General features: G+C 44.1%; 53 protein-coding genes. 51 read left to right on the top strand and 2 right to left on the bottom strand.

The annotated features are described in order from the left end of the window. Window positions 1-136: 136 nt before the first annotated feature. The 13 genes from flhA to ACN0TT_RS10340 are packed head-to-tail and all read left to right on the top strand — an operon-like array spanning window position 137 to window position 13,174. Window positions 137-2,236, top strand: coding sequence for a flagellar biosynthesis protein FlhA (gene flhA / locus ACN0TT_RS10280; RefSeq protein WP_417762056.1), 2,100 nt, complete (start codon window positions 137-139; stop codon window positions 2,234-2,236). Window positions 2,237-2,248: 12 nt separating this feature from the next. Next, window positions 2,249-3,649 carry a flagellar biosynthesis protein FlhF gene (gene flhF, locus ACN0TT_RS10285; RefSeq protein ID WP_417762057.1) on the top strand — a complete coding sequence of 467 codons (1,401 nt, stop codon included), beginning with the start codon at window positions 2,249-2,251 and terminating at the stop codon, window positions 3,647-3,649. A 4-nt stretch (window positions 3,650-3,653) separates the two neighbouring features. Beyond that, on the top strand, window positions 3,654-4,535 hold the full coding sequence (locus ACN0TT_RS10290; protein ID WP_417762058.1) for a MinD/ParA family protein: 882 nt from the start codon (window positions 3,654-3,656) through the stop codon (window positions 4,533-4,535). Then, entirely contained in the window at window positions 4,528-5,247 is a 720-nt protein-coding gene (locus ACN0TT_RS10295; RefSeq protein ID WP_417762059.1) for an RNA polymerase sigma factor FliA, read from the top strand. Before ACN0TT_RS10290 ends, ACN0TT_RS10295 begins: the two co-directional genes overlap by 8 nt. Window positions 5,248-5,293: 46 nt before the next feature. After that, window positions 5,294-5,677, top strand: a complete 384-nt coding sequence (cheY, locus tag ACN0TT_RS10300) for a chemotaxis response regulator CheY (RefSeq protein WP_238895881.1) — start codon at window positions 5,294-5,296, stop codon at window positions 5,675-5,677. 13 nt (window positions 5,678-5,690) lie between these two features. After that, a complete protein-coding gene (locus ACN0TT_RS10305; RefSeq protein WP_417762060.1) occupies window positions 5,691-6,431 on the top strand; it encodes a protein phosphatase CheZ in 741 nt (246 codons plus the stop codon). A 15-nt stretch (window positions 6,432-6,446) separates the two neighbouring features. Then, on the top strand, window positions 6,447-8,756 hold the full coding sequence (locus ACN0TT_RS10310; protein WP_417762061.1) for a chemotaxis protein CheA: 2,310 nt from the start codon (window positions 6,447-6,449) through the stop codon (window positions 8,754-8,756). A 20-nt stretch (window positions 8,757-8,776) separates the two neighbouring features. Next, the gene (locus tag ACN0TT_RS10315) at window positions 8,777-9,922 is read left to right on the top strand and encodes a protein-glutamate methylesterase/protein-glutamine glutaminase (RefSeq protein WP_417762062.1); all 1,146 of its coding nucleotides are present in this window, start codon (window positions 8,777-8,779) and stop codon (window positions 9,920-9,922) included. Continuing rightward, window positions 9,915-10,409 (top strand): hypothetical protein, encoded by a 495-nt coding sequence (locus tag ACN0TT_RS10320; RefSeq protein ID WP_417762063.1) that lies wholly within the window; start codon window positions 9,915-9,917, stop codon window positions 10,407-10,409. Before ACN0TT_RS10315 ends, ACN0TT_RS10320 begins: the two co-directional genes overlap by 8 nt. Window positions 10,410-10,453: 44 nt before the next feature. Further along, complete coding sequence (locus ACN0TT_RS10325) at window positions 10,454-11,245, top strand: ParA family protein (RefSeq protein WP_417762064.1); 792 nt, start codon at window positions 10,454-10,456, stop codon at window positions 11,243-11,245. Then, window positions 11,229-12,233, top strand: coding sequence for a chemotaxis protein CheW (locus ACN0TT_RS10330; protein WP_417762065.1), 1,005 nt, complete (start codon window positions 11,229-11,231; stop codon window positions 12,231-12,233). The genes ACN0TT_RS10325 and ACN0TT_RS10330 overlap by 17 nt, the downstream gene beginning before the upstream one ends. 7 nt (window positions 12,234-12,240) lie before the next feature. Beyond that, the gene (locus tag ACN0TT_RS10335) at window positions 12,241-12,732 is read left to right on the top strand and encodes a chemotaxis protein CheW (protein ID WP_417762066.1); all 492 of its coding nucleotides are present in this window, start codon (window positions 12,241-12,243) and stop codon (window positions 12,730-12,732) included. Window positions 12,733-12,769: 37 nt separating this feature from the next. After that, a complete protein-coding gene (locus ACN0TT_RS10340) occupies window positions 12,770-13,174 on the top strand; it encodes a DUF2802 domain-containing protein (protein ID WP_417762067.1) in 405 nt (134 codons plus the stop codon). Window positions 13,175-13,202: 28 nt separating this feature from the next. Here ACN0TT_RS10340 and ACN0TT_RS10345 read toward each other — a convergent pair whose 3' ends face one another. Then, entirely contained in the window at window positions 13,203-13,514 is a 312-nt protein-coding gene (locus ACN0TT_RS10345) for an EscU/YscU/HrcU family type III secretion system export apparatus switch protein (RefSeq protein ID WP_417762068.1), read from the bottom strand. A gap of 2 nt (window positions 13,515-13,516) precedes the next feature. After that, complete coding sequence (locus tag ACN0TT_RS10350; protein ID WP_417762069.1) at window positions 13,517-15,157, bottom strand: hypothetical protein; 1,641 nt, start codon at window positions 15,155-15,157, stop codon at window positions 13,517-13,519. 292 nt (window positions 15,158-15,449) lie between these two features. On the opposite strand from ACN0TT_RS10350, the gene ACN0TT_RS10355 reads away from it, so the two are divergent. The 38 genes from ACN0TT_RS10355 to ACN0TT_RS10540 all read left to right on the top strand — a co-directional run bounded on the left by ACN0TT_RS10355 (window position 15,450) and on the right by ACN0TT_RS10540 (window position 57,260). After that, window positions 15,450-16,232 carry a VacJ family lipoprotein gene (locus ACN0TT_RS10355; protein ID WP_417762070.1) on the top strand — a complete coding sequence of 261 codons (783 nt, stop codon included), beginning with the start codon at window positions 15,450-15,452 and terminating at the stop codon, window positions 16,230-16,232. Window positions 16,233-16,329: 97 nt separating this feature from the next. Further along, window positions 16,330-17,433 (top strand): response regulator, encoded by a 1,104-nt coding sequence (locus ACN0TT_RS10360; protein ID WP_417762071.1) that lies wholly within the window; start codon window positions 16,330-16,332, stop codon window positions 17,431-17,433. 338 nt (window positions 17,434-17,771) lie between these two features. Further along, entirely contained in the window at window positions 17,772-18,272 is a 501-nt protein-coding gene (gene rfaH, locus ACN0TT_RS10365; protein WP_417762072.1) for a transcription/translation regulatory transformer protein RfaH, read from the top strand. Between the two features lie 465 nt (window positions 18,273-18,737). Beyond that, entirely contained in the window at window positions 18,738-21,539 is a 2,802-nt protein-coding gene (locus ACN0TT_RS10370; protein ID WP_417762073.1) for an SLBB domain-containing protein, read from the top strand. A 96-nt stretch (window positions 21,540-21,635) separates the two neighbouring features. Continuing rightward, window positions 21,636-22,595, top strand: a complete 960-nt coding sequence (locus ACN0TT_RS10375) for a Wzz/FepE/Etk N-terminal domain-containing protein (RefSeq protein WP_417762074.1) — start codon at window positions 21,636-21,638, stop codon at window positions 22,593-22,595. A gap of 43 nt (window positions 22,596-22,638) precedes the next feature. Beyond that, complete coding sequence (gene wecA, locus ACN0TT_RS10380; protein ID WP_417762075.1) at window positions 22,639-23,679, top strand: UDP-N-acetylglucosamine--undecaprenyl-phosphate N-acetylglucosaminephosphotransferase; 1,041 nt, start codon at window positions 22,639-22,641, stop codon at window positions 23,677-23,679. A 149-nt stretch (window positions 23,680-23,828) separates the two neighbouring features. After that, on the top strand, window positions 23,829-24,794 hold the full coding sequence (locus ACN0TT_RS10385; protein WP_417762076.1) for an FAD-binding oxidoreductase: 966 nt from the start codon (window positions 23,829-23,831) through the stop codon (window positions 24,792-24,794). Between the two features lie 28 nt (window positions 24,795-24,822). Next, window positions 24,823-25,596 (top strand): glucose-1-phosphate cytidylyltransferase, encoded by a 774-nt coding sequence (rfbF, locus tag ACN0TT_RS10390; RefSeq protein WP_417762077.1) that lies wholly within the window; start codon window positions 24,823-24,825, stop codon window positions 25,594-25,596. Window positions 25,597-25,602: 6 nt separating this feature from the next. Then, a complete protein-coding gene (gene rfbG / locus ACN0TT_RS10395) occupies window positions 25,603-26,688 on the top strand; it encodes a CDP-glucose 4,6-dehydratase (RefSeq protein ID WP_417762078.1) in 1,086 nt (361 codons plus the stop codon). Window positions 26,689-26,766: 78 nt separating this feature from the next. Then, complete coding sequence (rfbH, locus tag ACN0TT_RS10400; RefSeq protein WP_417762079.1) at window positions 26,767-28,080, top strand: lipopolysaccharide biosynthesis protein RfbH; 1,314 nt, start codon at window positions 26,767-26,769, stop codon at window positions 28,078-28,080. Between the two features lie 51 nt (window positions 28,081-28,131). After that, window positions 28,132-29,838, top strand: a complete 1,707-nt coding sequence (locus tag ACN0TT_RS10405) for a thiamine pyrophosphate-binding protein (protein WP_417762080.1) — start codon at window positions 28,132-28,134, stop codon at window positions 29,836-29,838. A 2-nt stretch (window positions 29,839-29,840) separates the two neighbouring features. Next, entirely contained in the window at window positions 29,841-30,758 is a 918-nt protein-coding gene (locus tag ACN0TT_RS10410) for an NAD-dependent epimerase/dehydratase family protein (protein ID WP_417762081.1), read from the top strand. Window positions 30,759-30,774: 16 nt separating this feature from the next. Next, window positions 30,775-32,022, top strand: a complete 1,248-nt coding sequence (locus tag ACN0TT_RS10415) for a hypothetical protein (protein WP_417762082.1) — start codon at window positions 30,775-30,777, stop codon at window positions 32,020-32,022. A 22-nt stretch (window positions 32,023-32,044) separates the two neighbouring features. Next, window positions 32,045-32,902: a glycosyltransferase gene (locus ACN0TT_RS10420; RefSeq protein WP_417762083.1), complete on the top strand. Its 858-nt coding sequence runs from the start codon at window positions 32,045-32,047 to the stop codon at window positions 32,900-32,902. A 1-nt stretch (window position 32,903) separates the two neighbouring features. Next, window positions 32,904-33,530 (top strand): acyltransferase, encoded by a 627-nt coding sequence (locus ACN0TT_RS10425; RefSeq protein ID WP_417762084.1) that lies wholly within the window; start codon window positions 32,904-32,906, stop codon window positions 33,528-33,530. Further along, window positions 33,520-34,410: a glycosyltransferase family 2 protein gene (locus ACN0TT_RS10430; RefSeq protein WP_417762085.1), complete on the top strand. Its 891-nt coding sequence runs from the start codon at window positions 33,520-33,522 to the stop codon at window positions 34,408-34,410. Before ACN0TT_RS10425 ends, ACN0TT_RS10430 begins: the two co-directional genes overlap by 11 nt. Before the next feature lie 2 nt (window positions 34,411-34,412). Then, window positions 34,413-35,687, top strand: a complete 1,275-nt coding sequence (locus ACN0TT_RS10435; protein WP_417762086.1) for a hypothetical protein — start codon at window positions 34,413-34,415, stop codon at window positions 35,685-35,687. Next, complete coding sequence (rfbB, locus tag ACN0TT_RS10440; protein WP_417762087.1) at window positions 35,688-36,767, top strand: dTDP-glucose 4,6-dehydratase; 1,080 nt, start codon at window positions 35,688-35,690, stop codon at window positions 36,765-36,767. Further along, the gene (rfbA, locus tag ACN0TT_RS10445; protein ID WP_417762088.1) at window positions 36,764-37,627 is read left to right on the top strand and encodes a glucose-1-phosphate thymidylyltransferase RfbA; all 864 of its coding nucleotides are present in this window, start codon (window positions 36,764-36,766) and stop codon (window positions 37,625-37,627) included. The genes rfbB and rfbA overlap by 4 nt, the downstream gene beginning before the upstream one ends. Before the next feature lie 12 nt (window positions 37,628-37,639). Then, window positions 37,640-38,191: a dTDP-4-dehydrorhamnose 3,5-epimerase gene (rfbC, locus tag ACN0TT_RS10450; RefSeq protein WP_417762089.1), complete on the top strand. Its 552-nt coding sequence runs from the start codon at window positions 37,640-37,642 to the stop codon at window positions 38,189-38,191. Beyond that, entirely contained in the window at window positions 38,191-39,012 is an 822-nt protein-coding gene (locus ACN0TT_RS10455) for an NAD-dependent epimerase/dehydratase family protein (RefSeq protein WP_417762090.1), read from the top strand. The genes rfbC and ACN0TT_RS10455 overlap by 1 nt, the downstream gene beginning before the upstream one ends. 16 nt (window positions 39,013-39,028) lie before the next feature. Then, complete coding sequence (locus ACN0TT_RS10460; protein WP_417762091.1) at window positions 39,029-40,054, top strand: glycosyltransferase family 4 protein; 1,026 nt, start codon at window positions 39,029-39,031, stop codon at window positions 40,052-40,054. Window positions 40,055-40,070: 16 nt separating this feature from the next. Next, window positions 40,071-41,192 (top strand): GDP-mannose 4,6-dehydratase, encoded by a 1,122-nt coding sequence (gene gmd, locus ACN0TT_RS10465; protein WP_417762092.1) that lies wholly within the window; start codon window positions 40,071-40,073, stop codon window positions 41,190-41,192. Next, the gene (fcl, locus tag ACN0TT_RS10470) at window positions 41,193-42,155 is read left to right on the top strand and encodes a GDP-L-fucose synthase (protein ID WP_417762093.1); all 963 of its coding nucleotides are present in this window, start codon (window positions 41,193-41,195) and stop codon (window positions 42,153-42,155) included. Window positions 42,156-42,157: 2 nt separating this feature from the next. Further along, window positions 42,158-42,628: a GDP-mannose mannosyl hydrolase gene (locus ACN0TT_RS10475; RefSeq protein ID WP_417762094.1), complete on the top strand. Its 471-nt coding sequence runs from the start codon at window positions 42,158-42,160 to the stop codon at window positions 42,626-42,628. A 30-nt stretch (window positions 42,629-42,658) separates the two neighbouring features. Next, on the top strand, window positions 42,659-44,065 hold the full coding sequence (locus ACN0TT_RS10480; RefSeq protein WP_417762095.1) for a mannose-1-phosphate guanylyltransferase/mannose-6-phosphate isomerase: 1,407 nt from the start codon (window positions 42,659-42,661) through the stop codon (window positions 44,063-44,065). 4 nt (window positions 44,066-44,069) lie between these two features. Then, complete coding sequence (locus tag ACN0TT_RS10485; RefSeq protein WP_417762096.1) at window positions 44,070-44,816, top strand: glycosyltransferase family 2 protein; 747 nt, start codon at window positions 44,070-44,072, stop codon at window positions 44,814-44,816. Between the two features lie 3 nt (window positions 44,817-44,819). Then, entirely contained in the window at window positions 44,820-46,235 is a 1,416-nt protein-coding gene (locus ACN0TT_RS10490) for a phosphomannomutase (protein ID WP_417762097.1), read from the top strand. A gap of 362 nt (window positions 46,236-46,597) precedes the next feature. Beyond that, on the top strand, window positions 46,598-47,617 hold the full coding sequence (gene galE, locus ACN0TT_RS10495) for a UDP-glucose 4-epimerase GalE (protein WP_417762098.1): 1,020 nt from the start codon (window positions 46,598-46,600) through the stop codon (window positions 47,615-47,617). Between the two features lie 27 nt (window positions 47,618-47,644). After that, window positions 47,645-48,610 carry a dTDP-4-dehydrorhamnose reductase gene (rfbD, locus tag ACN0TT_RS10500; RefSeq protein ID WP_417762099.1) on the top strand — a complete coding sequence of 322 codons (966 nt, stop codon included), beginning with the start codon at window positions 47,645-47,647 and terminating at the stop codon, window positions 48,608-48,610. 156 nt (window positions 48,611-48,766) lie between these two features. Beyond that, window positions 48,767-49,681, top strand: coding sequence for a sulfate adenylyltransferase subunit CysD (gene cysD / locus ACN0TT_RS10505; protein ID WP_417762100.1), 915 nt, complete (start codon window positions 48,767-48,769; stop codon window positions 49,679-49,681). Between the two features lie 79 nt (window positions 49,682-49,760). After that, window positions 49,761-50,108, top strand: a complete 348-nt coding sequence (locus ACN0TT_RS10510) for a four helix bundle protein (protein WP_417762101.1) — start codon at window positions 49,761-49,763, stop codon at window positions 50,106-50,108. 64 nt (window positions 50,109-50,172) lie between these two features. After that, a complete protein-coding gene (cysN, locus tag ACN0TT_RS10515; protein ID WP_417762102.1) occupies window positions 50,173-51,582 on the top strand; it encodes a sulfate adenylyltransferase subunit CysN in 1,410 nt (469 codons plus the stop codon). Window positions 51,583-51,596: 14 nt separating this feature from the next. Continuing rightward, entirely contained in the window at window positions 51,597-53,324 is a 1,728-nt protein-coding gene (locus tag ACN0TT_RS10520) for an SLC13 family permease (protein WP_417762103.1), read from the top strand. Between the two features lie 20 nt (window positions 53,325-53,344). After that, window positions 53,345-53,953, top strand: a complete 609-nt coding sequence (gene cysC / locus ACN0TT_RS10525; protein ID WP_417762104.1) for an adenylyl-sulfate kinase — start codon at window positions 53,345-53,347, stop codon at window positions 53,951-53,953. 14 nt (window positions 53,954-53,967) lie between these two features. Further along, on the top strand, window positions 53,968-54,927 hold the full coding sequence (locus ACN0TT_RS10530) for a DHH family phosphoesterase (RefSeq protein ID WP_417762105.1): 960 nt from the start codon (window positions 53,968-53,970) through the stop codon (window positions 54,925-54,927). 61 nt (window positions 54,928-54,988) lie between these two features. Continuing rightward, complete coding sequence (locus tag ACN0TT_RS10535; RefSeq protein ID WP_417762106.1) at window positions 54,989-56,152, top strand: nucleotide sugar dehydrogenase; 1,164 nt, start codon at window positions 54,989-54,991, stop codon at window positions 56,150-56,152. 103 nt (window positions 56,153-56,255) lie between these two features. Further along, window positions 56,256-57,260, top strand: a complete 1,005-nt coding sequence (locus ACN0TT_RS10540) for an NAD-dependent epimerase (RefSeq protein ID WP_417762107.1) — start codon at window positions 56,256-56,258, stop codon at window positions 57,258-57,260. The last annotated feature ends 411 nt before the right edge of the window (window positions 57,261-57,671 follow it).

Below are 57,671 nucleotides of genomic sequence, written 5' to 3' on the forward strand. Positions count from 1 at the left end.
TATCGGCTTTGTCTGTATTGCTCGTAAGATGTGGATAGACTCACCGGCGGTTATTAGTTAGATAATTCGGTTGTTTCCACTATTGGCCTGAAGATTGCTTTAAGCCGTTAAAGTGTCAATTCTCAGGCTGACGTTAATGGATGTAAAAGCAACTCTCGGGCAGTGGCGCCAGTTCCGACCTACTAAAGTGAAAGGGATCGGTACGCCGTTATTAGTGCTAGCTACGCTGGCAATGATTGTGCTGCCTATGCCAGCTTTCCTGCTGGATATCCTGTTTTCATTCAATATCGCCTTAGCGTTAGTCGTGCTGCTAGTCGCGGTTTACACTAATCGTCCGCTGGATTTTGCCGCGTTCCCCACCGTGCTTTTGGTCGCCACCTTGTTACGTTTGGCGTTGAACGTCGCCTCTACCCGTGTCGTGTTGCTGGAAGGCCATAACGGTGCGGGCGCTGCTGGTAAGGTGATTGAAGCGTTTGGCTCGGTAGTGATTGGTGGTAATTATGCGGTTGGTCTAGTGGTGTTCATGATTTTGATCATCATTAACTTTGCCGTGGTAACCAAAGGTGCGGGCCGTATCTCTGAAGTTAGCGCCCGCTTTACCTTGGACGCGATGCCAGGCAAACAGATGGCAATTGATGCTGACCTGAACGCAGGCATTATTAACCAAGAGCAAGCACGGTTGCGCCGCCAAGAAGTGACCGCAGAAGCTGACTTTTACGGCTCAATGGACGGTGCGTCAAAATTTGTGAAAGGTGACGCCATTGCGGGGATCTTGATTTTGGTCATCAACATCCTCGGTGGCTTCATGATCGGTATGGTGCAGCATGGGTTAGATTTCTCTCAAGCAGTTGAAATCTACACACTACTGACTATCGGTGACGGTTTGGTGGCGCAAATCCCAGGTTTATTACTTTCTATCGCCGCGGCATTGATGGTGACACGTCAAAACGAAAGTGGTGACATGGGCGAGCAGGTTGTGCAACAGATGTTTGACAACCCGAAAGCACTGATGATTGCGGCAGCGGTATTATTCGTTATGGGCATCGTGCCCGGCATGCCACATCTTGTATTTTTAGGGTTTGCGCTAGCAGCAGCCGGCGTTGCCTACTATATCAACCGCCGTAACGAGCAGAACAAGACAACCGCACTAGAGCTGGCCAAGAATGGCCCAACTGAGAAAGCAAGTAATGAGCCTCGAGAGCTGAGCTGGGATGATGTGCGGCCGGTGGATACTGTTGGGCTTGAAGTGGGTTATCGCCTGATCCCCTTGGTTGACAAGGGGCAAGGTGGCGAGCTGCTGAGCCGTATCAAAGGTGTTCGTAAGAAATTATCGCAAGAATTGGGCTTTTTGGTGCCCGCCGTTCATATTCGCGACAACCTCGATCTGGCGCCATCGGCTTATCGCATCTCGTTGATGGGCGTATCCTCCGGTGAGGCTGAAATCCGTCATGATTGTGAGTTAGCGATTAACCCAGGACAGGTGTTTGGTAAGCTGGATGGGGTTGAAACTAAAGACCCCGCCTTTGGCCTAGATGCCGTATGGATCGCACCTGAGATGCGTGAACATGCACAAACGCTAGGTTATACCGTGGTTGATGCATCCACAGTGATTGCCACTCATTTAAGTCAACTGCTGACGAACAACGCAGCCAAGCTGCTAGGGTACGAAGAGGTGCAGCAGCTGCTGGATATGCTATCAAAACGTGCGCCTAAGTTGGTGGATGGATTTGTTCCTGATATCATGAGCTTAGCGACAGTTGTTAAAGTCATGCAGAACTTGCTTAACGAAGGCGTTTCTGTACGCGATTTACGCACCATTGTGCAAACTTTGCTGGAATATGGACCTAAGAGCACCGACCCAGAGGTGTTGACCGCCGCCGTGCGTATCGCCTTGAAGCGGATGATCGTACAAGAAATTGCCGGTCCAGAAGCTGAAGTGCCTGTCATAACTTTGGCGCCAGAGTTGGAACAGATGTTGCATCAGTCAATGCAAGCGACAGGGGGCGATGGACCAAACATCGAACCAGGGCTTGCAGAGCGGATGCAAAGATCACTCGTTGACGCAGCGCAAAAGCAAGAAATGGTAGGGCAGCCAGCAATTTTGCTCACCTCCGGTATGTTACGTGCCACCCTGTCTCGTTTTGTTAAACATACGATTCCAAATTTACGAGTGATTTCTTATCAGGAAGTCCCGGATGAGAAACAGATTCGAATTGTGGCGGCAGTTGGCCAGTAGGAGTAAGCAACAGTGAAAATTAAACGTTTTTTTGCCAAAGATATGCGTACTGCTCTGGCGCAAGTAAAAGACACTTTGGGGGCTGATGCGGTCATTATGTCGAACAAAAAAGTCACCGGTGGCATCGAGATTGTCGCTGCTGTCGACTATGACGAGCCGCAAGCTGCAGCAACTCCTGCGCCGCATAGCAGTGCTGTGTTTCCTGAACTCAGTGATGACAAAGTATCTATTGGTCATGTGAAGACGGAATCTCGCCCGGCTGCGGCCACCGCTCCAGCGCCCGATTCGCTGCAAGCGTTATTAGAGCGTCAACACGCCCGTTTACATAAGCAGATTAACGAACACAATAGCCAACAATCTGCGGCAGTTGATACGCCAGCTTGGGCAATGGGATTAGATAAGCCGCAACCTGCACCAGCGCGTGCACCACATGAACCGATTTCAGTTGGCGGAGGAGCCAACAAACAGCATAATGCTCGCCAGCAACAAGAATTAGAATCTATGCGCGAAGAGTTGGCGTCTATCCGCAATTTATTGACGCATCAAGTAAATGTGTTGATGAAAGATCAAAAAAATCGTGCCAATCCCGTCGGCGCGATGTTGGAACGCAAGTTATTGGAAGCTGAGTTTTCCCCTGAAGTTTCCAGCAAATTGGCTTCATTAAGTGAACACTACACACCTGCTGACTTGGTGAGAGCGTTACCGCAATCCTTAGCGAACTTGCTCGATAACAAGGGCGATGATGTGGTGCGTCAAGGGGGCATTGTTGCGTTAGTTGGGCCAACCGGTGTGGGGAAAACCACCACTTTGGCGAAAATTGCAGCACGATTTGTGGCGCATCACGGTCCAGACTCAGTTGTGTTAATTACCACCGACCATTATCGCATTGGAGCCTTTGAGCAATTAGCAACTTATGGCAAGATAATGGGGTGTCCAGTAAAACAAGCCAATGATCTTAAAGAGTTGGAGCAAATTGTCTATCAATACCGCAATCGTAAATTGGTACTGATCGATACCGCCGGAATGGGGCAACGAGATATGAGATTGTGCGAACAACTCGACAGTCTTACCGCCAACTCCCGTCTGCCGATTCGCAGTTATTTGGTGATGTCAGCCACTGGACAACGTCGAGTGTTGGAAGAAGCCGTCGCGCATTTTCAACGAATTCCGCTAGCCGGCGCAATTTTGACTAAACTCGATGAATCCGTTTCTTTAGGTGCAGCATTGAGTGTATTGATTCAAAGTGGGTTATCATTGAGTTATGTCACAGATGGACAACGCGTACCAGAAGACATGCAAGTTGCTGATACACTGTCACTGGCAAAACAAGCACTTGCCGTGTTAAATAAGCCAGCAACAGCAGAGTTCAACCCTAAAGCCAGGTCACCAGAAATGACCTACGCATTTGAGTAATGTTATGACCCGGGACCAAGCGAGCGGTTTACGAAAAATGAATCAGGAATATAACGACAAAGTTAAAGTAATAGCCGTTACTGGTGGCAAAGGTGGGGTTGGTAAAACAAGCGTCTCCATCAATACGGCCGTTGCATTGGCAGAAAAGGGCAAGCGCGTTATCGTGCTTGATGCTGACCTTGGACTGGCAAACGTGGATGTGATGTTGGGCCTTCGTGCCGAACGTAACTTATCTCATGTGTTGTCGGGCGAAGCTGAGTTAGACGACATCATTGTGCGTGGTCCTAAAGGCATTGGAATTATTCCTGCCACGTCGGGAACCCAATCTATGGTGGAACTCAGCCAAGCGCAGCATGCTGGACTCATCCGCGCCTTTAGCGAAATGAAAACCCAATTTGATGTGTTGATTGTCGACACCGCCGCCGGGATTTCCGACATGGTGTTGAGCTTCTCACGTGCCTCGCAAGACGTTTTGGTGGTAGTGTGCGATGAACCCACTTCAATTACCGACGCCTACGCGCTGATCAAAATCCTCAGCCGCGAACATGGCGTGTTCCGTTTTAAAATTGTGGCCAATATGGTGCGCAGTCTCCGTGAAGGTATGGAGCTGTTTGCCAAGCTAAGTAAAGTGACTGATCGCTTCTTAGATGTGGCATTAGAGCTCGTGGCAACAATTCCTTTCGATGAAAACTTGCGAAAATCAGTACGTAAGCAAAAATTGATTGTAGAGGCGTTTCCTAAATCGCCTGCCAGCATTGCTTATCATGGCTTAGCAAACAAAGTGATTAGCTGGCCAGTACCGCAGCAGCCCGGCGGACATCTCGAGTTCTTTGTCGAGCGCTTGGTGAAAAAACCAGACTATCAAGAGGAAGGTGCGAGTGAATAAAGTGGCTGCGTATGCTGGAGCAAATGATAAGACGCTTATCGTTGAGCAGTATGCGCCACTGGTTAAACGCATAGCACATCACATGCTAGCGAGATTACCTGCATCCGTGCAGTTAGATGACCTTATTCAGGCGGGGATGATCGGCTTGCTGGAAGCCGCGGCGAAATACGACGGTGGTAAAGGGGCAAAGTTTGAAACTTTTGCTGGTATCCGTATTCGCGGCTCGATGATTGACGAAATTCGTCGCGGTGATTGGGTACCGCGTTCGGTGCACCGCAATCAACGGATGATCTCTCAAGTCATTGATGAACTCGAACAGCAACTCGGACGCGATGCCCGCGATGCAGAAATTGCCGAGCGACTTAATATCTCGTTGGATGAATATCATCACATACTAACAGATGTATCTGCTGGTAAAATTATTGGAATTGAAGATCTTGGCGTATCTCCTGACGTTGTGATTTCAGAAGATATGACCGAAAATGATACCTATGAGAGTTTGGCCAATGGTCAGTTTCAAGTAGCGCTGACCGAAGCAATAAAACAAATACCCGAAAGAGAAGCGCTGGTGCTATCGCTCTACTATGATGAAGCTCTCAACTTAAAAGAAATCGGTGCGATTTTGGAAGTGAGTGAGTCTAGGGTGAGTCAGATCCATAGCCAAGCGATGCTTAGACTAAAAGCCAAGCTCAAACATTGGGCCCAGATATAAAATTAATTGTGAGCCATAGATAATTGCTAGCTCAGTGGAGGAAACCTTGGACAAGAATATGAAGATTCTTATTGTTGATGACTTTTCAACGATGAGACGCATCATCAAGAACTTGCTGCGAGATTTGGGGTTTAATAACACTCAAGAAGCAGATGATGGATCAACAGCATTGCCGATGTTGCAAAAAGGAGACTTTGATTTTGTCGTCACTGACTGGAACATGCCAGGTATGCAAGGTATTGACTTGCTGAAAGCTATTCGGGCCGATGAGCACCTCAAAAACATTCCTGTATTGATGGTGACAGCAGAAGCCAAACGTGAGCAGATTATCGCCGCAGCTCAAGCGGGCGTAAACGGCTATGTCGTTAAGCCTTTCACAGCAGCCACACTCAAAGAGAAGTTAGATAAGATCTTTGAACGTCTTGGTTGATTGGAGTGATGCTATGAAAGCAGAAACATCCAAGCTCATTACGCTTGAGCAAGCGCAACAATTGGTGGAACTATTACAGGCTGGTCAGCAAGAGCAAGCTGATGAAATGCTAAGAGAGTTAGCACAGCCCATTCAAAAAGAGCTTTTCGATGAAGTTGGCAAGTTAACTCGACAACTCCATAACGCCTTAGTTGATTTTCAGTTGGATAATCGACTGGTGGAACTGGCCAACACTGATATTCCTGACGCAAAAGAGCGCCTGACTTACGTTATTGATATGACGGAGCAGGCCGCGAATAAAACCATGGACGCGGTAGAGGAATGCTTACCCTTATCTGACGCGTTGAATAGCAATTTAGCTTCAGTTAAACCCACTTGGGACAAACTGATGCGACGCGACATTTCATTACAAGATTTTAAAGGGTTATGTCACGACGTACAGCATTTTATGGGGCAATGCGAAGCCGATTCTAATCGGTTACGTCAGTTGCTTAACGAGATCCTGATGGCGCAAGACTTCCAAGACCTTACCGGCCAAATGATTCGCCGAGTGATCGATTTAGTCAAAGAAGTTGAATTGAGCCTAGTTTCTATGCTGACCGTGTTTGGTGATCAGGCTGAAGATGTAATTGATACGCCTATCAGAATGGGCGGTATTGAGGCTGAAGGGCCTATTATTAATGCGGATACTCGTCAAGATGTTGTGACTGGACAAGACGAAGTTGATGATTTGTTATCCAGCTTGGGATTCTGATAAGGAGTCATTTTAATGGCCTTTGATGTTGATGAAGAGATTCTGCAGGACTTTTTGATAGAAGCCGGTGAAATTCTTGAATTGCTTCAGGAGCAACTGGTATCGCTGGAAAATAACCCTGAAGATACCGATTTACTCAATGCCATCTTTCGTGGCTTCCACACGGTAAAAGGTGGGGCTGGCTTTTTAGGGTTAGCGCCGATGGTGGACGTCTGTCATGAGGCAGAAAACACCTTCGATCTGCTACGTACCCGCAAACGGGTTGTCAGTGCTGAACTGATGGATATCATTCTGCAAGCGCTCGACGCCATCAATATGATGTTCTCACAAACTCAGTCTGGGCAAGAGCAAGAGTCTGCAGATGAAGAACTCCTCGCAAAGTTAAAACTGCTTAGTTCTGGCGCCCCGCTACCATCTGAAGTGGATGGCGGCGAAGAGATTGAAGAGACGATTGTTGAGCCCGAAGCGGAAGCCGAAGCCGAAGCCGATGATACTGACCAGCTGTTTGATGAGATGGTTGATAACGCCGCAGTAACTGAAGAGCCTGTTGCTGCAGAAGCGCCAGCCGCTGCCGGTAGTGACAGCATTGATGATATCGATGAGGCAGAATTTGAAGCTTTACTCGATGCGTTGCATGGTCAAGGTAAAGGTCCATCAATAGACGAACAAGTCTCCCCTGCGAGTAATAGTTCATCTCCTTCAACGCAATCTTCTACAAGCGCAAGCAGTTCTGATGATATTACCGACGATGAATTTGAATCGTTACTCGACGAATTGCACGGCAAAGGCAAGTTTGCTGGCGATGCGGCGGCGAAGCCTATTGAAGAAGCGCCGAAGTCGAATGTTGATGCTGATGAAATCACCGATGACGAATTTGAAAAGCTGTTGGATGATCTGCATGGCAAAGGCGGCGCACCAGGCTTAAATGAAGTTGCCAGCGAGCCCGCAGCTAAGGCGCCTGCAGCTAAAGCACCTGTGCCAGCAAAACCAGCAGCACCAACTAAACCTGCTGCCCCCGCAGCAAAAGCGCCAGCACCTAAGGCAGCAGCACCTAAAACCGCGCCAGAAGTGACTCCTGCTGCACTGGCGGTCAAAGATACAGAAGCCGCAGCGCCAGCGAAAGCCGCTGGTAACAGTGTACCGCAAGGTGAAACCACCGTTCGTGTCGACACGGCTCGTCTCGACGAAATCATGAATATGGTCGGTGAGCTGGTATTGGTTCGTAATCGTTTGATGACGTTGGGTATTTCTCGCGAAGACGAAGTCATGTCCAAAGCGTTGGCGAACCTAGATCTTGTTACGGGAGATCTGCAAGGTGCGGTAATGAAAACCCGCATGCAGCCAATTAAGAAAGTGTTTGGTCGTTTTCCTCGGGTGGTTCGCGATTTAGCGCGAAGCTTGAAGAAAGAAATTGATCTGCAAATGGTGGGTGAAGAAACCGACCTTGATAAAAACTTGGTGGAAGCGCTAGCGGATCCCTTGGTGCACTTGGTAAGAAACTCGGTGGATCATGGTATCGAAATGCCTGATATCCGCGAACAATCAGGTAAGCCTCGTACGGGGACTATCGTCCTATCAGCTAGTCAGGAAGGTGACCATATCCTGCTGAAAATCGAAGACGATGGCGCAGGGATGGACCCTGAAAAACTGAAGCAGATCGCCATTACACGTGGTGTACTGGATGACGATGCTGCTGCAAGAATGACCGATTCCGAAGCGTATAATCTGATTTTTGCTCCAGGCTTCTCAACCAAGACAGAAATCTCTGATATCTCTGGTCGTGGCGTAGGTATGGATGTGGTTAAAACCCGCATCACCCAACTTAATGGCTCTGTGCATGTTGATTCAATGAAGGGTAAAGGCACCCGTCTTGAAATCAAAGTTCCATTGACGCTGGCTATTATGCCAACACTGATGATTGAAGTCGCCAAACAGGTATTTGCATTACCGCTGTCTAGCGTGAATGAAATTTTCCATTTGGATTTGACTAAAACTAACGTTGTTGATGGCCAATTGACAGTGACTGTGCGCCAAAAAGCCATTCCGTTGTTTTATCTTGAACACTGGTTGAGCCGAAAAGGTCCTAGCTTCCGTCATGGCGAGAAGAAATTCGGTCATGTAGTGATAGTGCAGTTAGGCACTAAACATGTCGGCTTTGTTGTTGATGCATTGATTGGTCAAGAGGAAGTGGTGATCAAGCCACTCGGTGCGCTGTTACATGGTACGCCGGGTATGGCGGGGGCAACGATTACGTCAGACGGCGGCATTGCCTTGATTCTCGATGTACCGGGCTTACTGAAGCACTATGCCCGTGCGAAGAACTAAGCCACGGATAAAGGATTTTAATGGGTATTAAAGTACTAGTCGTAGACGACTCAAGCTTCTTCCGTCGTCGGGTAAGTGAAATTGTAAACCAAGATCCTGGGCTAGAAGTCGTAGGCATGGCCACTAATGGCGCTGAAGCCGTCAAAATGGTGGCGGAGCTGCGTCCGCAAGTGATTACCATGGATATTGAAATGCCAGTTATGGACGGTATTACTGCCGTCCGTAAGATTATGGAAACGCACCCGACGCCTATTTTAATGTTCTCCTCGCTGACGCATGAGGGGGCTCAAGCGACCTTGGATGCCCTAGATGCTGGGGCGCTAGATTTCTTACCTAAACGTTTTGAAGATATTGCGACCAATAAAGAGGACGCGATTGCGTTGCTACAACAGCGCGTTAAGGCGTTAGGTCATCGCCGTGTGTTTCGACCTGTTCGGCCAACACATAGTGCGACCACGCGTACAGACAGCTCGGCATCAACGACCGCTACGCGCTTGCAACGTTCAACGCCCGCAATGCCAACAAGAGATGAGACCGCGGCTGACTCTCGGCGCAGCAGCGGTACGATGCCGCTCAAAGCCAGTGGCAAGCGTTATAAAGCGTTGCTAATTGGCACTTCTACTGGTGGTCCGGTGGCATTGCAGCGTATTTTGACGCAGTTTCCTGCGAATTATCCGCATCCTATTTTGTTGATCCAACACATGCCCGCCGCGTTTACCCCCGCATTTGCCACCCGTTTGAACGGCTTATGTCAGATTGAGGTTAAAGAGGCTGCTACTGGCGATCAAATGCGTCCAGGTTGTGCCTATCTCGCGCCTGGTGGCATGCAGATGATGGTTGAGCGCAGTGGTACGAGTGGACGATTAAAGGTGATTGCTGGCACGCCAGATATGAATTATAAACCGTCGGTGGATATTACCTTTGCTTCAGCCTCCAAAGTTTTTGGGGGAGATGTATTGGCGGTGGTATTAACCGGAATGGGAGCTGATGGCCGCGAAGGTGCCAGAATGCTTAAGTCCGCTGGCGCAACGATTTGGGCGCAGGATGAAGCGTCGTCTGTCGTTTATGGTATGCCACAAGCGGTTGCTGCTGCTGGGATTTCTACTCAGTCAATAGCGTTAGACAATATGGCCGAGGCGATCATTCGAGAATCGGGGCGTGGCTAAAGAAACGGCAAATACCGGCTACCGACTCACTATATTTTTATTGAGCATAGCGGTACTGCTGTTCGCCACTTTGACGTGGCAGTATTTTGATAAAAGTCGTCAATTGGCGGCTCAGGTTGAACAGCTAAAAACATCGCAGATCATGCTGATGGTGCCTGAGCAGCATGCCGCAGCGATCGCACAGTGGATGGAGCAACATCCACAGCAAACCGCCTCGCTGTTAGAGGTGGTAAAGCCAGTGGTAGAGGGCAAGTTGACTGAGCCGGAAGCGTTAGCACGGCAGCAAGACGCCGGTCGTGGCGTAAGCAATGCACCATCGGCAGGGTTGGCGCCTCAACCTTTGACAGAAAAAATGCAAAATGTGTCTGAAGAGCCTTCAACCCCGCGACAGGAGCCTCAAGCAAGCTCACTGCCTAACGGGGTAACTGTGGCGCCTACAGCACATGGCGGCGTAATTATAACAACACGAGACGTCACTAAGAATTAATCGCGGCGGTTGCCCTGATTAACAAGGACACAAGGGGCCTAGAATTGAAAGTCTGGACCATTGCAAATCAAAAAGGCGGTGTGGGGAAAACCACTACCGTAGCAAGCCTTGCCGGCGTATTAGCGGCCCAGGGGAAAAAAGTGTTGATGATCGACACTGATCCCCATGCATCTTTGGGATATTACCTAGGTATTGATTCTGAAGAGATCCCCGGTTCACTTTACGAAGTATTTCTTGCCCATCAGCAACTTTCTCACGAGCTGGTAAGACAGCACATTGTGCCAACTGCCGTGGAGGGTATCGATCTTTTGCCCGCAACCATGGCATTAGCGACTATTGACCGCTCGCTTGGGCACCAAGAGGGCATGGGGCTGGTGCTACGTAACCTGCTGCAACTTGTGGCAGATGATTACGATGTTGCGTTAGTTGATTGTCCGCCAGTGTTAGGCGTGCTAATGGTCAACGCGTTAGCGGCCAGCGACCATATTGTGGTGCCGGTACAGACAGAGTTTTTAGCGATTAAAGGCCTCGACCGAATGATTAAAACCATGGAACTGATGGGGCGCTCAAAGAAAGTGCGCTACAGCTTTTCCATTGTGCCTACCATGTATGACCGCCGTACTAAAGCATCATCGGCAGCGCTACAACATTTAAGTCAAGTATACGGCGAGACCTTGTGGCCAGATGTCATTCCCGTTGACACAAAATTTAGAGATGCCAGTTTAGCCCATTTACCAGCTTCGCATTACGCGCCGCAATCTCGTGGCGTTAAAGCCTATGAGCGTTTATTGGAATATTTGAATAACGGGGAGTTTGCTCATGTCAAAATCGGTTGATGAAACTGTTTTTGATTACTTTAGCGTATTGCTAACAGAGCCCTCGCCTGCGGCTAAAGAGGTTCCTGCATCGTCTGTAGCGGAAGCAAAGCCTCGTCCTTCCGTAACGGAGAAAGCGCTGCCAAAGTCTGAGGAACAGAAGCCAGTTATATCACCGAAAGCGGTGGTTTCCGAGGCTATGCCCAAACCTGCTGTCGCGCCGCTGAGTCAAAGTAAAACTGCTATACCCGCGGCCATGTTGGACAAACAAGCACTAGAGCGGTTGTTATCTAGCGTGGTGGCTGAAAACAAAGAGCACACCGAAGCAACAACCAGCAAAACACAAGTTAAAGAGGTGGCGGATGAAGAGCGTCCAGCACCTAAGTTAACGAAAACTCAGCCTAAAGTTATTACAAAAACAGCCGAAAAAATTGCTGAAAAACCAGTAGCTGCAATAATTAAAGAGTCAGTAGTTGAGGTGGCCGAGACAGTTGCACCTGTAACGCAAACCGCCGCAGTACCTCCTGCCGGTACGGTGACATTGGCTGAGCAATTAGATGATGAATTTCAGGTACTGTTTTTTAAAGTCGCTGGGTTGACGCTAGCCGTACCCTTGGTAAGTCTTGGTGGCATTGTGCAGATTGAGCACATCAGCCACATTATTGGACGCCCCAAATGGTACAAAGGCGTGCAGACCTATCGCGAGTCGCAATTGAACGTTGTTGATACTGCAGCGTGGGTTATGCCAGAAAAATATGATGAGAAACTGGCGCAATCCATAAATTATCAATATCTTGTAGTACTAGAGAACAGTAATTGGGGGTTGGCTTGCGAGACACTCCTCAATGCGGTGAAAATTAATAAATCCCAGGTGAACTGGCGTGCCAAAGCAGGCAAACGGCCATGGTTAGCTGGAGTAGTAAAAGAACAGATGTGTGGCATTTTGCATGTGCAAGCCTTAATGGAAATGCTTAATGCCGGCTTGGGTTGTCAAGATCCAATTAACTGAGGTAATTATGACTGAATCAAGAAACGTAGCTGCCGTAGCGGCAAAAGATGATGCCGTGCTCCAGTGGGTCACATTTAAACTAGATAATGAAACCTACGGTATCAATGTGATGCAGGTACAAGAAGTGCTTCGTCATACCGAAATTGCGCCAGTACCCGGTGCGCCTCACTACGTGCTCGGCATTATCAACTTGCGCGGTAATGTCGTCACGGTCATCGATACCCGTTCCCGTTTTGGCTTGCCATCAGCGGATGTCGATGATTCAACGCGTATCGTGATCATCGAAGCTGAAAAGCAAGTGATCGGTATTTTGGTGGATAGCGTGGCTGAGGTGGTGTATTTACGCCGTTCAGAAATCGATAACGCCCCGAATGTTGGTACCGAAGAAAGCGCTAAGTTCATTCAAGGTGTGAGCAACCGCGGTGAAGAGCTGCTAATTTTGGTTGACCTTGATAAGTTGCTGTCAGATGAAGAGTGGGCAGAGCTGTCTCAAATCTAAGCGTGCTTTGGTTTAAATGGAAATGGAGTTGCCACCAATGTTAGGCGATGAGCTGTTAATTGCCCTCGGTGCATTATTCGTATTGTTATTGGTGGCGCTTTTCATCCTCCAGCGTAAGCAAGGTCAGCATTATAAAAATAAAATTGATGCGCTGACCTTGTTAGTCAAAGATGCCGATAAACAGCGTGAAACATTAAAGCAGGAAATTCAGGAATTACGTAGCGGCACCATAGGTGTCGGCCGCCGCGTGATGGAACTTGAAAAACGTATTGCTGCCCAAGATGTTCGCTTAGATGAATCGGTGCAACAAGAGCCGCAGTCTCGCTTGTATAGCCGAGCAATCAAAATGGTGCAGTTAGGCGCCGGTGTTGAGGAGCTAATGCAAGAATGTGAGCTGCCTAAAGCAGAAGCTGAACTGCTGTTGCGACTGCACCGCCGCTAATCTCTTGCCAGTATTTGGTTAACTTAAACTATGCTTTTAGCATGATACGTTGGTGCAGGTTATTCCACTGCTCTGGAAACTTGCCGTCTAGCATATAAACAAAGGCTATCAGTTCAGCAATCAGCAGGTATAACTCTTTAGGGATCTCCTCACCAATCTCCAGCATTTGCAGAAAATTACTTAAATGTGGATCTTCGTGAATGTGCACCCCAGCGTCTTTAGCCACGGCAATAATCTCTTCCGCCAATAACGCCTTACCTTGCGCGGTAATCTGTGGTGCATTCTTACCATCAAAAAAAAGGGCAGTCGCTTGTTTAGGCGGTTTATGTTGTTCACTCATGGTTACACCTTAATCTTAACGAGCACATGATCGCCCGGTAATAACGTGGCGGGGATATTGGCCATATAACTATCAACGCGATCAACGGCAAAACCGACTTGAGTGAGCTTTTGCTGTAATATCGCTTCAAAGTTATTAATGCGGTCAAGAAGTAACTCGCTATTACTGGCGAGTTCTAAACGTAGTGATTTCCCCTGAACAAACGCATTAACTATCATGGCACCGCTTGAAAGACTGAATTTCAATTTAAGCTTCCATCCTTTGGTTTGCTGTTGCTCATCAGTGCCATCTTGATATTCAAATTTACCTTCTAATTGCTCAGTATGATTATCTAACTGATAGGGCAGAGCAAAATAAAAACCTGTCCCGCCCATCTCCGCCGATGCACTCTGAAATAAGCGGATGGAATGCACCATATGGCTAACACTGTCGAAACTTTTGCTATTTTCCAGTGCTTCCAATAGCTTACCGCTACTATTGCTGGCGGCTTGCAACGAGCTTAAATAATTACGCAAGCGAGCAGACATTTTATTGCTATCGAGGTTGGGCAGTTTGGCACCAAGCAGCAACTGGAACATAAACGCTACCGAGTCACTTTGAGATGCCGGCGCGCTGGTAAAAGGTTGTGCTGGTTGAAAGGTGAGTGCTGAGAGTAGCTGTTGCTGCAACACCTCAGGGTCAGCTAATTCGCTCATTAATAACGGGCTTAACGCGGGGAGAACGCGCATTAACGCGGTAGCGAGGTTATTTTTGGGTAATGCGATTGTTTCAGTCGTGGCGCTAACGCCCATTTTGCTAAGGTTTTTTTGTAGGATCTGTGCCCCATCGACGTTTGTAGCCTGCTGCACTTTCTCTGCGTTTCCCGTGCCGCTCGTTAATCCTGTATCCGTGGCAAAGAGCGATTTGGCTAACAGCGAAAGCGGCGGGTTATTTATCGGTTTTAGCTCAGCGCCGTAGGTTTTAGCTGTTGCTGAATTTATCGCGTCTGCGGTCATACGCAGTTCTAAAGCAACTTTGTCTGTATTGGCGGGCTGTAGGCTGCTGCCAAGCGGTGGCCAAGGCAACTTTTCTAACCGGTTGAGCCAGCTTGCAGTGGTTTGCGATATATCATTTTGCGCGACAACAAGGTAGTTAGGCGTTGACGTGGTGGTTCCTGAAAGAAGAGGGGGGGCTCCTTTCGCTGCCGTTAATGGCAACAGGGGAATGGTAAATTCGCTTTTTACCGGTTGCAGTTGCAATGCAAGTGAACCGCCAGTGCTGATAATCTTGACCGCATACATGCCTTCACTCAATGCAATGCTGGGTTTAAACGGAACGGTGATGTTCTCCGGAAACTGTAATTGGCCGTTAGTAAATTGCGCGATAGGTAAGGGGTATCCCTGTGGCCGTTGGGCCAGCAACTGCAGTTGCGCTAGGCCATTATCCCCAAGCCTGTTTGGGCTAAGTAGTTCAGGAGGCACTTGCTGTAATAGCTTGGCACCTAAAATCACCAAATTGGCTTGTAGCTGAGCGGCCGACGTTTGCGTTAATAGCTGTAAAACTCGCTCACCAGACGTGGTTTGCAATGCATTGGCCAACTGCGACTGGTATTCAGTTTGAAAATTCTGTCCCTGAATTGCCAGCTTAATCGTATCCTGCGTCACCGAAACCTCCACCGGTAGCAAAGCCGTGCTATTGGCCGATACAGGCGGCGTGCTAGGCGGTGGTGACGGTGCTGTGATTGTTCCGCTCACTGGCTTCATTGTTCCAAATTACCTTTTTAGTACGCTTTTATTCATATTCTGCATTTGACCTAATGAGAATGCACAGTATCCTATACAAGCGATGCGCAAAAATGGATATCAAATCGCCTTCTACTAGGAATACTATCGTCCAGTTGGGCAACTTTCTTAAGCAAAACATCTGTAAATAGCATTAACTTTCAACGAGTGTAATATGAAATATTGTCAACTGTGTCTATTAGGGACATTGTTAACCTGTAGTACCTCAATTTGGGCCGCGGAGCCTGAAACGCCAGCCGTTGAAGAGAGTGCTGTTAAAGTTACTTATAACGATCCGCGTGACCCTTGGGAAGGTTTTAACCGAGCAATGTGGAATTTTAACTACAACTATTTAGATCGCTACGTTGCTCGCCCTGTTGCGCATGGGTATCGGGATTATGTACCAAGCCCAGTTAAGACCGGCTTAGATAACTTCTTACAGAATTTAGAAGAACCCCAGTCATTGGTGAACAATACGCTTCAGGGAAAATGGCATTGGGCAGCTAATGCTACAGGTCGTTTTGTTGTGAACACTACCGTAGGCATCTTTGGGTTGATTGATGTCGCTGACATGATGGGTATGCCACGTAAGCAAGATGAGTTTAACGAGGTGCTTGGCTATTACGGTGTGCCTAATGGCCCCTATTTCATGGCGCCATTTATGGGGCCATATGTGACAAGGGAAATCACCACCGATTGGGTGGATAGTCTATACTTCCCGTTGTCAGAGCTAAGTTTCTGGCAAAACGCTTTGCGCTTGGGACTGAAAGGTCTTAATGCTCGCGCAGCAGCAATTGACCAAGAACGTTTAGTCGACAATGCTCTCGACCCATACAGCTTTGTCAAGGACGCTTACATCCAATATGTGGATTACAAAGTGTATGACGGTAAAGTACCATCGAAAAAGGACAATGATGATGAGTTGCTGGATGAATACATGCAGGAGCTTGAGGAGTAGCATCAACGTAGTACCTGAAATTGCTTTGCGAGCTTTTCAGTGTGGCTGCGGTTGCTTGTAATCACTTCATCAAGCGCAATATTTAGTAGGGCAGTGTATGGCGCTTGATGAATTAAAAATTCTACTTGTTGAGGATGATCCGGTATTCCGCACGATAGTTGCGTCGTTTTTACGAGGTCGTGGTGCGTTAGTGACAGAAGCTGGCGATGGTGAAGTCGCTTTAGCCGCTTTCTTTGCCGAGAGCTTTGACGTCGTCCTGTCAGATATCACTATGCCTAATATGGATGGTCTAGCGTTACTCTCCGAGTTAGCCCGTGCTGGGTCATATGTTCCTGCTATTGTGATGTCTGCCAATCAACAAATGTCCAATGTGACTGATGCGCTTAGGCTCGGTGCCGCAGATTATTTGGTCAAACCCATCTCAGATCTCTATCAAATAGAGCATGCTATCTATGAAAGTTTGCGCAGTACGCATTTTAATGAAAGTAACATACAACGTGATGTTGATGACTTATCTTATCTTGAGTTGAACGAGCACCTTTCGTTACTCGAACACAATGCTAATGCGGCCAAAAGCGTGCAGCAGCAACTTTTCCCTAGTTCGTCAGTCAATTACAAACAAGCGACCTTTGAATACACCCTGTTTAGCGGGCAAGACGTCAGTCCCTATTTTATCGATTCAGAGCGACTAGCTAATGGTCATCTGAGTATGTATTTAGCGCACTTTTACCCTGAGGATCATCGTGCCGCGTTTGGTTCGGTACTGTTGCGCAGCTTCATGCACCAGAGTTCACATGAGTTATTGAAAGAAAATGGTGGTCATCTCGAGCCTTGTAAAATGCTGGAGTATCTCAATCAGCGTTTAATGCAGGCGAACATGGGGATTTATGCCGATATCTTGTTAATCACCTATGTGCCGGAAAGCCGAACGGTGCATATTGCCCAGGCGGGCAGTGGCCTGCGTTGTTATATCCGTCAGCAAAATGATTTCACGCCAGTGATGTTGCCACCTGCGATTCAACTCGGGCTGGTAGAGTGGGGCGCTTGCCAAGGGCACACTCGCATGTTGCAGGAACACGAAAAACTCTGTGTCGTTTCTTCTAATCAATATCGCACTCAGCTATCGGAAAATCAGTTTAGCGGGGTGGATTATCAACCTAACTTACCCGTAGGTGGTTATTTTCAGCTGAGTGCTGACTGATCAGAGTGTAATAAAAATGTTACCTCAAGGTGCTTTTTTTACTTACATATCCCAATGATGAATTACGCAAAGCAAAAATGGTGGCAAGCGATTTTTGTAGCGAATATATAGGTATTTTTGACCCATTGTAGTAGTAACTATTTGTATCTTTTCCCGATAGAGAATAACGCTCCGTTGAGGATTAAAGGCGAATTGGAAAAGAATTGACCACTCGTCTAGTAATGATCTGCCAAAACGTCAAAATCCCGCTAACTCCGCTTTCACTCACAGAGACAACTTTGCTATGATGCCGTCCACTAGATAGGACGTCTATCCCCAAACATTGAAGTGAGCGTTAAATGAAAGGTTGGTATCTTCTATATTGCAAGCCAAAAAGCGAGCTTAGAGCTCAGCTAAATTTGGGGCTGCAAGGATTAGAAACCTATCTGCCTATGATGCAGGTAGAGAAGAAGGACAAAGGCCTTTCCCAAGTCAAAAAGTCTCCGCTTTTTCCTAACTACCTTTTTGTAAAATTCGACCCGACCGAGTTTAGCGTAAGTAAAATCCATTCAACTCGTGGTGTTGCTCGGCTTGTTGATTGTTCCGAACAGTTAACTCCTCTCAATGACATCTTGATCACTCGATTGAAACATCAGGAACTGATAGCTCCCGTCCTATCGTCATCCAAAACCTATATCTCAGGTGAAAAAGTCCGCGTTTTGGCTGGCCCATTTAGTGAACTCGAAGGTGTGTTTATCGAGCATAACGGCCAAGAACGCTGTAAAGTATTGTTCAAATTTTTAGGCAAATTGCAGTCGCTAGAGTTCGCCACTGCTGACATCGAAGCAGCAATTGCATAGGCAGTGATCTAGCAAGCCTTTGTCTGAAATGAAATTTAGTAATTTATTGAAAGTAAAATAATTTCAATAAAACAAGTTGGTAAACAGGGCATTTTGGAAGCCGAAATCCATGGGCGGTAGCGTGCCTGAAAGGGCGAGAAATCGCAGATTGTGCTCTCGAGCGCGAGGCATGGAGGCCGAGCTGGCTTTGGTACAGGATGTATCAACAGTTATGCGTAATTCATGACTCTGGCCGCAGAGCTTTTCTGACCATAGCTGATACTTCCCTTTGTATTTTAGGTAACTACTTTCGCAGGTTTACCTAGATAACTAGATTTCAAATAGCCGTATGTGGGCTAGAATTGCTGTTTTATTGTCCCTTTATTTCTTAACCATTATGGCTGACGCCTGACAGATGATGGAGATTCTTGAGTGTCACTCGTATCAAAAAAAATTAAACTAAGCCTAGCCAGCATATTGGCCGCTATGAGTTTTCAAATTGCTGCTGTCAGCATCACTCCGCAGATGATGCAGCAATTTCAGAATCTTCCTCGATCTGAGCAGGAACGTTTAGCCAAACAATACGGTATCGATCCGTCTCAATTAGGGGGCGGACAGTCGTCAAATCGTGCCAATAATTTCCAAGAACAACCGCAGTTGGTACAGCCACGCGATGATAGAGATGGAAAGGACAAAGACAAAGATGATGAAGACAGTGAGGTGCGCAGTTTTCTTAAAGAGAAAGAGAACAAGCCGTTAGAACGCTTTGGTTATGACATGTTTGCTGGTGAACCAAGTACCTTTGCCCCAATGTCAGATGTTCCGGTTCCGTCTAACTATATGGTTGGCCCTGGTGATACCGTAAAAGTGCAACTGTACGGAAAAGAGAACAGTCAATATGACTTAACTGTTACGCGGGATGGCGTGTTGCAGTTTCCTGACTTAGGGCCTGTGAATGTTAATGGATTGACGTTTTCAGAAGTGCGTGAGGTGTTAGGTAAGCAGATCAAACAGCAAATGATAGGCGTGGATAGCAACATTACCATGGGGGAATTGCGTTCTATCCGTATTTTTGTTGCTGGTGATGCTTATAAACCAGGTTCCTACACAGTCTCAAGCTTATCAACCATTACGCAAGCGTTGTTCGTGTCTGGTGGCGTAAGCGAAATAGGTTCATTACGTAACATTCAATTGAAGCGTCAGGGTAAAGTCATCGCTACGTTCGACTTGTACGACTTACTGTTAAAAGGTGACTCATCTAATGACTTGCCGCTTCGTTCTGGCGACGTAGTGTTTATCCCAGCTGTCGGACCAAGTATTCATGTTGATGGTGATGTACAGCGTCCCGCAATTTATGAATTAAAACCGCACGAAACCATGGCGCAAGTGGTTACCATGGCAGCTGGTTTTAAACCAGGAGCATATCCGAAAAGCAGTACGGTAGAGCGCTTTAACTCCGCGGGCCTAAAGTCGATTGTAGGGGTTGATTTAACCTCTGCTACTGGACAAAACATTCAGGCCCAAGACGGTGATTTTCTGCGCGTTAAGAGTTCGTCCACAGAGTACGATAATGCAGTAACCGTTGTTGGTGCCGCAGTTCGCCCGGGAGTATATCAATGGGTTCAAGGGCAACGAGTTAGTGATTTATTACCATCGTTATCAGCGGATTTGTTGACTGGAGCAGATCTAAACTACGCGTTGATTGTCCGTGAAATTAACGAACTGGGCGACATTCAAGTTCTGCAATTCTCACCAGCAAGCGCTATCACCAATCCGAGCAGCAAAGACAACGTATTGTTAAAACCTAAAGATAAGCTGGTGCTATTTAACGAAACGGATAACGTGCGTAGTCGCTTTCAGCTTAATCAGTTGATTAAAAAGCGTATTTATCATATTCAAAAAGCCAATAATGAGTTTTTTGCAGAACTGGCGAGCGATTCAGATAACAGTAATTTCAACCAACAAAACCAACAAGGAACAATGGCGCGAGGTAGTAACGCTAAAGACAACCCATTGGGTTCATTGGTGAATGGTGATTTGTTCAAGTCAGGCTTTGCCCAACTTGAACGGACGACGATGAAAAAGCGCACGCAGCTTGCTGGCGTGGTAATCGGTGATGGTGAAGAGCCAGAAGATAGCGATGTTATTTCGTCTGAAGTCGAAAAGATGCTGTCACAGCTGTTCAATGACAAAGGTCTGATCAAACTCAGCGCCGAATTAAATCGTCAAGAGTTGTTGTATCCCATTATCACTAAATTGAAGGCTCAAGGTCGAGCTGGTGCAGAAACTCAGGTCGTTGCGGTACATGGTGAGGTACGCTATGCCGGCATTTACCCACTGACAGAACACGCTGATATTAATAGCCTTATCGCTGCAGCAGGCGGCTTGAAAGAGGGGGCTTATACGCAGCGCGCTGAATTAACTCGCACAGTAACGGATAAAGATTCATCGTCCATTACGCATATCAACATTAGCGTGCAAAAAGCACTGGAACGTGATCAAGCGGCCAATATCAGTTTGCAACCACGCGATGTGCTTACGGTGATGCGTACCCCTGAATGGCAAGAGACGCAAACCGTTGAAGTCCGTGGTGAAGTTAAATTCCCTGGCATTTATAGTATCCGTCGTGGTGAGACCCTTGAACAGGTAGTACAACGTGCCGGTGGTTTTACTGACCACGCTTACCTACCATCAGCCGTATTTGTGCGTGATTCGATTAAGAAGCAAGAGCAAATCGAAATCGAAAAGTTGGCCGACCAACTGCGTCGTGACTTGGCCACCCGTGGGGTTTCGAAAGAAGATACGGTAACCAACTACGATGATGCGCAAAAAATGCTGAATGACCTTGAAAACATTAAAGCTGTTGGTCGCTTAGTGATCGACTTGCCGGCGATTTCGTTAGGTATTAAAGAAGCAGATCTGCAGCTAGAAAACAAAGATGTGCTGTATGTGCCTGCACTTAAACAAACCATTTCAGTGGTGGGTGAAGTGCAGCATCCATCGACTCATCGTTTCAAAACGGGTATGTCATTACATGAATATTTAGATATGGCAGGTGGTGCACGTAAGCGGGCTGATGAAGACCGTATCTATGTGATTAAAGCAGATGGCTCAGTAATGCTGCCGCATAACTCTAGCTGGTTTAGCAGTGAAGATGAATTGCAACCGGGTGATACTATTGTCGTACCGTTAGATACCGAATACAAAGACAAGTTGACACTGTGGTCACAGGTAACCTCAATCTTCTATAACTCTGCTGTCGCTGTCGCTGCATTGGCAAGTTTCTAACGCATTATCGTCGTTTGATGACCATTACCCGCACTATGGTTCGGGTAGTGGTACAAAACGACTTGAATCATTTTCACTAAAACTAATTACACATTTATGCCTAATACTAAACTAGAAATGCAGGATGCCGAGTTTGCTCGGCAATCAGCAGATGATGAGATAGACCTAAGGGAACTGGCCAGCGTTCTCTGGGCGGGAAAGAAACTAATTATTGCCATTACTTTTGTGTTTGCCTGTGCGTCGGTAGCGATAGCATTGCTGATGCCTAACATCTACAAGTCGGAAGCGCTGCTTGCGCCAGCAGAAGAGCAACAAAATGGCGGGTTAGCTGGTCTTGCTGGTCAATTTGGTGGCTTAGCCAGCATGGCTGGAATCAATTTAGGTAGCTCAGCAGGTACAGACAAGACTGCATTAGCAATTGAAGTGATGAAGTCGCGCAAATTTACCAGTGCTTTCATCCAAAAGCATCACATTTTGCCAGATCTTATGGCGGTAGATAAGTGGAGCTTAAGTGACAATAAAATCAGTTATGACTCTGAAGTGTACGACTCAAATTCCGAACAGTGGCTTCGAGATGTAACTCCTCCTAAGCAGCCAAAGCCTTCGATGCAAGAAGCATATAAAGAGTTTAGCAAGATATTCAGTGTTTCCAGTGATAAAGAATCAGGCCTTGTTACTGTCGCTATTGAACATAAATCGCCGTACGTGGCTAAGCAGTGGGTGGATTGGTTAGTCGCAGATATTAATGACGTTATGCGCCAGCGTGACGTTAAAGAGGCAAAACGCTCAGCGGAGTATTTAGAGAAGCAAATTGAGCAGACCAATGTCGCAGATATACGCACAGTGCTCTATAAATTAGTGGAGGAGCAGGCTAAAACAATAATGTTTGCCGAAGTGCGTGATGAATATGTGTTTAAAACCGTTGATCCTGCTGTTGCCGCGGAACAAAAGTTTAAACCTAAACGTGCTCTAATCTGCGTTCTCGGCACCTTACTCGGTGGCATGCTAGCGATTTTTGTGGTGTTAATTCGGCATTTTATTAACAAAGAAAACTGAGCAATCAGCAGGTAACATGATTTCCATATCAAGGACTTGAGAAATGGATTATTTAATTCCCTTGGCGTCGAGCTTTTTTATTTCATTCATTGCAGTCAAGATAATACGTCCAATTGCAGTAAGAGCAGGCCTGGTTGATTTGCCCAATGAGCGTAAGTTACACAGCGGGGCAATCCCCCTCATTGGCGGCGTATGTATCTATATCGGTGTATTAATGGCATCGATGTTTTTTATCGAAGATAGCCAGACCATTAATATCTATTTCGTATCTGCCGCAATGTTGCTGTTCCTTGGGGTTTTAGATGATAAGTATGACCTCTCAGTAAGGCTTAGATTAGCGTCCCAAGTGATTGTCGCCTCAATGATGATTTTTGGGGCGGGTTACTACTTGCATAGCCTAGGGGCCATTTTAGGCTTTGAGCTGTATCTTGGGGTATTTGGTACGTTAGTCACCGTAATTGCGGTGATTGGCGCCATTAATGCCTTTAACATGGTAGATGGTATTGATGGGCTCGCAGGCATGTTAAGCCTAATCACCTTTGCCGCCTTAGCTTATCTTTTAAGCCGGGCAAATAATGATTGGTATTTACTACCGGTGCTATTTATCGCCTCTATCGTGGCTTACTTAATGTTTAACCTCAGTTGGCCGCGAAACTTGGGTAAAATCTTTATGGGTGATGCGGGCAGTATGTTGATTGGCCTGACTGTGGTCTGGCTATTAGTGATCGGCACCGACCCCAATGTGCAAGCCTTTCGCCCAGTTACTGCGTTATATTTAATTGCGATTCCTCTGATGGATATGACATCAATTATGTATCGTCGCATCAGAAAAGGCGTATCACCGTTCCACCCTGACCGTAATCACTTACATCATATTTTTGAACGTGCAGGATTTAGTAGAAGACAAACGTTAGCCATTATTTCTATTATGGGAATTGTCTTAGCTACTATAGGATGTATATCCGAAATATATAATGTCTCGGAATGGATAATGTTCGCGATTTTTATATTAATATTTTTGTCGTACTCTTGGATATTGAATCATATCTGGCAAGTGTTGAGTTGGTTTAGAAAGTCTTATTAGGGACAATTATAAAGCGAATTGTTTAGCAGAGACTCTAAACGTTAAGGTGAATTTTGGTTCACAATTGATTTGTGGGTTTATTTAGGTTTTATGTTTTTATTTTTCTATCTTAGAAATTCGAATCTTCTAAATATGAGTCAAAAGCGAATATGAGTTTTAAAGTTGAAATTCAGCCATCTAAGGTTACATTCTCTACAGAGAATATGTTGCTTGATGATGCAATATCACAAAATGTTATTCTTGAACATAGCTGTAAGAATGGAGTCTGTGGAGCTTGTAAAGCTAAGTTGCTAAAAGGATTGGTAGAAAATGAACACGGGCAGACGGTAGATAGTGGAGAAATTCTCACATGCTGCTCGATAGCTAAATCAGATGTAGTTCTTGAAGTCGAATACCACCCCGAGTTGGCACAAGTAAAGGTTCAAACTATACCTTGTAAATTAACCGAATTTCATTATGCGACAGAAGATATCATTGTGCTTACGTTGCGTTACCCCCCGTCAGTGAATTTTGTATTTCTTCCAGGGCAGTATGTCGACTTGAGTTTTCAAGGAATAGTGCGAAGTTATTCTATCGCTAGTGCTGATGGCGAAAATAAGCAAATTGAATTACATATTCGCAAAGTTCCAGAAGGAAAAATGTCAAATTTGCTTTTTGGGTCAGTATCTAAAGAACAGTTAATGCGAATAGAAGGACCAAAAGGAACGTTCTTTGTTAGGGAAAACACTAAAAAATTGCTATTTGTCGCAACGGGAACCGGAATTTCCTCAGTCAAGTCTATGGTTAAGAATCTTGTTCAACAGTATGACGAAAGAGAGATTTATATATATTGGGGAATGAGAACAGAAGATGAAATATATGAGGTAGAACTGAAAGCGTTGTCTGAACTACACTCAAACGTGTTTTTTTGTCCTTTATTATCCCGTGATAGCGTTTCTGATATGAGAAAAGGCTACGTACAAAATGCTGTCCTTGAAGATTTCAAGACTTTTGAGGATGTAGAAGTTTACGCTTGTGGTTCAATGAAAATGATTGAAGATGCAAAAGTGAAATTCTTGGAAAAGGGTTTACTTTTGAGCGCGTTTCACTCAGATGCATATACCCCTGCAAAGTAATTGTTAATTTAGTTGGAGAATTCTTATAATGAAAGCAGTAATTTTGGCAGGAGGCCTAGGTACCCGTATCAGTGAGGAAACCGTGGTTAAACCAAAGCCTATGGTAGAAATTGGTGGTAAACCGATTTTGTGGCACATTCTCAAAATGTACTCCGCCCATGGCATTAACGATTTTATTATTTGCTGTGGTTATAAAGGGTATGTAATTAAAGAATATTTTGCTAACTATTTTCTGCATATGTCAGATGTGACTTTTAATATGCGTGACAACCATATGGAAGTACATCATCGGCGCGCGGAGCCATGGAATGTTACCTTGGTTGATACTGGTGAACACTCAATGACTGGTGGTCGCTTGAAACGTGTTGCTGAACATCTCAAAGATGAAGACGCCTTTTTGTTTACATATGGTGATGGCGTTTCTGATGTAGATATTAGCGCGTCCATCGAATTTCATCGCAACCACGGTAAGTTAGCAACATTAACTGCAACATTTCCACCTGGACGTTTTGGTGCGTTGGATCTGGAAGATGGTCAAGTCAAATCCTTTAAGGAGAAACCTAAAGGTGATGGTGCGATGATCAATGGCGGTTTCTTTGTGTTAAGTCCAAAGGTTATCGATCTTATCGAAAACGACGCTACCACTTGGGAACAAAAGCCTCTAATGCAATTAGCAGAGCAAGGGCAATTGATGGCATATGAACACCAAGGATTCTGGCAGCCAATGGATACGCTACGTGATAAGCATTACCTCGAAGAGCTGTGGCAAGAAAATAAAGCACCATGGAAAGTTTGGGAGTAATTAACGTTGGCAATAGATAAAGCATTTTGGAAAGGGAAACGCGTTTTTGTCACCGGACATACCGGCTTTAAAGGCGGTTGGCTGTCTTTATGGTTGGAGGAAATGGGTGCAACGGTACGCGGCTATTCACTGCCAGCGCCAACGACCCCTAGCTTGTTTGAACAAGCTAGGGTAACCCAAGGCTTATTGTCTGAAGAAGGCGATATTCGTGATCACCTGCATCTCCGCCAAGCCATGGCGGAATTTAAGCCTGAAATCGTATTTCACATGGCTGCACAACCGCTAGTGCGTTTGTCTTACGAAGACCCCGTAGAAACCTACTCCACCAACGTAATGGGCACGGTATATGTACTTGAAGTCGTTCGCGCTGTCGGTGGTGTTAAAGCCGTGGTTAATATTACCAGCGATAAGTGTTACGAAAACCGTGAATGGGTTTGGGGGTATCGTGAAAACGAAGCAATGGGGGGGTACGATCCTTATTCAAACAGTAAAGGTTGTGCGGAGTTAGTTGCATCGGCCTATCGTAATTCTTTTTTTAATCCGAAAGACTATGCCAAACATGGCGTCGCGTTGGCGTCTGTGCGTGCTGGTAACGTTATTGGTGGTGGCGATTGGGCTAAAGACCGTCTAATTCCAGACATCCTTAGATCATTTGAGCAATCTCAGCCAGTAGTGATCCGCAATCCTCACTCTATTCGCCCATGGCAGCACGTGCTTGAGCCACTTTCTGGTTACATTTTGATTGCGCAGCAGCTGTACCTGCATGGTTGTGAATTTGCTGAAGGTTGGAACTTTGGGCCCAATGACAATGATGCTAAACCAGTTGAGTACATTGTTAATAAAATGACCCAGCTCTGGGGTGATGATGCCACATGGCAACTCGACGGCGCTGAACATCCCCATGAAGCGCACTACTTAAAACTTGATTGCTCTAAAGCCAAAACGCGCCTTAATTGGCAACCTCAGTGGGATTTAGATACTACCTTAGCGCGCATCGTTCGTTGGCACAAAGCGTGGCTGGCTAATAATGACATGCGAGAGGAGACGTTGTGCGAAATCCGCGATTACATGAGTGCAGCGGAAATTAATTAATTCGCCGACATTATTCAATAACGCTGACTGAATTTACCGGCAGCAACATTTAAAAAATAACGATAGGAATAGAGACTGATGAGCACTCAAGAGTTACGAGAGCAAATTGCGGAACTGGTTGGAAAGTATGCAGAGCAAGCGTTAGCGCCCAAAATGTTCGTGGCAGGTCAAAGTGTTGTTCCACCATCAGGTAAAGTAATTGGTGCCAAAGAGCTGCAACTAATGGTTGAAGCGTCACTAGATGGTTGGTTGACGACAGGCCGATTTAACGATGCATTTGAAAAAAAATTGGGTGAATATATTGGTGTTCCTCATGTGCTAACTACCACTTCAGGCTCATCCGCTAACCTCCTAGCATTAACTGCATTGACGTCGCATAAGTTGGGCGAGCGTGCATTAAAACCGGGTGATGAAGTTATCACCGTAGCAGCAGGCTTCCCAACTACCGTTAACCCAGCTATTCAGAATGGGCTCATTCCTGTGTTTGTTGACGTCGATATTCCGACATACAACATCGATGCAGCCTTAATTGAAGCGGCCGTTACTGAAAAAACTAAAGCAATCATGGTGGCGCATACTTTAGGTAACCCATTCAATCTTGCTGAAGTTCGCAAAATTGCCGATAAATACAATCTTTGGTTAGTGGAAGATTGCTGTGATGCTCTAGGCACTAAGTATGATGGTCAAATGGTTGGCACTTTTGGCGATATCGGTACTGTAAGTTTTTACCCTGCACACCACATAACAATGGGTGAGGGCGGCGCAGTATTCACGAAGTCTAAAGAGCTGAAAGTCATTATTGAGTCATTCCGTGACTGGGGGCGTGACTGTTATTGTGCTCCTGGCTGTGACAATACGTGTGGTAAGCGCTTTGGGCAGCAGTTGGGTTCTCTGCCTTCTGGCTATGACCACAAATACACCTATTCTCATCTAGGTTACAACCTCAAAATAACCGATATGCAAGCGGCTTGCGGTTTAGCGCAACTTGAGCGTGTTGAAGAGTTTGTGGCACAACGTAAAGCGAACTTCGCGTATTTGAAAGCAGGTCTAAGCAGCTGTGCTGAATTCCTAGAATTGCCTGAAGCTACGCCTAACTCGGAGCCCTCTTGGTTTGGTTTTCCTATTACATTAAAGGAAACTGCCGGCGTGAGTCGAATAGAGTTGGTTAAATTCCTCGACGACGCAAAAATCGGTACTCGTCTACTGTTTGCTGGCAACTTAACTCGTCAGCCGTACTTTGAAGGCCGCGAATATCGAGTGGTGGAAGATTTAACGAATACTGATCGTATCATGAATCAAACATTCTGGATTGGTATTTATCCAGGATTAACTAAAGAACACTTGAATTACGTAATATCAAAATTCGAAGAATTTTTTGGCCTAAATTTTTAATAAAAATTAGTTACGTATAAATTTTGTCCTACTATATTATCGGATAATACAATGAAAGCATCAGATGCGGTTGCTCATGTGCTAGCAGCAAATAATATCACCTACGGGTTTGAACTAATTGGTGGAATGATTGCACATTTAGTAGATAGCATTAATGTACATGGGAAGACAAAACTTGTTTCCTTACATCATGAACAGTCCGCGTCTTTTGCTGCTGGTGCAGTAGCGCGAGCTACCAACAACCAACATATAGGGTTGGCGCTAGGTACCAGTGGGCCAGGTGCTACTAATTTGGTAACGGGAATAGCTGACTGCTGGCTCGACAGCTATCCTTGCGTTTTTCTGACAGGACAAGTTAATACAAATGAATTGAAGAACGAGCGAGCTATCAGGCAACAAGGATTTCAAGAGCTTGATATAGTAAGTATTGTCAGTAGTATCACTAAATATGCATGCCAAATTAAAACCGTTGATGAATTAATTCCAACGCTGCAGAAAGCAATCGATATCGCGAAAACAGGCCGACCTGGGCCAGTTTTGCTAGACATACCTATGGATATTCAACGTGCTGAATTACCGTCAGATGCAATAGACTATTTAAGTAGTCTTCATTTGAATGCACCGGAAGATAACGCAAGTAATGTCGATTTTCAGAATATTATCCAACAACTAAAGGAAGCAAAAAAACCACTATTTTTAATTGGTGGTGGAGCTGTTAATGAGGATAGTTTTCAATTATGGCAGAAAAGCCTGAGGGACTTCGAGCTCCCTTATGTGTCGAGTCTAAAAGGTAGTGAGAAGTGCACTGCATACAACGGTTATTACGGTCTAATAGGTAGTTATGGAACCAGAACTGCCAATTATGCCCTTCAGAATTGTGACCTTTTAGTTGTGGTCGGCAGTCGGATGGATGTGAGACAGACTGGCGCGAATACAGATGATTTCGCGAGAAGTGCTAGAGTTATCCAAATTGATATTGATAAAGGTCAGCTAAATAATAGAATTCTAGCTGATCTAAGTGTCAATTGTTCGTGTGAGACATTTTTCAAATTTTGGTTAGATAGAGTTCAGCCCCAAGACATTAACGTTAACTCTGAGTGGAATAATGTTCTAGCACTACATTGGGAAAAATATTTTGTCGATGAGTATGAAGAACTAAAAATTAGTCCATTTGCGGTATGTAGTGTTTTACATGATAAGTTCAAGAACATGCCAGTCCAATATGTTGCTGATGTAGGCAATAATCAAATGTGGGCAGCACATTCCCTTTTACTGTGCGAACAACAGGCTATTCATCATTCCGGCGGATTAGGGGCTATGGGATTTGCAATACCATCTGGCATAGGCGTTGCCTATGCGAAGCAAAAGCCTGTGGTTATTCTGACCGGAGATGGTGGTGCACAGTTAAATATCCAAGAGTTAGATATTATCGCACGTGAGCAATTACCAATTCTTACTATTGTTTTCAATAATGAATCATTAGGTATGGTTAGGGCTTTCCAAGAAATGTACTTTGAAGGTCGAAATCAATCAACTTATTGGAAAGGATATTCCGCTAGATTCACTGCGATAGGGGAAGCTTACCATGTGCCGTCTATTGCCATCGATAATATTGAGGAATTTAAAGCTCATGTTATTGATTTTATTGCGAACCCTCGGCCAATGCTAATAGAAGTCCTAATGTGTGATGCAAGAGAATGTAGACCACGTCTTGCATTTGGAAATCCTATTGATAAACAGTTTCCTCTTAAGGATTAATTTTGAGAATCGCGATACTCGGTGCAACAAGTTCGATTGCGCAGGATCTAATTCGACATTGGTCATTTTCAAAAAAAAACTACGAACTGTTTTTATATGCTCGAGACTTGACCAAACTAAAAAACTTAACTTATGAATCCGATGGCAAAAGCCATATTTGTCCTCTTGATATTTTCCCTGAAGTAATTAAATACGATGTTATTTTGAATTTCATTGGTGCCGGTGATCCTAAGAAGATCGCCGATATATCAAGTTCAATACTAACAGTCACTAATCACTATGATGATATCGTTTTAAACTATCTGTCAAAAAACGAAAAATGTAAGTACATATACATGAGTAGCGGTGCTGTTTATGGAGATAATTTTATGTCTCCGGCATCTGCTGAAAAAGGCTCTAACTTTCACCTCAATCAATTGAGACAAAGTGATTTCTATGGGCTATCTAAGTTTATCGCTGAGGCTAAACACAGAGAACGTGCACACAACTCTATTGTTGATGTAAGAATATTTAATTATTTCAGTAGAAAACAAGATATAAGTAGCCGCTATCTTATTACCGATTTGATTCGAGCGGTAAAAAATGATGTCGTTTGTGAGGTTAATCCTCAGCCAATGATTCGAGATTATCTAAATCCGCTTGATTTTGCCGGCATCATAGATTGTATTATTAGCTACAAAAACATGAATGGGGCTGTGGATTGCTATTCAAATGCTCCAATTTCCAAAGATGAAATACTTAGCATGTTTGAGAGTAAATTTGGTCTGAAATGGAAGTATACCCACTCTGGAGATTATGTTAATGCTACTAACACCAAAGAATTCTACTATAGTACCTATAAAATACTTGAAGCTATGGGGTATAGTCCAAAATATACTTCGTCTCAGACAATATTAGATGAAGTGACTGTAATAATATAGTATTTTGGGTATATAAGTGCGTAATAGTAAAAAGTATATTTATCTTTTCTTTCTAAGAAGTTTTAGCGTGTTATTAATGCTTGGCTTTAACTTCTATTTAATAAAAAATCTAGCCGATGAAGCGATAGGCTTATTTTATTTGACAATGACCATGTCTTACATCGGTAATGCTTTTGTATTTGTTGGGTGTGATCTTTTTATTCAAAGGAAATTGGTCTACCTACAAGATGATTTTTCGATCCATCAAGAGTCATTCTTTAAATTTATTTTTGCAACATCGGTTATTGGTATACTGTTAATTACGTTATTTTCATCGCTGTTTTTTATTTCTATTCAACCCTCGAGTATAGATGTAGTTTTGGGGATCGCCTCATGTTGCTTTCTTTCTTTATCTGTTTATTATGGAAATTTAATAAAAAACTTGTTTCAGTTGGCAAATAAGCAGTATAAAGCGTCGTTTTTTCAAATATTTGACGCCTGTTTAAAGTTTTCTGTATTTATATATATATTTCATACGCTTCAGCCAGATGAAAAAAAGGTTCAAGTTTCTATACTAACTTACTCTGTTATTCTTGTAATAGTTTCTCTAAGTTTTATGCTTGCTGCCTTTAAAAATAATGTTGAGCATAAGTGGCGTATAGATACTATAGGACAAGTAACTTCGCGTATTCTGCCTATAGGATTTTCTGGTGTTTTGAATTGGGTACAATTGCAAGGATATAGACCATACTTGGCTGCAATACAGGCTCAGAAAGAGCTTGGCATCGTGTCATACATGACTAGTTTGGCGTCTACAGCAACAGCATCAGTACTTTCAGTTATCAATCAGATAGCCATCCCCAAAATTTATCAATCTAGTGGTGAATATATACATTTTCACCTTAAGGTTATTTTATTCGTAAGTCTAATTATTTCAGTATGCTCAATTCCTGCAGGATATTTGTTTTTTTTGATGGCTAATAAGTTGAGCTATACAGCTTATCTATATATTTTGCCTATCGGTGTGCTTCAGGAAGCCGTCAACGCAGTTATTGGAGCTTATACTCATGTTTTTAACGTAAGAGATAATAAACTGTCTGTATTTGTTGAGTGTAGCGGTTTAGGTTCAGCAGTAGTTATATTCAGCTTGCTATATGACTACATGTTTGGAAGTGATAAGGTTTTATTGGTGTGCTTGGCTATTTTGGTTAGCCAGTTAACGGTATGTGGTTATGTAATATACAAGGCTAGTAAAGGCTATAAATGCCATGTAACAAGGGTATAGGGTTTATAAGGTTAAAAAATAAATGGATTATTTTTCAGATAAAATTACTTTTGTCATATTTACATATAATGAAGAAAAAAGAATCGAGAGAGTAATTAAAAATTTATGTCAGTTTGGCCAGGTGTTAATAGCCGATAATAAGAGTACAGATCGAACAGTAGAAATAGCGGAAAAATACGGATGTAAAATTTATGTTAGGCCGGAGTCTTGTACGTATGTAGAATCTCAGCAAATGATGGATGCCTTGGCCTCTGTTATAGACACGCCTTGGCTATATTGGGGCTTTGCTGACGAAATGCTCGATTTGGCTACGCTAATAAAGATTAATGAGGTCATAGAATCTGGAGAATACGATGCTATTTCCATTGATCGGAAAAACTATTTTTGGGGTCAGTTTTGTTACGACGCTTATTCAGCAAGAACAAATAAAATTTTTAAAGTTGGCGCTTTGGATTTTTCTGATAACAAAATTCATGGGTTTGGTAAGTTGAGTTCTCCTGATTTGAAAATTTTCCAATTGCCTGATATCTATTTTGTCCACCATTTTATCTCTAACACTATTGAAAGCTATTTGAATACTATTAACCGCTATACAAATGTTGAAGCCGGTTACAATGTTAAGAGCAGAAATAGAATACTCTCAATTCTTAGGTCATTTACAGAAGGTTATGTCCGTCAATATTTCATAAATCGAGGGTATAGGGCTGGGACTGCCGGACTTGCGCTTGTGTCTATCCAGATTATGTATTCGATTGTTAAAACTCTAAAAACAGATGAAAGAAAACTTGAACTTACATCTGTCGAGATTGAAAAGTGTAATGATGTGCATAGAGATAGGATAATTTCCAATCTTTCATTCGAAGATAAAAAAAAGGCTTAATATGCATATTGTAGATTTGGTATATATGCCGATGTCTAACAAATTTAACCTAATAAAATTGTTTCTACATAGAATTAAGACGAAATTTTTTTACGGCATTCTTTTAAATAGAGTGGGCGCTAAGGCAGTGATCTATAACCCACTTTTACTGGTTAATGCTAATCGAATAAGTTTAGGTTCGAATGTATTAATTCGAGATTACGCTAGAATTGAAGTCGTTGGCGATGGTTTTATAGATGTCGGTAATAATGTTTCTATAGAACAGTTTTTTCACGCGACAGCAGGTGGTCGATTAATGATATCCGATAATGTGACAATTTCTTTTGGCGCTATGGTCACTGATATCGATCACGAATATCGCTTAATTGGAAAGCATATCTTAAGTCAGCCACACGTAATCTCTGAAACATTTATTGGTGAGAACTGTTTTATCGGTGCCAGCGCAAAGATACAAGCTGGGACAATTTTAGGTAAGCAATGTATTGTTGGTGCCAACTCTGTCGTTAGAGGGCACTTCCCTGATTATTGTGTCTTAGTAGGTACACCTGCCAAAATTGTTAAAAGGTATAATCCAGAAAGTGGAGAGTGGGAGAGGGTTAAACCTGATGGAAATTTCTATGAAAAATAATGGTAGTTTAGCATTAGTTACGGTGCTTTATAATAGTGATACTGTGCTTCCCGATTTTTTTGAGAGTTTAGCTCGCCAAACCTTCAAAAATTTCAAATTATTTGTGGTCGATAACTCAACATCTTCCAGTGCTAGAGATTTGTGCGATGTCGCTGCGCATAAGTATAACATCGATATCGATTATATTTTTAATGGGGAAAATGTCGGTGTTGCGAAAGGAAATAATATTGGAATATTGAAAGCAATATCGGAGAAGTTTGATAAAGTATTGTTGCTCAATAATGATATTACATTCCCAGAAAATACGTTTTTTGACATGTTAGCGCAAAGTGCGAACTATAACGAAAAAATTTTTGTGCCTAAAATTTATTTTCACGGTACGGACACATTGTGGATGGCCGGCGGAAGTATGTCTCTTTGGACAGCTAGAACTCCTCATCGTGGTGAGGGTGAAACAGATGTTGGACAATATGAGCAGTCCGATATAGTTAGTTATGCACCAACTTGTTTTATGTTGATTGATTCAGTCGTTTTTGATGCTGTTGGTATAATGGATGAGAAATATTTTGTTTATTATGACGATAGTGATTTCATATACCGGTGTGTTTCAAAAGGTTTTTTAGTCAGATATTTGCCTAAAATAACTGTTACTCACAAGGTTAGTGCGCTAACAGGTGGAAATGAATCTCCATTTTCAGTTTTTTACGCCAATCGTAATCGGTTGTATTTTATTAGGAAAAATCTGACTGGTCTAAAGCGATTGGTGGCTATACTTTATTTCTTTGCTACTAGAATGTTATGCTCATTTAAGCAAAGTTCAAAAATCAATGGCGTTGTTTTTAGAGCCATATTGGCGTCTAGAAATATGAGCAAAATGTAATTATGCTTGAACCAATCTATTACGCTAACGTTATTTTATCTTTTTTGCTTTTTTTTGCTAATTATGATTACGTAAGAAAGAAATGGCATCTTAAAATTATTAATCCGTTGTTGTTGCTTTTGGCTGTTTATTTACCAACCGTTTTTGCGCCTATCTATTTGGGCCCCTTGGTTCTAATAGAAAATGGTTTCTTAAATGATCATTATCAGTTTGCCGTGCTAGTTACCAACGTATCGTTAGTATTCTCACTGTTATCTTCTGTTTTTTTCTTTAGGTTTATACTAAAGATAAAGGGCGTTGAACTTTTTTTTCTTAGGGTGTATTCATACTCCCCGCGCAAATCTTCAATTCGTTGGGCAGAGTTTTTCTTTTTGTCTTTGTCATTGTTGCTGTTTGTAGCGATGGCCCAGTCAGGTTTTGGTCTATTAAATTGGCTAGTGTCACCGAGAACGGGTTACCAGTATCATCGTGATGGGGTTGGTTCACTTTTTGCACTCAGTTTAACTTTTTTATCGGTTGCCTATTGTTTAGCGTTTCTTGGGCGTAGAAGTATTGGCTCGTTTATTATTAAATCGCTATTATATTTAACAGTAGTTTATTTTTGGGGTTCAAAAGGATTTATTATTTCATTTGGGATGTTTTTCATCCTTTGTTTATATTTTGCCAAGTATCGGCACCTAAAAACGACGATTTTATTTTCGCTCCCAGCTATATTTGGTCTGGTTGTTTATAATTTGTATACCGCATTGGGCAGTGTCAGTTATATAGATGTTCTGTCATATTTTGACCATTATCGTAATAGTGGTATGTATTATGAGGCTTATCAAGACGGGCGAATAGGGTTGTTCTATGGAGAGATAATGATGTCCGATTTTTGGTCTCTCATACCTAGAGCTATATATCCGGATAAACCATATGTATATGGAATCTATATTATAAATGAGATTCTTTTCCCTGGCATGACGGAAATTGGTCAAACACCAGCATTTGGTGGGCCTGTGAAGTATTTTGCAGATTTCGGTTTTTTCTCAGTAATTATATTTGCCTTTTTTAATATATCATACTGGGTAAAACTTTATCTATTAAATTTCTATTTTAGAGGAAGTGAATTGGGTGTCGATTTTAGCCGGAATATTTTGTTCGTTTTGATTTTTTGCATATGTTTTGCACCGGCTTTTTTATCTTATATTCCTGGTTCACTCGGATTTTTATTGGTTTTGATTATATGGATTTTTTTGGGTTTTGTATCCAGGTTAAAAATTAGCGAGAATGTTTAAATGAAAATATTGGTCACTGGAGGAGCCGGGTTTATCGGCTCTGCGTTAGTACGGTTTCTTATTAATAACACCTCTTGCGATGTTGTTAACGTTGATAAGTTAACATATGCGGGAAATTTGGATTCGTTGTCCTCAGTTAGCGCTAGTTCTCGGTACTTTTTTGAAAAGGTTGATATATGTGACTCAATCGCGTTAAAAGCTGTTTTTGTAAAGCATGCTCCGGATGTCGTGATGCATTTGGCTGCAGAAAGTCATGTAGACCGTTCTATTGATGGTCCATCACAGTTTATCCAAACAAATATTGTAGGTACATATTGTCTGTTGGAGGTCGTTAGAGAGTACTGGCATGCGCTGCCACTTATCAGAAAGGGTGCTTTTCGTTTTCACCATATATCTACTGATGAAGTATATGGCGATTTGACCCATCCCGATGATTTTTCTGGCACGTTACCGCTTTTTACTGAGACAACGTCATATGCGCCTAGCAGTCCATATTCCGCCTCTAAAGCTTCAAGTGACCATCTAGTGCGGGCTTGGATGCGCACTTATGGGCTACCTGTGGTAGTGACAAATTGCTCAAACAATTATGGCCCTTATCATTTTCCCGAGAAATTGATACCGTTAGTCATTCTCAATGCACTTGAAGGCAAATCGCTGCCAGTTTATGGCAGTGGCGATCAAATTCGAGATTGGTTGTTTGTTGATGACCACGCAAAAGCACTATTTTGCGTAGTTACTAAAGGGACTGTTGGGGAAACTTATAATATAGGCGGTCATAATGAGAAGCGAAATATCGAAGTTGTTGAAAGTATCTGTAGTATCTTAGACGAAGTTAAGCCTAAGACTGAGGGCAGTTATAAGGATCAAATTGTATATGTCGCTGATCGGCCGGGGCATGACAGAAGATATGCTATTGACGCAACAAAAATAAGTCGAGAACTTGGTTGGACACCTGAAGAGACCTTTATGACCGGTCTTAGAAAAACAGTAGCATGGTATTTAGAAAATAAATCTTGGTGGCATCGGGTTAGAACTGGTGAGTATCAAGGTACACGTTTAGGGTTGGGTGAAAATTCATGAAAGGAATCGTGTTAGCCGGAGGATCCGGTACTCGGTTGTATCCGATTACGCTTGGTGTTTCAAAGCAGTTATTACCTATTTATGATAAGCCGATGATTTACTATCCGCTTTCAGTACTTATGCTTGCTGGTATCCGTGATATTCTGATTATTACGACGCCTGCCGATAAAGCGTCTTATGAACGACTGTTAGGTGATGGTAGCCAGTTTGGTGTGCAACTGCATTTTGTCGAGCAGCCGTCTCCTGATGGTCTCGCTCAAGCATTTGTGATCGGAGAAGAATTCATTGGCGATGATAGCGTCTGTCTGGTGCTAGGGGACAATATCTTTTTTGGTCAGGCTTTTGGTAAGCAGCTCAGAAGTGCTGCGTCCTTGGAAAGCGGAGCGAAGGTATTTGGCTATAGGGTAATGGACCCTGAGCGTTTTGGAGTCGTTGAGTTTGATGAGGATTTTAATGCGCTCTCATTAGAGGAAAAGCCCCTTAAACCTAAGTCTGATTGGGCTGTAACGGGACTCTACTTTTATGATAATCAAGTCGTTGATATAGCAAAAAAAATTAAGCCTTCCGCTAGAGGGGAACTCGAAATTACTTCGATAAACCAGCACTATTTAGCGAAGGGAGAATTAAAAGTCGAGCAGTTGGGACGAGGTTTTGCTTGGTTGGATACAGGAACTCATGATTCTCTTTTAGAAGCTTCTCAGTTTGTACAGACGGTTGAAAAGCGGCAGGGGTTTAAGATCGCGTGTCTTGAGGAAATTGCATTTTCTCAAAATTGGCTCTCAAAGGAGCAAGTTCAGGAAGTTGGTAGGTCGCTTGCTAAAACTGGATACGGACAATATTTGCTGAGCTTATTCAAGTGATTGAGGATGGAAATGAAAATCGATTTAACTGAAATAGAAGGCTTACTTATCATAGAACCAAAGGTTTTCGGTGATAATAGAGGTTTTTTTTATGAAATGTATCAGGCCGAACGTTACTCAGAGGCCGGATTGCCACCTTTCGTTCAGGACAATCGTTCTCGATCTACTTATGGTGTTTTAAGAGGACTGCATTTTCAAAAAACTAATCCTCAAGGAAAGCTTGTTAGCGTAACTAAAGGAGAGGTATTTGATGTTGCTGTCGATTTACGTCCAGGATCTGTGACATTTGGACAACACAAAAGCGTGATTTTAAGTGAAGACAACAAATTGCAGTTTTATATTCCGCAAGGCTTTGCTCATGGTTTCTGCGTGTTGAGTGATGTAGCAGATTTTCAGTATAAATGTACCGATTATTATGATCCTAGTGACGAAGGAGGATTACTCTGGAATGACCCTGAGCTGAACATAAATTGGCCTTTAACTGATGTGTCGCTTTCAGAAAAGGATCGAATGTTACCTACACTAGACAAAGTTAAGGAATCAATATTGAGGAGTTGGAGTTAATGTCTCAATTCACAGTTATTGGCGGGCGAGGATTTATCGGGACAGAGATTGTAACTCAACTCGAATCAGCTCTTCATTCTGTTTGGGTGCCAGAACGGGACGATTCTTCTGTATATTCTCGAAACTTAGGTACGGTTTTGTACTGCGCCGGAAATGGAGACTGTAAAAATGCTCCGTATTCGGTATTAGAATCTAATGTTACTTATCTTTCTCGCATCTTAAAGGATTGTAGTTTTGATCGGCTAGTTTATATTTCATCTACTCGAGTTTATATGAATAATTTGTCTTCATCAGAAGATGGTGATATATCAATATTTCTCGGTGATAATAGAAGACTGTTTAATATTACCAAGTTGTTAGGTGAAGAAATATGTTTGCTTAGTGGAAGGCCTGTAACAATTGTTAGACCAAGTAACGTATATGGTCTTGCACTCTCTAGTCCACTTTTTCTACCATCGATAACTCGTAATGCGATTAATAGCGGTAAAGTCGACATGTTCATAGCTCCTGACTATTCTAAAGATTATATTTCTGTTCAGGATGTAGCATATGCAGTTATTAAACTTTCGCAAAGCGGTAACTCTGTGGGGGAAATATACAACGTCGCTTCTGGTATGAATGTTAAAGCGAGCGAAATAGCAAATTTATTAGTACGCTATACAGGGTGTGAAGTAATATGGCATAGCACCGAAGTTTCAATAGAAAGGTTCCCTGTTACAGATATTGGGAAGTTGCAATTAGCTATAAATGACTTTAAACCAAGGAATGTTCTTGAAGATCTTGAAAGTATGATTGTCGATTTTAGAAAATCAATGAATTAAGGCTAGGGATTACGAATTGATAATTATTGATGGAATTATAGAAACCCTCCAGAGTAGTGGTGGAATTACCACTTATTTTTCCGAATTGATTAAGAATTTTGAAAATAGTAATGTTGAATATAAATATTTGAATTATGTAGGTAGTAAATCGAAACTTAAAGGGACTGTTAGTGATGACAATCTTAAGAGATTTTTAGAGCGATATAGAGACGTTCCTTTCGATTGTGATTCAACACCTCGGATTTTTCATTCAAGTTATTATCGGATTCCGCAACCAAAGTCTTCAAAAGTAGTAACGACCGTACATGACTTTACATATGAACGTTTTGTTGGCGGTTTACCTAAAAAGGTTCACACTTGGCAGAAATATCGAGCGATTAAGAATAGTGATATTGTGATATGCGTTTCTAATAGTACTGCAAAGGACTTAATGGAATATTGTCCTATAGATGAGTCTAAAATTAGAGTCATTTATAACGGGGTGTCTGACTCTTATTATAAAATTGATACATTGCATGATGCTGATAAAACTAATCAAAAAAACGTTCTCTTTGTAGGTTCTCGAGCAGCTTACAAGAATTTTGATTTAGCTGTGAAGACATTAGCTAATTTACCAGACTTAACACTGGATATAGTCGGCGGCGGCATACTGAGTTCAGCTGAGTTGGAATTTCTTAATAATAATCTTAGTGGTCGTTTTAATTATTTAGGTCGGCTGACAGATCAAGAGCTTAATTTGGCTTATAATAAGTGTTATGCACTTTTTTACCCTTCGAGTTATGAAGGATTTGGTATACCTATTATTGAGGCTATGCAATCGGGTTGTCCAGTAATATGTGTTAATTCTTCTTCTATACCAGAGGTGGCTGGTGATGCTGCTATTGTAGTTAATGGTCCTTCTGTTTCAGAATTTAAATTGGCTTTTGAGAAACTCCCATCTATTAGAACGAGTCTAATAGAAGCTGGGTTTAAACAAGCTGAAAAATTCTCTTGGAATAAATGCTTTCGGGAAACACTAGGTGTTTATCGAGAGCTGTTGTAATATCTACGGTGATATAATGAAAAAAGTAGCTTTAATAACTGGTGTAACTGGTCAAGATGGGTCTTATTTAGCGGAACTTTTGTTAGGTAAAGGGTATGAGGTTCATGGTATAAAAAGGCGCGCGTCATCTTTTAATACAGAACGTGTAGATCATATTTATCAAGATCGACATGAGGTAGATCCAAATTTCTTTTTACATTACGGAGATTTGACAGATACTTCAAACCTAGTTCGTTTAATCCAAGAGATTCGCCCGGACGAAGTTTACAATTTGGGTGCTATGTCTCATGTTGCAGTATCCTTTGAGTCTCCAGAGTACACTGCAGATGTCGATGCCATGGGGACCTTGCGTTTATTGGAAGCTATTCGTATTTGTGGATTAGCTAAAACAACCCGTTTTTATCAAGCATCGACGTCCGAATTGTACGGTTTGGTGCAAGAGATCCCGCAGAGAGAATCAACACCATTTTACCCTCGCTCTCCCTACGCTGTAGCTAAGTTATATGCTTATTGGATCACGGTTAACTATCGTGAATCGTATGGTATGTATGCTTGTAACGGCATTTTATTTAACCACGAGTCACCACGTCGAGGAGAAACTTTCGTTACACGTAAGATTACTCGTGCCTTAGCCAATATTTCCCAAGGGTTAGAGAGTTGTCTTTATTTGGGTAATATGGACTCGCTTCGTGATTGGGGGCACGCTAAGGATTATGTTCGCATGCAGTGGATGATGTTACAGCAAGATCAACCGGAAGATTTCGTTATCGCCACCGGCAAGCAAATCTCCGTTCGAGAATTTGTCCGTATTTCAGCTAGAGAGTTGGGTATTGAATTAGAATTTTGCGAAGATGGTGTTGATGAGTTTGCTCGTGTAGCGTCGATAACAGGCGATAAGGTATCAGGGCTAGCAGTTGGTGACATTATTGTTCGTGTCGATCCTCGTTATTTCCGTCCCGCAGAAGTAGAGACGTTACTAGGTGACCCATCGAAAGCTAAGTCTAAACTTGGTTGGATTCCTGAGATTACAGTTGAGCAGATGTGCTCTGAAATGGTTGCTTCAGATTTAGAAAAGGCTAAGCGATACGCGTTGTTGAAAGCGCACGGCCACGAGGTTGCATTGTCGCTGGAGGACTAAATGATAAAGCGTGTATTTGTTGCTGGCCATAACGGGATGGTTGGTTCTGCTATCGTAAGACAATTGGAGCAGCGTGAAGATGTTGAGTTGGTTTTACGAAGTAAACGTGAGCTTGATCTTTTAGATCAGGCAGCAGTGTTTGATTTTTTCATTAATGAAAAAATCGATGAGGTATATTTAGCAGCAGCTAAAGTTGGTGGAATTGTTGCTAACAATACTTATCCTGCTGAATTCATATACCAAAATCTAGTGATTGAAAGTAATCTCATTCATTCTGCGCATCTTGCTAATGTTAAGAAGCTACTGTTTCTTGGCTCTAGTTGCATATACCCTAAACACGCCGAGCAACCTATGACAGAACGGGCTTTGTTAACTGGAGTACTTGAGCCGACTAACGAACCTTATGCTATTGCGAAAATTGCTGGTATTAAACTTTGTGAGAGTTATAACCGTCAGTACGGCAGAGATTATCGTTCCGTTATGCCGACCAATTTGTATGGCATGAACGATAATTTCCATCCGCAAAATAGTCATGTTATTCCGGCACTGCTGCGTCGTTTCCATGAAGCAAAACTTGCCAATTCACCAGAAGTTGTGGCGTGGGGTACTGGTAAGCCCTTGCGCGAGTTTTTATACGTGGATGAGATGGCGGCTGCTAGTGTTCATGTGATGGAACTTGATGAGGCTACCTACCAGCAACACACTGAACCTATGCTGAGTCATATCAATGTGGGTACTGGTATCGACTGTACGATCCGTGAACTGGTGGAAACTGTTGCTAAGGTGATCGGCTACCAAGGGGCAATAGTGTTTGATAGCAGTAAGCCGGACGGTACACCCCGTAAGTTAATGGATGTCAGTCGTCTCAAGTCACTCGGTTGGCAAGCCTGTGTAACACTTGAAGAGGGGCTTACTAAAACATATAAGTGGTTTTTAGAGAATCAGGATAGCTTCAGGGGCTAATAGTGTTTCTTGAGCGTGATGTTTTTCGTCAGGTAGTTGCATCAACACCGCTAGTATCAGTTGATTTGATCGTTAAGGACTCTCATGGTCATGTTTTACTCGGCCAGCGATTAAATCGCCCAGCGCAAGGGTATTGGTTTGTCCCTGGTGGGCGTATTTATAAGAATGAATCGCTAGTGCAGGCATTTAAACGATTAACATTAGAAGAATTGGGACGAGAACTAGCGTATGCCAATGCGCGATTGCTCGGTGCTTTCGATCACTTTTATGAGGACAGCGTGTTCGGTGAATTCCCGTCGACGCACTACGTGGCGTTAGGCTTTGTAATTGAACCTGCTGAACTTGGACATCTGCCCAAGACACAACATGACGAATATGTGTGGGTGTCGGTTGAAGAGCTCATGCACCGAGCAGATGTCCATGCTAATACCAAACTATATTTTAAAACAGATAACGAGAAGCAGCAGCGTTAGACGCTGCTGCTTTGTCAAAGGAGAGACCCTATGTTTATTCCCGTTGTTATGGCAGGTGGCTCGGGCACACGGTTGTGGCCACTGTCCCGTGCTAATTATCCAAAGCAGTTTATTCCGCTTTGTGGTGAGCACAGCATGCTACAACAAACGTTGCTGCGTTTGGACGGGCTGAAACATCACTCGGCGCTGGTCATTTGTAATGACGATACACGATTTCTTGCTGCTGAGCAGTTAAGGCAACTTAAACATATACCTAGTCAGGTGCTGTTGGAGCCTGTTGGTCGTAATACTGCGCCTGCGATAGCTTTAGCCGCCATTGAAACGCTTGAACACCATGGCGATGATGCTATTTTGCTGGTGTTGGCGGCAGACCATGAGATTAAAAGTACTGAGGCGTTTCATACGGTTATCGCACAAGGGCTTGAACTAGCAAAGCAGAATAAACTGGTGACGTTTGGCATTGTTCCTACACATGCTGAAACCGGCTATGGCTACATTCTTAGAGGGAACGTAGTAGGCTTTGGATACGATGTCACAGGGTTTGTTGAAAAGCCCAATGCCATGGTCGCGGAAGAGTATTTAGCCTCTGGCGAATACTACTGGAATAGCGGCATGTTTATGTTTAAAGCCAGCCGTTATTTAGCGGAGCTTGGTAAGCATAGGCCAGATATTTTAACCGCATGTCAGGCTGCAATGAGTGACAAAGCGATTGATTTAGACTTTATTCGGGTGGATCGGGACGCATTTATTGCTTGTCCTGATGATTCTATCGATTATGCTGTCATGGAAAAGACTTCTGATGCCGTGGTTTTACCCTTGGATGCTGGCTGGAATGATGTTGGGGGATTCTCAGCGCTATGGGATGTCGCCAATAAGAACGAAGATGGCAACGTACTTCAGGGGGATATTATGGTACACCAATCCTCAAATGTGTACGCTAAAACGGAAGACAAGTTAGTCGCGCTGGTGGGGGTGTCTGACTTGGTGGTAGTGAATACCAAAGATGCGGTGTTAGTGGCCCATAAAGACCATACGCAAAACGTTAAAAAAATTGTTGAACAACTAAAGCGAGCTAATCGCCCTGAAGTGACTTTTCATCGTGAAGTCTACCGGCCTTGGGGAAAGTATGACTCTGTCGATAACGGTGAACGTTTCCAAGTGAAACGGATTACGGTTAAGCCCGGGGCAAAACTCTCAGTGCAAATGCATCATCACCGAGCGGAGCACTGGATTGTCGTATCAGGAACCGCAAAGGTCACGATTAATAGTCAAGAACAACTGGTAACAGAAAATGAGTCAGTTTATATCCCAGTAACCGCTGTTCATGCGCTAGAAAACCCCGGAAAAGTACCTTTAGAGTTGATTGAGGTTCAGTCTGGTTCTTACCTTGGTGAAGATGATATTGTTCGTTTTGAAGATAAATATGGCAGAGCGTGATTGAATGAAAATTTCTATTATCACGGCGACTTGGAATAGTGAGTCTACCATTGTTGACACTTTGTTATCTTTGGCTTCACAATCTTATCAAAATACTGAATTTATTGTTGTTGATGGAGCGTCAAAAGATACGACATTAAAAATTGTAAATGGTCATGAAGGATTGATAGATATAATAATTTCTGAGCCAGACCAAGGTATTTATGATGCGTTAAATAAGGGGATTACAGTTGCTACTGGGGATGTTATCGGTTTTCTTCATTCTGATGATATTTTTGCTTCAGTAGATACTTTAGATAAAGTTGCATCAGCTTTTGCTGATAATGCAACTGATGCCGTATACGGTGATTTAGACTATGTATCTAAAGACGATACCTCTCGAGTGATTCGACATTGGCAGAGTGGGGAATTTGTAAAAAGTAAATTTAAAAATGGATGGATGCCACCTCATCCAACATTTTATATGCGTAAAAAGCATTATCAGAAACTCGGCGGATTCAATCTTTCATATCGTATCGCGGCAGATTATGAGTCGATTCTTAGGTATCTGTGGCAGGAAAATTTGAATGTTAATTATATTCCTGAAGTTCTTGTTAAAATGCGAGTAGGTGGCGAAAGTAATCGAAGTCTCCAAAATATAATTCGAAAGTCCAAAGAAGATTGGCGAGCGATGAAAAGTAATGGAATAGCTCCGTTGCCAGCGATTTTGGGTAAAAATCTTTCTAAAATTCCTCAGTTTTTCGTTAAATAAAATATGTTGAATACAAAAATTGTTATAGAAAATAGTAGCGTTGCATTCGGTACAAGCGGTGCCAGAGGTTTGGTTGTCGATTTTACGCCAGATGTTTGCGCAGCTTTTACTCATGCTTTCCTTGCTGTAGTCCAAGCAGCCTTTGAATTTAAAAAGATCGCTATTGCTATAGACAATAGACCTAGCAGCTATAAGATGGCTCAGTCATGTGCTGCTGCAGCGTTGAATGCTGGTATTCAACCTGTTTTCTATGGTGTGGTTCCAACTCCTGCTTTGGCTTATCAGTCTATGGCGCTGGGCATTCCTGCCATCATGGTCACTGGTAGCCATATTCCATTCGATCGTAACGGCCTGAAGTTCTATCGACCCGATGGTGAGATTACTAAAACTGACGAACAAGCAATACTTGCCGCTGATATTGCTTTCGAAGCGCTTTCGACATTGCCAGAGCTGACGATATCGAATGATGCAAAGTTAGCGTACATTGATCGTAATAAAGTCTTTGCTAATGCTAATTTGAAAGGCATGCGAATTGGTATCTACGAACATTCAAGTGCTGGACGCGACATATATCGAGAGCTATTTACTGACCTCGGTGCGGATGTCATTTCACTTGGGCGTAGTGAGGTGTTCGTGCCTATAGATACGGAAGCGGTATCTGATGAGGATAAGGCCAGAGCTAAGGATTGGGTTAGCCAATATCAGCTAGATATATTGTTTTCCACCGATGGTGATGGAGACAGGCCCTTATTGGCTGGTGAAGATGGTGTATGGTTACGTGGTGATGTACTTGGCCTTCTATGTGCTAGGGCTTTAGGTATCGAAGCACTCGCCATCCCGGTAAGTTGTAATACTGCTATTGAAAAAAGTGGCTATTTTGCTGAAGTTGAGCGAACTCGAATTGGTTCACCCTATGTGATTGATGCATTTTCGGCATATACATCTCGTTTTAGTAAAGTTGCGGGGTTTGAAGCTAACGGTGGCTTTTTATTGGGGTCTGATATTGTATTTAACGATAGAGAAGTTAAGGCGTTGCCTACAAGAGATGCATTACTACCAGTTTTAGCAGTATTAAATATTGCAACCAATGGTATCGTTCCTCTGTTACAACAATTGCCGAATCGTTTTACCGCATCCGACAGAATTAAGGATTTTGCCACCGAGAAAAGCAAGGCTATGTTGCTCCAAGCTATAGCTGCGCCAGATGAGTTTATGTCTAAGCTTGGTTTTACATCAGTTGTCACTAATAGTGTAAATACAGTAGATGGTTTCAGGATCTGTCTGGGAAATGGAGATATTGTCCATCTTCGTCCATCAGGTAATGCGCCAGAACTCCGGTGCTATGCTGAGTCTGACTCCGAACAATCAGCGAACAATTTGGTGTCTAACACTCTGAGAAAGATACAGTTACTCGGGTAAGAAAACGCATTTAAACGGAGCTAGCAGATGGCCGGTAAGTTATACTTCCCGGCCATCTTTTTTTGATAACGCAGAAGAAAAGTTATCTGAATCGGTACTTTTGGACAGCGTGCTAAGTGATTTAACTAATTTATTGAGTGGGTTTGTTTTTACTATTCGCGGATGATGTTTATCCGAATGATTTTCAAATGTATCTCGTTATTTTACTAACTCTCAGAATCCCCAGTTTTCGAATTTGGTGGATTGCAGAGCTTTTAAATGAAGCGGTTTTTAAGAATTAAGCAATGGCTCAGTTCTGTATCTAGTTGTAACTAGATAGTTTAGGCTATAGGTAGGCCTGTTTTTAATTTAAAGGATATTTTATGTCAGTGTTAGTCACTGGTGGGGCTGGTTACATTGGTAGCCATACGCTCGTTGAATTACTGTCGAATGGTGAGGATGTAGTGGTCCTCGATAACCTCTGTAACTCAAGTGTGGAATCGTTGGCGCGCGTTAAACAAATCACGAATGAAGAGGTGACTTTTTACGAAGGGGATATTCGCGATGCTGAGATACTTCATCAAATCTTTAATAAACATCCTATTGAAGTGGTGATCCATTTCGCCGGACTTAAGTCGGTTGGTGAGTCAGTAAGCAAGCCTGTAAAGTATTACCAGAACAATGTAGTTGGGTCTTTAGTCTTAGTTGAGGCAATGGCCGCAGCTGGAGTGTTTAATCTAGTATTTAGCTCTTCTGCAACTGTTTACGGTGATCCTGCTTCGTTGCCTATCAATGAGAATTTTCCTACTGGACGTGCAGCTAATCCTTATGGTGAATCGAAGCACATGGTCGAGAATATTCTAGAAGATCTCTACCGCTCGGATTCTCGTTGGAATATTGCTCGCCTGAGATATTTTAATCCTGTCGGTGCGCATGAAAGTGGACGTATCGGTGAAGACCCTAATGATATACCTAACAATCTGTTGCCCTACATTGCGCAGGTGGCTGTGGGTAAACGTGAAGCATTGAACATTTTTGGCAATGACTATCCGACTAAAGATGGCACCGGTGTGAGAGATTATATTCACGTGGTTGATCTTGCTCGTGGTCATTTAAAAGCGTTAGAAAAGCTTAAAACCAACCCCGGGCTAGTAACGTACAACTTAGGTACGGGCATTGGATACAGCGTATTAGACGTACTACACGCATTCGAAAAGGCTTGTGGTAAGTCCATACCACATGAGTTTGTGCCTCGCCGCAGCGGTGATATCGCCGAATACTATGGTGACCCAACACTGGCAGAACGTGAACTTGGCTGGAAGGCGGAGCATTCGCTGCAGGATATGGTCGAGTCCAGCTGGCGTTGGCAGTCGCAGAACCCCAATGGCTATCGGGGTTCCTGAACCGTAATTTTGGAGCAATAGCGTAGATTGAAAGTATTGGTTATTGGTGGGCATGGTCAGTTAGGCCAAGCGCTGCGTTATTGCTTACCGTTTTCGCCACTCGGCAGTGGTGCGCTCGAAAGTGGTGCTAAAGTCACTGCTGTGTTTTTGAGTCACGCCGAGCTTGACCTGAGCGGTTCCCTGTTGTGTGTTCAGTTAGCGCAATATCGACCCGATGTGATTATTAACTGCGCTGCATTTAATGCGGTCGATAAGGCTGAACATCAAACGGCCATGGCTTTTGCGATTAATGCTCATGGGCCTGAATTGTTAGCGCGTTGGTGCGCCGATAATCAACGGCGCCTGTTGTATCTCTCATCTGATTATGTTTTTTCCGGTAAAAAACACAGCTCTCCCTATGTCGAGTTCGATAGTCCTAGCCCGTTGTCGGTGTACGGGCAAAGTAAGCTGGCGGGCGAACAGGCTGTACTTGCGAGTTGCCCTTCGGCGATGGTGATTCGTACCGCGTGGCTTTACAGTCATTGGGGGCAAAATTTTTTAACCGCTATGCGTCGTCGGTTACTGGCTAGTCAGCCATTATCTGTGGTAGCTGATCAGTTTGGCAGCCCCACTTGGGCGGTTGCGCTAGCACAGGTGATTTGGCAGGTGATAGCTGAGGATTGGCATAAAAATGGTTGCGTTGATGCAAGTAAATTCAATGGACTGTTTCACTACGCCGGTGGTGGTCAAGGTAGTTGGTATGAGTTAGTGCAGGAAATCAAACAGTGCCTTATACGCCAGCATCTTATTCCTGCCGATGGTGGTAGTCCTATCACCCCGATATCTACGGCTGAGTACATCACCACGTTCGCGCCTGACGCTGCGCCACGCCCATCATTCAGCGCTTTGTCATCCCAAAAGCTACAATCGCTCCTTCCTGATTCCCCCGCATGGCTCTGGCAGCCATGGCGTCAGCAGCTTGCACGCTGCATGACAAGCCAGATCACATTTTAATATTCCTATTTTATATATAAAGTTCCAAAAATGAACGTTTCAGGCATATAAGCGTCTGCTATTATCCGCTCAATCAAGGTTACTTTACCTTTCTTATCAAGTTTAACTGGGCAAGCTTAGCTATGTTGATAAGGGGTAACCGGAATAGCGAGATGAATGATGATTACGCCTGAAAAAATGACCCACCTGAAAGCACTGGAAGCCGAATCGATTTACATCATGCGTGAAGTCGCGGCGGAGTTTGATAACCCAGTGATGTTGTACTCCATTGGTAAAGACTCGTCGGTGCTGCTGCATCTAGCTCGTAAAGCCTTTTACCCTGGTAAAATTCCTTTCCCATTACTGCACGTTGATACCACTTGGAAGTTTCACGAGATGATTGAGTTTCGTGACCGTATGGCGCAGAAGTATGGTTTCAAACTGTTAGTACATATCAACGAAGAAGGGCGCCGTCTCGGTATTAGCCCTTTTGAGCACGGTAGTGCCAAACACACCGATATCATGAAAACCCAATCGCTCAAACAAGCACTCGATAAGTATGGTTTCGATGCGGCGTTCGGCGGTGCTCGTCGTGATGAAGAGAAATCTCGCGCTAAAGAACGTGTCTACTCGTTCCGTGACAACAAACACCGCTGGGACCCGAAAAATCAACGCCCAGAGTTGTGGAATATCTACAACAGTAAAGTGAATAAGGGCGAGAGCATTCGCGTGTTCCCACTTTCTAACTGGACTGAGTTAGATATCTGGCAATACATCTACTTAGAAAATATCGAAATCCCCTCACTGTACCTGTCCAAACCGCGCCCTGTTGTGGAGCGTGATGGTGCATTAATCATGGTTGATGATGATCGTATGCCGCTACGGGAAGGTGAAACCCCTGAGATGAAGATGGTGCGTTTCCGCACGCTCGGTTGCTATCCATTAACCGGGGCGGTGGAATCGGTTGCCCAGACTCTGCCAGAAGTGATTCAAGAGATGCTGCTGTCGACTACCTCCGAGCGCCAAGGCCGAGTGATTGATCACGATTCCTCAGGCTCGATGGAGAAGAAAAAGATGGAAGGGTATTTCTAACAACAGTGCTAAGGAGTAAGCCGTAAGCTTTAAGCAACAGCAAAAAGCACATAGCTCAAGGCATAAACAAGGAAGTTTTATGAATTTTGAGAACTTGGATGTTTGGAAACGTTCAGCACGCTTATCTGCGGATATCTATAAGAATACGGCTTCGATAAGGGATTCTGGTTTCCGTGATCAACTTACGCGGTCTGGGTTGTCGGTTCCGAGCAACATTGCCGAAGGAATGAGTCGCGAAGGAGTGCGGGAAAAGAGGCGTTTTCTAGATATTGCTCGAGCTTCTTTAGCTGAGGCAAGAACTCAAATTTATATCGGAATTGATATTGGCTATATCAAACGGGATTTAGGTCTCAAATGGATTGCTGAAACTAAAGAGCTTTCTTCAATGATCAACAGCCTCAAAAACAAAATTATCCAGTACCAATAAACGCGATGTTGACGCTGAAGGAACCTGATTCACTATTTACAGCTTACAGCTTGAGGATTTTAATATGTCTACCAGTTCAAATTTGCTAGCGACTGATATTGAAGGTTATTTAAAAGTTCACGAAAACAAAGACATGCTGCGGTTTTTAACCTGCGGTAGCGTGGATGATGGTAAGTCGACATTGATCGGTCGTTTGCTGTATGACAGCAAGATGATTTTCGAAGATCAAATGGCGGCGATTGAGAAAGATTCCAAGCGGTTTAATACCACCAATGAAGCGTTTGATTTGGCGTTGTTGGTAGATGGTTTGCAGTCGGAGCGGGAGCAGGGCATCACGATTGATGTGGCCTACCGTTATTTTGCAACCGAGCAACGTAAGTTCATTATTGCCGATACCCCAGGGCATGAGCAGTACACCCGTAATATGGCAACGGGTGCATCTACCTGTGATTTGGCGATTATTCTGATTGATGCGCGCCACGGTGTGCAGGTGCAGACTCGCCGCCACTCTTATATCTGCTCACAGTTGGGCATTAAGCATGTGATCATCGCCATCAATAAGATGGACATTGTTGATTACGACCAAGCGGTGTACCAAAAAATCAAACAGGATTACCGCGAGTTTGCTGAGCAGTTGAAGTTTACCGATATTCGCTTTGTGCCGATCTCGGCGTTGAAAGGCGATAACGTGGTGAATGAAAGTACCAATATGCCATGGTATCCCGGTTCGCCTCTGCTGAAGTTACTCAACACCGTCACTATTAAAAAGCAGCGCCAAGAAGCGTTCCGTTTCCCAGTGCAATATGTCAATCGTCCGAACCTCGATTTTCGTGGTTTCTGCGGGACGGTCGCATCTGGTGATATTCGCGTTGGCGATACAATTGAGGCATTACCTTCAGGCAAGCAAAGTCGGGTGAAGTCTATCGTGACGTTTGATGGTGACCTCGACAAAGCCTATGAGGGCATGGCGGTGACTATCACTTTAGAAGATGAGATTGATATTAGCCGCGGTGATATGTTGGTGCGTCCTCATCAAGAATGTTTGGTAGCCAATCGTTTTGATGCCGATGTGGTGTGGATGGCTGATGAGCCATTGCATTTAGATCGGGAATACTTAATTAAAGCCGGCAGTAAAACCACCTCTGGTCACGTGCAGCAAGTGAATTACAAAGTCGATGTGAATACCTTGCAGCGTGAAGATGCTAGTCAATTAGCGCTAAATGAAATGGGTGAATGCCGCTTTGTACTCAATGAAAAAATTGAGTTTGATGCGTATGACCAAAACCGTACCACAGGGTCTTTTATCGTTATTGATCGACTGACCAATGCGACCGTGGGGGCGGGCATGATCAGCCGTGAAGCCAGTGATAAAGGGCAGACTAAAGCTAAATATTCAGCGTTTGAGTTAGAGCTGAATGCGTTGATTCGCAAGCAGTACCCGCATTGGGGCGCTCGTGATATCAGCCAAGACTAATTGGAACTGTCGTCATGTCGTGGCATGGATACCTCACTTTAGCATTGTTCGCAGCGACGATTGTTGGCTTGATCCGCTATCAATCGCGTCCTGCGGCGGTGTTTGGTTGTTTGATGCTGGCGCTGGTCGCCAGCGAGTTGGTTAACCGCGAACAGGTGCTGGAGAGTTTTGCCAACTCGGGATTGGTGACGCTTATCCTGTTAATGCTCTGTTCATTAGTGTTGGAGAAAACACGACTGTTACGACTGTTGGCCAAAGGGGTGATTGTGACCAGTTATCGTCACTCCTGGCTGCGTCTTTTTGGTATTACTACGCTGTGTTCGGCGTTTTTGAATAATACTGCGGTAGTTGCCACCTTGATGGCACCCATCCGCAATAATCCCTACCACAGTGCCAGCCGTTTATTACTGCCGCTGTCCTATGCTGCCATTTTAGGGGGCACGGTCACCTTAATTGGTACCTCTACCAACCTGATTGTGAACAGTTTTTACATCAGTGAAACAGGGCACTCGTTGGGGTTCTTTTCGTTTTTTGCGGTGGGTATTTTGCTGGTGGCCGGTTGTGGTGTGGTAGTGGCGCTTATCAGCCGACATTTACCTAACCTCCAGCGTCAGGATAGCAGCTACAAAGGCTATTTTATCGAGGCCAAGTTGCAAGCTGGCTCGTCGTTGGTCGGCAAGAGTGTTGAGCAAAATGGCTTGCGGCATCTTGAATCCCTCTTTTTAGTTGAAGTGGTACGGCAGGGCCGATTGATCTCGCCGGTCGCGCCACAAGAGATATTGCATGAGCACGATCGTTTGGTGTTCGCTGGTGATATTCAAAAAGTGATGCAGTTGCATACCTTCGCAGGGCTAACTTTATTTGCGGATAAAGATGGTCTGCTACAACGTGATCTTACCGAGGTCGTCGTGCGGCAGGAGAGTGTCTTAGTCGGGCGCACGCTTAAGTCTACGGGCTTTCGTTCATTATTTGATGCTGCCGTGGTGGCGATACGTCGCGACGGACAAAATATCTCCGGCAAGCTTGGGGATGTGGTGATACTGGCAGGAGATTTTTTGGTGCTCGCGGTGGGTGAGGATTATCGCCACCGCCGCAATATTGGCAAAAATTTTATCAGTGTCAGTGGTGTTGAGCCGGATCTGCATTTAAGCGGAAAACGCGAATGGCTGGCTGTCGGTGGCTTTGTGTTGGCGGTTGCTGCATCCGCTCTGGGCTTAGTTGACTTATTGCAGGCCTTGCTGTTGTTGCTTGGGGTGTACATCTTTTCCGGTTGTATCACGGTAAATGAGTTACTGCGGCGCTTTCCGGTGGATATTTGGTTGATTGTCTCCGTCGCTATTTTGCTGTCGTTTGCCATGGTCGGCTCAGGTGTGGCGGATTGGTTCTCTCAGGGCGTTAAGTTATATGCTGCGGATATGCCGCCTTTCTATCTGTTGCTGCTCACATATGTGGTGACTTGGGTGCTGACTGAATTGGTGACCAATAATGCGGCAGCGGCGTTGATGTTTCCGCTAAGTGTGGGGTTAGCCAACGGGCTCGGCGTCGATATCTTGCCGTTTGTGATGGTGGTGGCCTATGGCGCTAGTGGTAGCTTTATTAGTCCATTTGGGTATCAAACCAACTTGATGGTGTACAACGCGGGTAAGTACACACTTACGCATTTCCTTCGAGCAGGCTTACCCGTTGCATTGGTTTATGGCGCCATTGTCGTTACCTGTGTGCCGCTATTTTTCCCTTTTTAATGTGAACTAGGACTGTTGTGATGAAGAGTGATAAATCAACCAACGTGGTATGGCATCAACATCAGATTGCTAAGGCGGATCGTGTGCGCCAAAAAGGCATCCAACGTCCGGCAGTATTATGGTTTACCGGATTAAGTGGTTCTGGCAAATCCACCATCGCTAATGCAGTAGAGCAGTTATTGTTTGCCAAGGGCTATCACAGCTATTTGCTCGATGGTGATAACGTGCGCCATGGGCTTAATAAAGATCTGAGCTTTGCGGATGCTGATCGTGTCGAGAATATTCGTCGTATCGGAGAAGTGAGTAAGCTGTTTGTTGATGCTGGATTATTAGTGTTAACCGCATTTATTTCTCCTTTTCAGCAAGACCGTGCTTTAGTGCGCACGCTTCATAGTGAGCAAGAGTTTATCGAAGTGTTTGTTGATACGCCGTTGGCCGTGTGTGAGCAGCGAGATCCTAAAGGGCTTTATAAGAAAGCGCGTGCAGGGGAAATTAAACATTTCACTGGGATTGATTCTGCCTACGAGCCACCGCTCAAACCGGAAATTCGTGTCGATACCTCGACAGCATCGGTCGCTGAATGCGCTGAGCAGGTTGTTGCTTATCTTGCAGGCAATGGTTATCTATAACTGCCGGAGGGCGTGTGCAATACGATATTTTTAATGGCGATGCTGACGGCATTATCTCTCTGGTACAGTGGCGATTAGCGCACCCAAAATCGGCGCAGTTAATCACGGGTGTTAAGCGTGACATTGAGTTAGTGAAGCAAGTGAGTGCGACGACGGCAGATAATCTGCTGATCCTTGATATTTCACTGGAGAAAAACTTAGCAGCGGTAAATTCCGCACTTGCTAATGGGGCGGTCGTGACTTATATCGACCATCATCGTGCTGGGGAGTTGCCAACAGCGGCTCAGTTTACCGCGCATATTGATACCGCGGCAGATACTTGCACAGCGCTGATTGTTGATAAACTATTGGATGGACAGTATCGCGACTGGGCAATTGCAGCCGCCTATGGTGACAACATGATTGCGGTGGCAGATAGTTTAGCGACTGCGCGTGGTTTAGCTGCTGATGATTGTGCCTATTTGCGTGAACTCGGTACGTTAGTGAATTACAACGGCTATGGGGCAACACTGGACGATTTGCATTTTCATCCTGCGACGTTGTTCCAAGCGTTACTGCAATATTCTTCGCCATTCTTATTGAAAGATGATCTCCAATCGCCATTTTATCAACTGCAACGCGTTTATATCGCTGATATGGAAAACGTAGCTACATTGGACGCCGTTGAAGACGATAAGCAACTGCTTGTCTACCAGTTACCCGATGCTGCGTGGGCTAAACGTGTCAGTGGCGTGTTAGGCAATGAGTTAGCCAATCGTTATCCGACCCGTGCTATTGCGGTGGTGACGCATAATGCCGACGGCAGTTTGATGGTGTCATTACGTGCACCATTGACAAACCGCCAAGGTGCAGGCGATATTTGTAGTCAATTTGCCACAGGAGGTGGCCGCGCCGCTGCTGCAGGCATCAACGCCTTGCCAGTAAGTGATTTATCTCAATTCATCACGACAATTAAAACTTATTATAGCGAGTGATAGTGGTTAGAATGGGCGCCATTAAACGAATTTAACACTCATTTGGAAATTAGGGATAATTATGAAAATTGTCGTGGCTGGAACAGGGTATGTTGGCCTATCTAATGCGGTGTTGCTGGCGCAGCACCATCGGGTAATCGCTGTTGATGTATTGCAAGACAAAGTGGATCTTGTCAATCAACGTAAGTCTCCGATTGTCGATGAGCTGATTGAAGAATATCTGTCAACCAAAGCATTGAACCTTGAAGCCACCACCGATGTTAGCGTTTATCGTGATGCTGATTTTGTCATTGTGGCGACACCAACTGATTATGATCCGCGTACCAATTACTTTAATACCAGTACCGTCGAATCCGTGGTTGCTAAGGTCATTGAGCTTAATCCCCAAGCTTGCATCGTGATTAAATCTACCGTGCCTGTGGGATATACCGCTGAACTGCGTAAGCAAACTGGCAGCAACAATATTATCTTCTCGCCGGAATTTTTGCGTGAAGGCAAAGCCCTGTACGATAACCTCTATCCTTCGCGGATTATTGTTGGGGAGCGTTCCGCTCGTGCCGAACAGTTTGCGCGGTTACTTGCTGACAGTGCGCTCAAAGAAAATATTCCGGTACTGTTTACTGAAAGCACAGAAGCAGAGGCGATTAAGTTGTTTGCCAATACCTACTTGGCGATGCGAGTGGCGTATTTCAATGAGCTTGACAGTTACGCAGAGAAAAATGGCTTAGATACGCGCCAAATTATCGATGGCGTATGTTTAGACCCGCGTATTGGCGGCCACTATAACAATCCATCATTTGGCTATGGTGGTTATTGTTTGCCGAAGGATACTAAGCAGTTACTTGCTAACTATGACCAAGTGCCTAATAACCTGATTTCGGCGATTGTGGACGCTAACCGTACCCGTAAAGACTTTATTGCCGACTCAATTATTGCCAAACAGCCGAAAAAAGTGGGTGTATACCGCTTAATCATGAAAAGCGGCTCAGATAATTTCCGTGCATCGGCCATGCAAGGGGTGATGAAACGTATCAAAGCGAAAGGCATTGAAGTGGTGGTGTATGAACCGGTGTTAAAAGACGATGAGTTTTTCCACTCTAAAGTGATCCGTGATTTACAGGACTTTAAAGCGCAGGCTGACGTGATCATCTCTAATCGCATGGTACCTGAACTCGAAGACGTGGCTGACAAAGTCTACACTCGCGATCTCTTTGGTCACGATTGATTATATCTGTGCTAGCATTTGCGCCATCATCGGAGTAGATGCTGGCAACTAAAATTAAAACGCTGTGTCTACTCGACATGGCGTTTTTTATTTAGAGGCTTGTATGAAATATTTAGTGACTGGCGTTGCCGGTTTTATCGGCGCACGTGTAGCTGAGCAATTGGTTGAATGGGGTCACGAGGTCGTCGGTATCGATAATCTGAACGATTATTACGATGTCAAACTGAAACAAGACCGTTTGAACAAGCTGGCTGACAAACCTGAGTTTCGCTTTCAACAGCTCGATTTAGCGGATCGCGACGGCATGGCGCAACTCTTCGCTGATGGACAGTTTGAACGTGTGATTCACCTCGGAGCACAAGCCGGCGTGCGCTACTCGATAACCAATCCATTTGCTTACGCCGATAGTAACCTCGTCGGTACCTTGTGCGTGCTAGAAGGTTGTCGCCATCATAAGGTGGGCCACTTGGTCTATGCGTCTTCTAGCTCAGTTTATGGCCTTAATAAAAAAATGCCGTTTGCTACCAGTGATTCAGTGGATCACCCGGTGTCATTTTATGCAGCGACGAAGAAAGCCAATGAGGTGATGGCACATAGCTATGCGCATCTTTATGGTTTACCAACCACTGGACTGCGTTTCTTTACGGTCTACGGCCCGTGGGGGCGGCCAGATATGGCACCGATGTTGTTCGCTAAGGCAATTAGTGCTGATGAACCTATTAAAGTATTTAACCACGGTAACATGAGCCGCGACTTCACCTATATTGATGACATCGTTGAAGGCATTTTGCGTTGTGCTGATCATATTCCACAACCCAACAGTGATTGGAGTGTGGAAAGCGGTACGCCTGCCACCAGTGTGGCACCGTTTCGGGTTTACAACATCGGTAATGGCAGCCCTGTGAAATTGATGGATTTTATTGCCGAGCTTGAGCAGGCTCTCGGTAAAGCCGCACAAAAAATCATGATGGATATGCAGGACGGTGATGTACAAGCCACCTGGGCAGATACAGACGACCTGTTTACGGCGGTGGGTTATAAGCCGAAAGTAGGAATTAAAGAGGGCGTTAAGGCGTTTGCCGAGTGGTACCAAGCGTATTACGGCTAAGTAGCATTTAGTGTTGTATTGTATGTACTACAGCGTCGCAGCAAGCACTGTGGCGCTTTTTTATAGCCTAATAGGAAGGGTGAGTAAGAGTTCCATACTTATTTTGGCTTGTAACTCCTAGATGATGACATAGCGCTTTATTTGCAGCACAGATCTGTTGATACTGAGCTAGTACTGGCCTTATCCGCACCGTCTCAATGCATTCCCAGTGGCGCCGGCCTAACTCGCTGTTTAGTGCTGTTGCTATGATTTAGTCAGGTGTTACATACTCTATTCGTCTCTGTACTTGGGGCTGTTGAACTTTGTTGCGCCCAGCTTGCTTAGTTGACTAAGCGTCGCAGGCATCTCCTCGTTCATAACGCGTTTAATTTGAACAAAAATTAAACACTAAAGATAAACCGCCCCTAGAGC

Source organism: Shewanella sp., assembly GCF_048265805.1.
In the GTDB taxonomy this organism is placed as follows: Bacteria; Pseudomonadota; Gammaproteobacteria; order Enterobacterales; family Shewanellaceae; genus Shewanella.

Bases quoted from the DNA above. Each gene is read 5' to 3' on its own strand.
- rfbH (WP_417762079.1), top strand. From the start codon at position 26,767: ATGAGCACTCAAGAGTTACGAGAGCAAATTGCGGAACTGGTTGGAAAG.
- ACN0TT_RS10520 (WP_417762103.1), top strand. From the start codon at position 51,597: ATGTCGTGGCATGGATACCTCACTTTAGCATTGTTCGCAGCGACGATT.
- rfaH (WP_417762072.1), top strand. From the start codon at position 17,772: ATGAAAGGTTGGTATCTTCTATATTGCAAGCCAAAAAGCGAGCTTAGA.
- fcl (WP_417762093.1), top strand. From the start codon at position 41,193: ATGATAAAGCGTGTATTTGTTGCTGGCCATAACGGGATGGTTGGTTCT.
- ACN0TT_RS10370 (WP_417762073.1), top strand. From the start codon at position 18,738: ATGAGTTTTCAAATTGCTGCTGTCAGCATCACTCCGCAGATGATGCAG.
- galE (WP_417762098.1), top strand. From the start codon at position 46,598: ATGTCAGTGTTAGTCACTGGTGGGGCTGGTTACATTGGTAGCCATACG.
- wecA (WP_417762075.1), top strand. From the start codon at position 22,639: ATGGATTATTTAATTCCCTTGGCGTCGAGCTTTTTTATTTCATTCATT.
- cysD (WP_417762100.1), top strand. From the start codon at position 48,767: ATGATGATTACGCCTGAAAAAATGACCCACCTGAAAGCACTGGAAGCC.
- ACN0TT_RS10510 (WP_417762101.1), top strand. From the start codon at position 49,761: ATGAATTTTGAGAACTTGGATGTTTGGAAACGTTCAGCACGCTTATCT.
- ACN0TT_RS10535 (WP_417762106.1), top strand. From the start codon at position 54,989: ATGAAAATTGTCGTGGCTGGAACAGGGTATGTTGGCCTATCTAATGCG.
- ACN0TT_RS10425 (WP_417762084.1), top strand. From the start codon at position 32,904: ATGCATATTGTAGATTTGGTATATATGCCGATGTCTAACAAATTTAAC.
- ACN0TT_RS10540 (WP_417762107.1), top strand. From the start codon at position 56,256: ATGAAATATTTAGTGACTGGCGTTGCCGGTTTTATCGGCGCACGTGTA.
- ACN0TT_RS10375 (WP_417762074.1), top strand. From the start codon at position 21,636: ATGCCTAATACTAAACTAGAAATGCAGGATGCCGAGTTTGCTCGGCAA.
- ACN0TT_RS10485 (WP_417762096.1), top strand. From the start codon at position 44,070: ATGAAAATTTCTATTATCACGGCGACTTGGAATAGTGAGTCTACCATT.
- rfbB (WP_417762087.1), top strand. From the start codon at position 35,688: ATGAAAATATTGGTCACTGGAGGAGCCGGGTTTATCGGCTCTGCGTTA.
- ACN0TT_RS10340 (WP_417762067.1), top strand. From the start codon at position 12,770: ATGTTAGGCGATGAGCTGTTAATTGCCCTCGGTGCATTATTCGTATTG.
- ACN0TT_RS10405 (WP_417762080.1), top strand. From the start codon at position 28,132: ATGAAAGCATCAGATGCGGTTGCTCATGTGCTAGCAGCAAATAATATC.
- gmd (WP_417762092.1), top strand. From the start codon at position 40,071: ATGAAAAAAGTAGCTTTAATAACTGGTGTAACTGGTCAAGATGGGTCT.
- ACN0TT_RS10455 (WP_417762090.1), top strand. From the start codon at position 38,191: ATGTCTCAATTCACAGTTATTGGCGGGCGAGGATTTATCGGGACAGAG.
- ACN0TT_RS10335 (WP_417762066.1), top strand. From the start codon at position 12,241: ATGACTGAATCAAGAAACGTAGCTGCCGTAGCGGCAAAAGATGATGCC.
- flhA (WP_417762056.1), top strand. From the start codon at position 137: ATGGATGTAAAAGCAACTCTCGGGCAGTGGCGCCAGTTCCGACCTACT.
- ACN0TT_RS10305 (WP_417762060.1), top strand. From the start codon at position 5,691: ATGAAAGCAGAAACATCCAAGCTCATTACGCTTGAGCAAGCGCAACAA.
- ACN0TT_RS10490 (WP_417762097.1), top strand. From the start codon at position 44,820: ATGTTGAATACAAAAATTGTTATAGAAAATAGTAGCGTTGCATTCGGT.
- rfbF (WP_417762077.1), top strand. From the start codon at position 24,823: ATGAAAGCAGTAATTTTGGCAGGAGGCCTAGGTACCCGTATCAGTGAG.
- ACN0TT_RS10385 (WP_417762076.1), top strand. From the start codon at position 23,829: ATGAGTTTTAAAGTTGAAATTCAGCCATCTAAGGTTACATTCTCTACA.
- ACN0TT_RS10355 (WP_417762070.1), top strand. From the start codon at position 15,450: ATGAAATATTGTCAACTGTGTCTATTAGGGACATTGTTAACCTGTAGT.
- ACN0TT_RS10310 (WP_417762061.1), top strand. From the start codon at position 6,447: ATGGCCTTTGATGTTGATGAAGAGATTCTGCAGGACTTTTTGATAGAA.
- ACN0TT_RS10345 (WP_417762068.1), bottom strand. From the start codon at position 13,514: ATGAGTGAACAACATAAACCGCCTAAACAAGCGACTGCCCTTTTTTTT.
- rfbC (WP_417762089.1), top strand. From the start codon at position 37,640: ATGAAAATCGATTTAACTGAAATAGAAGGCTTACTTATCATAGAACCA.
- ACN0TT_RS10330 (WP_417762065.1), top strand. From the start codon at position 11,229: ATGTCAAAATCGGTTGATGAAACTGTTTTTGATTACTTTAGCGTATTG.
- cysN (WP_417762102.1), top strand. From the start codon at position 50,173: ATGTCTACCAGTTCAAATTTGCTAGCGACTGATATTGAAGGTTATTTA.
- ACN0TT_RS10430 (WP_417762085.1), top strand. From the start codon at position 33,520: ATGAAAAATAATGGTAGTTTAGCATTAGTTACGGTGCTTTATAATAGT.
- ACN0TT_RS10420 (WP_417762083.1), top strand. From the start codon at position 32,045: ATGGATTATTTTTCAGATAAAATTACTTTTGTCATATTTACATATAAT.
- ACN0TT_RS10480 (WP_417762095.1), top strand. From the start codon at position 42,659: ATGTTTATTCCCGTTGTTATGGCAGGTGGCTCGGGCACACGGTTGTGG.
- ACN0TT_RS10290 (WP_417762058.1), top strand. From the start codon at position 3,654: ATGACCCGGGACCAAGCGAGCGGTTTACGAAAAATGAATCAGGAATAT.
- cysC (WP_417762104.1), top strand. From the start codon at position 53,345: ATGAAGAGTGATAAATCAACCAACGTGGTATGGCATCAACATCAGATT.
- ACN0TT_RS10360 (WP_417762071.1), top strand. From the start codon at position 16,330: ATGGCGCTTGATGAATTAAAAATTCTACTTGTTGAGGATGATCCGGTA.
- ACN0TT_RS10315 (WP_417762062.1), top strand. From the start codon at position 8,777: ATGGGTATTAAAGTACTAGTCGTAGACGACTCAAGCTTCTTCCGTCGT.
- ACN0TT_RS10435 (WP_417762086.1), top strand. From the start codon at position 34,413: ATGCTTGAACCAATCTATTACGCTAACGTTATTTTATCTTTTTTGCTT.
- rfbA (WP_417762088.1), top strand. From the start codon at position 36,764: ATGAAAGGAATCGTGTTAGCCGGAGGATCCGGTACTCGGTTGTATCCG.